Raw genomic sequence first — 57671 nt, 5'->3', positions numbered from 1 at the left:
GACACAGATCGCAGCCGAACAGGCCGAGAACGGGGAACTGGCAGCCGCACGGGCGACCGCCCGGCAGATGCCGCTGAACGCCTCCCGAGCCACCGCAACCGCTGCTCAGGCTCGTCAGCAGACCCTGCAAGGGGGAGGAGCCGACTTCGAATCGTTGATCGAACTGATCGAAACCGTCGTCGCTCCGGAAACGTGGGAAGCTCTGGGCGGTCTCGGAACGATCACCGACTTCGATTCCGGCGGGGGGATTCATGTCGACGCCAATGGCGTTGTCGCTCGCCTCACGACCACCGAACAGAACAACCGCCTGAAAGAGCTTGCTCTCGAAGCTCGTCAGGCCGATCTGAACACTGATATGTCGCAGGCCGCTCCGCTGCGGATGGTTTCTCTGAACCGTCTCGAAGCCGCCATCAACGATCGCCTGGCTCAAGGCCTGCCGGTTGTCGAATCGATGGCCAATCTGGCTGGTCTGTATACTGTGACGAACGTCTTCGTTTATCCGGAAACCGGCGAGATCGTGATCGCTGGACCGGCTGCTGGCTGGAACTACACCGCGACCGGCCTGCCCGTCAGTGCTGAATCGGGCGTGCCGACGCTGCAGCTCGATGACCTCGTCACCGTTCTGCGAACCTTCGGACCGGGCGGCGAAGGCATCTTCGGCTGCTCGATCGATCCCCGTCAGGAAGGTCTGCGGGAACTGAAGGACTATGTCACCGAATCGCAGGCTTCTGGCCCGCTGTCGTCTCGTGCTGTCCGTTCCTGGACCAACCAGCTGCAGCGGAAGCTCGGCGAGCAGGACGTCACCATTTACGGCATCCCGGCCGACAGCCGCGTTGCTCGCGTGATCGTCGAAGCCGATTACCGGATGAAGCTGATCGGCATCGGCAAGCTCGAAGCCGGGGCTCACATTCCCGACTACTTCGACCTGATGACTCCGTCGCAGGCCGCCGATATGTCGACCATCGATGCTCTCCGCTGGTGGCTCTCGTTGAAGTGCGATGCCATTCTCAAGAGTGGCGACGGCGATGCTTACGAACTGCAGGGCTCTTCGGTTCTCTGCCAGTCGGAAAACCAGTTCATCAATCAGGCTGGCGAGCGGGTTGAAACCGGCACTGCCGAAGCCAACAACCAGCAGTTCGCCTCGAACTTCACGCAGCACTACGAAGATCTGTCTCGCGATGACCTGATCTTCGCCGATCTGCAGAACATCTTCGATCTGGCTCTGGTCGCTGCACTGATTCAGCGGGAAAACCTGACCGCACAGACTGGTTGGGATCTGGGAGACTTCGCAGCCAACGGCAGCTATCAGCCGGCCCGCTACGATGCTCCGCGAGTTGTCGACTCGGTCGTCAACCACAAGGTCTACAACGGCCGTAACATCGTAGTTCAGGTCGCTGGCGGCGTGCAGGTGAATGTCTCTGCTCCGCTGTCGAACGTGACCGCTTCGCCGCGACTCGAAGACGCCGCCGAACAGGCCGAAGCCGGTGAACTGGCTCCGGGCCGCTGGTGGTGGGACGTCCAGGCGTCCAAGTAAGCTGCGATCCAATCGCTGAGTAAACACAAAGCCATGCCTGCTTTCAGGCATGGCTTTTTTCGTTGGAACGGCGACCGCCGATCACGCCGGAGCCATTCCTTCCTGTCCAATGGAACGCAGTGGAATCATCATTCAGCTTTCAATCGCGAACAGAACGCGCACAGGAACGAAACAGCAGGCCCGCCAGCGGAGACTCGTCGAACTCCGCAAGCCGCGTTTGTTACCCGGAAAGAGCCGATGATGTCAACGGGAGCCGGTGCGTTGTAAGAATGACAATCGTTTAACTAGATGGTATAGCGTCGGTGCTATTTCGTGTGCAATTCTTTGGTCGGTTCAATGGGCGGGAATCGTGTTCCTGCTTTTGAGTTCAAGTATTCTATCCCATTGTTGTTCATCCGATATTCTGAGCGAGATCCGGATTTCTTAACAAGGTCGAGAAGGACGCCCTTCCCTTTCCGCCACTGTACCATCTGGCCTAGCTGTGTTCGCAGTCTCAACGACGCAACTGTTGTCGACGAGTCGTGTATTTCCCAGTCTGCGTCACCAAGTTCGTCTCCCATAATTTCGTAAACGCGATCACGAAACTCTGTAGATGAATAAGATCTTAGGTAGCCCGTAGCAGACCCGAGTTCGCAAAGTGCTTGGAGAATCGGAAGTTCGTAGCGAGGACCTGGAGTCTTGTGTGATCGTCCCACTCATGCTCTCCTGGATTAACTGATGGTTGTTGACTCTTGGTTGATGATGTCGGGATAGCAAGTTACTTGCTGCGGTTCCTGTTCTTCCTGCCGGCTCCAAAGTCTGCCGGGGCTTCGGCGTCGACGGACTTGAGGAAGGTGAGCAGCGTTTTCTGCATCTCGTCCGCTTTCTGCGGGTTGCTCTCGGCGATGTTGTGCCCGTCTTCGACAGGAGTGGAGCTGAGGTCGTAGAGTTCGCGACCGGTGATCTTGCCGTTGCGATTCCAGAAGACCATCAGTTTATCGTCCCCCTGGCGAATCGAAGAGAAGCCTTTGTTCGGACGGTGAAAGTAGACGGCATTGTCTTTCCGATTCAACGACATCTCCGGCTGGTTGAAGAGCGGACGAAGACTGATGCCATCGACGTCGCCGGTCAGTTTGTTCTTCGGGTTCGTCCCGCCGGCGAGATCGTAGAAGGTCGGCAGAAGGTCGTAGCCGACAACAGGCGTGTGGCAGACACTGCCCGGTTCGATACCCGGTCCGCTGGCGAAGAAGGGAACGCGTACGCCGCCTTCGTAGAGAGAATGCTTCGCTCCGGTGAGCGGATAATTGGTCGCGAGCCGAGAGTCATCGCCGCCGGGAACCGTGCCGCGGCCACCGTTGTCGGCCGTGAAGAAGACGTAGGTGTTGTCATCGATCCCGAGTTCATTCAGCGTGTCGAGCAACCGTCCGACGCCCTCATCGAGATCGTCCATCATGGCCGCCCAGGCAGCTGTGTAACCGCGATCGGGCTCGCCCTTCTGTTCATACTTGTCGAGCATCTCCTGTGTGCAGACAACCGACAAATGTTGGGCGTAGTAGCTGACCTGCACGTAAAAGGGATGCTCGCTTTCGTGCTGCTTCTGCATGAAGTCGATGGCTCGATCCGTGACCGAACGGGTTCGCTTGGGATCTTTGTTGTCGATGAAGTGCGGCGGGCCATCGTTGTGGCCGCCTTCGATGCCGAGCGTGCGGGGCATCCCGCCGGTGTTGTTGCCGGTCATGCCGTCGCTCGAGTCATAGCCGCACTCTTCCGGCGTCGAGATCATCTGTTCGCCCCACTTGCCGAAGTGAGCACAGCGGTACTCGGCGTTGGCCATTTTGAGAGCCTGCGGGATCGTCATGTGATCAGCCGGCACCCAGTCACTTTTGAATTCACTGCCACAACGGGCGGTCGCGGAGCCGCAGAGTATGCTCCGACGCGTAGGCGTGCAGAGAGGAGCCGGCGAGTAGCCGCTGGTGAATCGCATCCCGGACTGGGCGAGTCGATTCATATTCGGCGTTTCCAGATAACGGGAAACCGCATCGGACACGCGCGGATCGGCCGGCTGCGATAACTGGCTCCAGCCGTGGTCGTCGGTGAGGATGAGAATGATGTTCGGGGCCTCCGCCGCCGCAGACGGATCGGTTCGAGAACACAGGACCACAAGCAGACATAACCAGATCGTGTTCTTCATGAGCGCGAACCTCGTGGGGTTGGAATACGGAGTGTCAGACAGCCTCGCAGGTCAGCCGGCCAGCTCGTTTTCGAGCTGGTACCCTCGCAACCGGTACCAGGCGCCGATGACCTGTTTGCCGGGGAAGGTGGCGCGCCATGCCATCGGGAAGCCGCCCCAGAGGGTGCTGCGGAAGACGTCGGCTTCGGCATCGTAGCGGAGATAGCCGCGAGGGATCTCTTTCTCGAACTCTCCTTTGAGAACACCTTCGCCGATGAAGCGGGCGATGTCGGACTGGAACTCGTCTTGGAGCCGAAGGAGTTTGTGGCGGTGCGCGAACCGGGTTTCGATCAGTTCCTGATGACAGCGGTAGAGACGAGCCGCGGTATCGATATGCGGAAAGCGAAAGTTGGGAGACTCCGGTTTGTCAGGGAATGCACCGGGAACGCCGTTGTCGTTGGTACAAAATGAAGCCGGCGAGTCTCCGTTGAACTGGGTGTGAAACTCCAGATACTTCTGCTGTTCGATCGGCTGCTCGCCTGCGTAACCCCATAACGCGGTGACCATCGCCTGATCGCGATTGCCCGGATGGGTGTAGAGCGAGAGGACGGCTCGGACGTTGTCGATCAGATCAGGCACGATGACAGATCCATCGCGTGCGAAGCCGAGCTCGATCAACTCGGCATCGAGTCGTTCGAAGTAATCGGAAGCCGACGCAGGGGGCGGATTCACTTCGGGATCGAAGGGCAACACCTGGGGATGAGCTTTGGCCTTGAACGTCGTGATGACGAGCAGCGGCACCAGAAGCATGTAGCCGCCGGCGATGCAGAGCATCGTGACCAGAAAACCGTTGTCGAGTCCCCAGGATGCGCTCATGGTCAGCTCCTTTTGTGCGGATTGGATCTTCTGCACAATACAGTGATCAGATGGGAGCTGCCAGTGAATTCTGGAGAACGGCGGCCGGGCGCAATACGAAAAAACGCCCCGGAACTTTGAGGAAGCTCCGAGGCGTTCAGAAGGAGAGATTCAGCAGGGCAGTCAGTTCGCGGTTAAGGTGAAGTCAGCCGTATCAGTTCCATCCGCCGGGACATCGAGGGTGAGTTCCGTCTTGAACGGATCGCTGTACTGCGGCGGAACGACTTCCTTGAAGCCCTTCGGCAACCCCGGTCCGGGAGGAAGTCCCTGAGACGCTTTGAGCTGTTCCAGGTCCATGCCTTCTTCGACCGGTGCTCCCGATTCGTTCACGACTTTCGTGATGTAGATCCGGTTCGGCCCGGGAGCCGCTCCCTGAAGAAGTTCAAACTTGCCCTCGGCGTCTGTGACGGCCTGGCCGGTTCGAAGTTCATTCATGAAGTAGACTGATGCTCCGGCGAGCGGCTGGTTGTCGAGCAGAACCGTTCCCGCGACGGGAACGGTGCCCAGTTCGGCTTCGCTGCTGCCGCACCCGGCGATCGCAATGGCCAGGAACAGGCCAGAGAACGCGTACAGACCGTTTCGACTCATCATCACACTTTGCATTTGAAGGAGAGTAGGTTTCGCGGATCTCAGAATTCAACGGAGGTGGACTTACAGTTCTCCGACCACCTGCGCATCACGGATGTAGTTGAGCAGAGCGTAAGTGCGATAATCCATGTTCTCGCTGAGGAAGTTCACGGCTCCATCGGCGAAGAGGAAGTGAGCCCCGCCCTGATGTCCGCTGCCGAGTCCCCACGCGTACTGGCGTCCGCTGCCGTCCCCGTTGTAGTCGGCGTTGATGTGATACCGCGAAGCATACGGAGTGAAGCTGGCGGGATCGCTGACCGTCGAACCACTCACAACGCGACCGTGGCAGCAGGTGTGAATCCCCTTCAGACCCCAGGGGCCGAAGTACTCATACGTCTTCATCTTTTCGCCACCCCACGACTCGCCAACGAGTGTCGAGTTGCTGAGGCCATCGCGGATGTCGCGGAACCGGGCGGCTCCGTTGTTGCCGAATGCTCCGCGAGTCAGCGAGGAGCTGGGCGAGTACGGCCCGCCGTAGTCATCGCTGTAGCCGACGCAGAACGTATAGCTGATGCGGCGAGCTTCGGTGTGATGGTACATGCTCGTCGGGCTGACATAGCTGCTGAGTTCGCCACCCAGCGGATCGGACGGACATTCGAGCATCTTGATCGAAGCGGTCGTGACATCGTTGTTGGTCGACTCGTCGCCTTCAATCGGCAGCGAATACGGGTTCGAACTGCTCGAGCAGAGGTCGTGATCGTAAGCATCGTACAGAGCCGACTGCTCGATGTAGGGGAGCAGCATGACCCATCCGGTCGTATTCTTGACCCGGTTGTTGCCGGAGTAGAAGCTGGTCGAGTTGTAACGTCCGGAGTTGATCAACGCCGGCGGCAGAATGTTGTTCACATCGTGATAGTTGTGCAATGCCAGTCCAACCTGCTTGAGGTTGTTCTTGCAGGAGGTCCGCCGGGCGGCTTCCCGCGCCTGCTGGACAGCCGGCAGAAGCAGAGCAACCAGAATGGCAATGATCGCAATCACGACCAGAAGTTCAATCAGCGTAAAGGCAGTTCGAAGCCGGTTTCTCTCATCGGTGTACGTAAACGACAGCACGTAGTCACTCCTTGTGGGGACACTTGACGTAGGAAGGAACACAGGAAGGAAAATGATTCCAGCCGCAAAGCCGCACGGCAGGATCTGCTGCCGAGCAGAAGAGGCAATTGCCGGACCATAATCAGTAGAAGTGCGGAAAAGCGCAGAAGGCCCTGTCTTACCGGGAGTTGCCCGCTTGCCTGCAGCGCTGTCGCTCCGGCGTCTCGGGTTTGGACTGCGTAAATCTCGAACGGAGATGCACGACCGATGCGCAAGAAATCTCGGATTTGTCAGCGAAGTCGCCGGGCTTCGGAATGCAGAGAAGCCCGTAGAATGCAGCGGGGAGGGGACATGAAATCGCGGGGCTCCGCAAAATTTCTTCCAAATAGTTCGGAAGATCCCGCACTGTTGTTCGTTTCGGATTTTGACAGGCGATCATCGTGTACGCCCGCGATGGCCTGTCGCGGAGCCAGCCGCTTGTTGAAGCTGGCTCTGAATCGCAAATCCATGCCTCTCCAGCGCGAGAGGCGAATGACAACGGGGGCCTTCCATGTTCGATTTTCTGCGCTCTGTTTCCCGCCTGCCGCAACTTCCTTCCCTCTTGCTGAACTCCGACCAACGTTCCCGCCGACGGCTCAGTCGTCCGCAAATCTGTTCCAGCGTTTCGCCGCTGGAAGAACGAATGCTGCTTTCCGGGACCCCGCTGGCGAACGGAGTGACTTACGAAACGACGATCGAAACGCTCGGCGATGTCGACGAGTTCAGCTTTCAGGCCTCGGCCGGGGACCACATGTTCTACCAGCTGACCGAATCGGTCGCCGGCTCTTCCTTTACGCCGCACGTGTCCATCATCGCCCCTGACAGCACCGTGCTCTACAGCACCTATTACAACGCCAGCCATCAGATTCAACTGCTCGATCTGCCGCAGTCGGGCACGTATACGATTCAGGTCAGCGAGCATAACCACGACGCCACCGGAAGTTTTTATCACACCCTGATGACCACTCACGCCGCGGCTTCCGTGCTGGTCGATGAGGGGGAACTGACGAGCGGCGAAACACGCACCAATACGATCTCCCGCGGCGACCTCGATGTCTTCACCTTCGATGCCACGATGGGAGAGAACGTCTTCTACCAGCTGACCGAGAACACGGGCGGCTCAAGCTTCTCGCCGCATGTGACGATTGTCGGCCCGAATAACGAGATTCTCTACAACACCTACTACAACGAAAGCCACCAAATCCAACTGCTCGATCTGCCTGCGACCGGCACCTATACGGTGATTGTCGCCGAACATGGAGGCGACGGGGTTGGCGAGTACGTTCACACTTTCGTCCAGCCGGAAGCATCACAGAACCTGCCGGGGGACGAAGGAACGCTTGTCAGCGGTGAGACGCGAACCAACCAGATCGATCCCGGCGATCTGGACGTCTTCACCTTCGAGGCCCAGGCGGGCGACAACGTGTTCTACAGCCTTGCCGAGGCGGTCCCCGGCGGTAGCTTCACGCCGTATGTCACGATTGTCGGCCCCGGCGACGAGGTTCTCTACAACACCTATTACAACGCGAGCCATCGGATTCAGCTGCTCGACCTGGCGGCGACGGGGACGTACACCGTCATCCTTGGTGATCATGGCGGCGATCTGACAGGCGAGGTTGTGCATACGTTCGTGCAGACGCAGGCGAATCATGATTTGCCAGGCGACGAAGGCGTGCTGACGAGCGGACAGACTCGCACGAACACCCTCGGTCTGGGCGATCTGGACGTCTTCACCTTCGAGGCCACGATGGGCGAGAATGCGTTCTATCAGCTGGCCGAAAACACCGGCGGCTCAAGCTTCTCGCCGTATGTCACGGTGGTCGGCCCCAATAACGAGATTCTCTACAACACCTACTACAACGAAAGCCACCAAATCCAGCTGCTCGATCTCCCGGCGACCGGGACGTACACAATCATTGTCGCCGAACATGGGGGCGACTCGGTTGGCGAGTACATTCACACATTCGTCCAGCCGAAAGCATCGCAGACTCTGCCGGGCGATGAAGGGGCCCTCACGAGTGGTGTCACACGCACGAACGATCTCGGCGTTGGTGATCTGGATGTCTTCACCTTCACCGGACAGTCAGGGGACAATGTCTTCTTCAGTCTGGCGGAAGCCGAGGACGCCGGTAGCTTCACGCCGTACGTCACCGTGGTCGGCCCCGACAACTCGATCCTCTACAACACCTATTACAACAGCAGCCACCAGATTCAGCTGCTCGATCTGGCGGTGTCGGGAGAATACACGATTGTCGTCGCCGAGAATGGCGGCAACACAACCGGCGGATACCAGCACACGTTCGTGCAGACTCCGGCCACTCATTCCCTGCCGGACGATGAGGGACGACTCCTCAGCGGAGAAACACGAACGAATACGATGATCCCCGGCGGTCTCGATGTCTTCACGTTCGAGGCGACGGCGGGCGATACGATTCGCTACCAGCTGAGCGAACTTGAAGCGACTAACTTCACTCCCTGGGTGACGATTGTCAGCCCCAGCAAGGCGGTGCTCTACAACACCTACTACAACACGAGCCACGATATCGAGCTGACGGAGCTGACCGAATCGGGCACGTACACGATCATCGTGGCCGAGAATGGCTCCAATGCCGGCGGGACGTACGAGCATACGCTCACCCGACACTCGAACATTTCGAAGTCCTCGATCATCGGCTTTGTGAACGGCAACTGGTGGATCTCGCGGCCCGATGAGAACGGCAATTACACCACCGAAGTCGCCGCCCGGGGCCCGGCCAGTGATTTCCAGAAAGTCGTCTCCGGCGATTTCAATGGCGATGGCATCCAGGATGTCGCCGCCTGGCTGCATAACGGAGAATGGCGTGTCGGTCTTGGCAGCGCCGATGGTCAGTTCACCTTCTCGACCTGGACCAGCTGGACGGCTCCGGGAATCAAAGAGGTCCACGTGGGTGACTTCAATAATGATGGTCGCGACGACATCATCGGGCTGTTCAACAACGGCGATCGCGGTCGCTGGTGGGTTGCCCGCTCGGAAGGGGATGGCTTCGTCAATCGGCACTGGGGCAACTACGGGAACTATCACGGGATCTCAGACGTTCTCGTCGGAAACTTTGACGGCGTTAAAGGGGATGACCTGGCCGTGATCGCCAACTCCGGCGTCGTCTGGATGGTCAAGACATCCAACTCCCGCTTTCAGTACCTCGACTCGCATCGCTGGAGTCTCAACTCGGGCGTCGAGTTCACGCAGGCCGGGGACTTCAACGGAGACGGTCGGGAGGATATTGTCGCCGTGTTCGGAACGGGACAGGACCGTAGTCTGTTCGTGGCCAAATCGATCGGCCCGGCCAATGGCTTCGCGAGCGTGAAGTTCGCCGATCTCACGGTCACGCAATCGTTCGATTCGCTGCTGGTCGGCGACTTCAACAACGACGGGCGGGATGATGTCGCCGCTCGCCTGAACGGTTCGAAGTGGTGGGTCGGGGAAGCCGGGATCAATACGTTCGACTTCGACTTCTGGGCCGACTGGTCGTTCGCTGCGGGGGAACTGGCCGATGTGCAGGTCGGGGATACGAATGGCGATGGCATCAGCGACATCCTCGGTCGGGATGCCAATGGCCGCTGGTTCACAGGAGAATCGACAGGGAGTTCGTTCAACAACCGATTGATCGAAACCTGGGCTCCGGTCGACTGGCAGTTCGTGCAAGTTGGCGACCTCTCGGCTGAGCGACCCGCACAGAATCCGGCATCGCCGCTGACTTCAGCCAGTGCCGCAAACAATTTCGAACCGTTCGGAGCCGAGGAACTGCTGGAACTGCTGCACCGTTCCTGAGTCCCGGAATTACGTAGCCTCAATGAAAAGAGCCCTCGGAACGCAAATGCAGTCCGAGGGCTCTTTCGTTTCCATTACAACCATTCATCGCGATCAAGCAATGCTGCCCGACATGCTGCGGCATTCGTCGGCACAGCGTCGGCACGACTGGGCACATGTCTGACAGTGATCGTGCTCATGCTTTTCGCATTCGCTGGCGCAGGCATCACAGACATCTGCGCAGACTTTGCAAAGTTCTTCGGCGAACTGCGAACCTCTGCTCATCAGAGCGGCTGCCGTCCAGCAGATCTGGGCACAGTCGCGATCGGTCCGAATGCACTCGGCCATTTTCGCGACATTCTCTTCCCCCAGACATGCGTCGGCGCACGTCTCGCATTCCTGGGCACATCGCACGCAGGCTTCGATACAGGCTGCAAATTTTTCCTGGCTCATCGATGATCTCCTTCTAAAAGAGTGCTCGTTCGTCCTGTGACTTAGAACGAGTAGTAGAAACCAAACCGAGGGCTGTTGTTGTAGCCCCGGTAATACCCGCGGTTCCCATAGGGATATCCCCGGTTGTAATTACGGTTGCCATAGTAGCGATAACCACGGTACTGGCGTCGGTTCCAGTCATTCCAGTCGCGATTGCGGTAGTTGCGATGTCCGCGGTCCCAACCCCGATCGTAGTGCCGATGACCGTAATGGTTGCGGCTCCAGTTCCGATTCCCGGCATCTGCTTCACTGAGCTGCGGCCCGACGGCCATCAGTGTTCCGGTCAGGATTGTGCTGAGGATAGTCTTGTACATCAGTTTCCTTCCTTTCCTTCGCGGCGGCACGCAGCCGCCGATTCACTTCATGCATTGCAGAGGGAAAGGACTCGCACAGAGCGTGCCAGTGCGGGAAGAAGCTCGTCACCAGACGGGTTTGGCGGGAAACCAGATGCCATTTTCGCCATCCCCAACTGTCGACCAGACCTAGATCGGATGAAACAGAAGACAGCGCGATGGCTCATCGGCCAGCCGAAAGACGACCGAACGAGAGGGAGCAGTCAGGAAGCAGGCGTTCTGAATCAACGACTCTTGAGGAAGGCAATGAGATCGGCCATGGCCTGCGGCGAGAGCGCCTTTTCGAGACTGACGGGCATCAGCGACTGGCCCGTGTTCTGCAGTTCTTCGATCCGGTCTCTCGGGAGAATGATCTCCTTTTTATCCGCCCCCCGCAGTGTCAGACTCGTCGCCGACTCGGAAACGATCACCCCCGTGTGCAGCAGGCCGTCATCGGTGACGACGACGTAGCTCAGATAATTGGGCGAGATCTCGCGATTGGGGTCGAGGATGCTCACAACGAGCTCGGAACCGCTGCGGTTTCGCACGGTCGAAAGATGCGGCCCGACTTCGTAACCCTCCTTCTCACTGCGATGACAGTTCGAGCAGTGCTTCCGGTAGACCTCACGGCCTCGTTCGATGTCGACCTGATCGGGGAGCGACGACAGATAGTGCTCAACAATCTTGCCTCGTTCCGTATCCGACTGCGGCTGAAAGAGTCGCGCTGCCTGCTCTCGAATCTCCTGGTTGCTGCTTCTGCGGTAGATATCCTGACGGACGGCTGGCACATAACTGGCCGCGACTTTGTTTGCCTCGATCGCATCGAACAGTTTCTTCAGCCAGCTCGTGCGCGTCAGAAGCCGCTCCACAACAAGTTGCTGCTGCAACGGAGACAGCGAGGGATAGCGGGCCAGCAGAAGATCGGCCACGCGATCCTCGGGAAACGTCGACAATGTGGTGATGGCCGACGCCTGCAGGATCGCAGGCTCCCGGGAACTGATGAGCGGCTCCAGAGCCGAGTACACCGTGGTGGAGTCGAACGATTCGAGCCGGGGGATGAGCGATGCCCGGACTTCCGGCTCATCGGTCTCATCCGCGATCGCGGCCAGCGTCGTCTCGATGTACTCCGTGACCACCGAACTCCCCGGATGCTCCGTCAGTTCCGCCAGCTCGTTCAGCGTGAGCCTCTGTCGCTTCAAGCCCCGACCGCTGCTGATCAACAGCGCATCGCGGAGCTTCGTCCCGTCGTCTCCTGCAAAGTCCGGCGAGTCGAGTCGATTGATGATCGCCAGCAGATCCTTCGGCTCGGTATTCTGGGAAACGGTATACGCCAGATCGGGGACAAGTTGCTGTCCGATCGGGGACAACGCGAACGGAGCGTCCGCCAGAAGGTCGGTCAACAACCGTTGTTCCTCGCCGCCCAGAGATGACAGAATCGCGGCTCGCATCCACGGATCGTCGCCATCTTTTCTGAGCATTCCAATCAACGTCTGCGTCACGTCCTCGCCCGGGGACTCACCGAGAGACAGAGCGACCTGAAAGCGAAGCGGCTTCTCGGCCGCAGAAGCCAGCTGCAACACCGTTTCCCGAATCTTCGGATCGGATTTCAAATACGGCTCCGCCTGGAGAACCGCCTGCGTCGTCAGTCGATGATCCTCATCGCCGAGCAGGATCAGAACGTCATCCGATTCGAGCGCATTCAACCCAGAGAGTGACCAGAACGCGTGCAGCCTGGCCAGCGAATTCGGGCTCGTCTTCAACACGGTTCGGAGCAGCGGAATGGCCACCGGATCCTGCCGTTCGTAAATCAGCCGATGAGCAGTGTCCCGCCACCAGCCATTCGGATTCGACAGCTCGTTGACAAGCTCTTCGATCGTTGCCTCGCTGAGCCGAGGTTGCGGCGGCGCGGTGAAGCCCTCCGCATACTTCGGCGGGATCAGACGATAGATCCGCCCCCGATCGCGACCTTCCGTCAGATCGAGTCGTTCCTGCAGATCATCAGGCAGCGACCAGGGATGCTCGATTGTCTGCCGGTACATATCGAGGACGTGCAGGGTGCCGTCCGGGGCATTGGCAAAGTTCACCGGCCGAAACCAGTTGTCCGTCGACGCCAGAAAATCAGCATGTTCATAAGGACGATGCCCCTCATAGGTCACGCCGGACGGCTGCAGCACATACCGAATCGCCAGATTCCCCGCCACCTCCCCGACAAAGGCATTCCTCGAATATTCCGGCGGATAGGCGGCTCCTCGATAAACGGTCACGCCGCTCGAAGACGTCACGTAGCCAGTCGCTTGAGTGGAGTCGTACTTCGTCTTCTCGAAGGAGTTCGCCTGCCGTTCCGCACTGATGACCCGCCACGGTTCCGGAGGACTGACGCGGTACACGGCGATCGCATCGCCGGAAGCGGCTACATCGTGAAGTGAAGAAGAAAGCAGCAGCGACCGGTTTCGACGCTGATATCGCAACGGAAACAGCACATGCTGGACGGGATTGCGAATATTGCAGAGAAAGCGATGCCCCCAGTTATCCCGCGTGTTCCCGAAGCGGGCTCCACCGGCGATGACCTCGAACGTCTCGTCCACTGGAGTGAACCGGAAATCGTTGCGGCCCAGGGAGACTGCATCCGTTTCCTTGCCCGAGATCAGCCCGCCGTTGCTCGAGCCGGCCGCATAAATGCGATGATCGAGCCCCCACTCCAGATTGTTCATCACCGCCTGAACGTTGTACTTGCGAAACCCTTCGAACACGACGCGGCGGACATCGGCCTTCCGATCACCATCGGTATCTTTCAGATACAACAGATCGGGCGTCGCGGCGACGTAGACGCCCCCCTTCCAGCAGGCGATCCCGGCTGGCCACGAAAGACCATCGGCCAGAATGTCCGATCGATCGTACCGCCCATCGCCATCGGTATCTTCAAGTACCCGCACCCGGCCAATCGGTTCGGACTGCTGCTCTTCCCAGGGACGGTCATCATCCGGGCTGACATACGGGTAGTCGGTCATCTCGCAGACGTACGCCAGGCCATTCTCATCGTAAGCGATATCGACGGGATCGCACACGAGCGGCTCGGCCGCAATCAGCTCGGCCCGGAACCCGTCCTGCAATTGCAGTGTGTTCGCGGCCTCGTCGGGCGACGTGGCAGGAACCATCGGCAGGGGAGGGGTGTCTTCGGCTGCGAGAGGACAATTGGCAAGGAGCGACAGAAACAGAGAGAAGATCAAAACGCGTTTCGTCATTTTGCAGTCTCTTCAAGAACGGGCGAGCAGCCGATCCGCGTTCTCGTACGTGATCATTTTTAGAACTTGTTCGCCGGGGTTGCTTTCATACAGCCGCAGGCTGGCCGCCTCAAAATAGAAGAACGGCAAATGCGAGCCGAACAGCATCTGCTCAGCCGGCACATACTGCAGATACTTGATCAACCCTTCCGCGCCTTCGATCATTCCGATGTCGAAGAAGACTCGACCAGCTTTCGCCAGTTCCCCCGCGGCAGCCGGACGGAGATCCCGTCCTGGATTGATCAGAACGACGTTCAACCCCGGATAACGGTCCACTATCGCAGACAGCGGTGCAGTCTCCACCACAGTGGAGGTGAACCGCTCGTGTTCCGTCCGGGCATCTTCGAGCCGAAGGACGATTTGCAAAAGCAGGCCCCGTTCCGCACACAGACGACAAAGGGAGTCGAACCGCGGATCATCCAGCGGCACAGTGTGATAGCCCGGCCAGATCCGCACGCCGCGAACAGCCGATGTTCGCGCACACCAGTCGAGATCGGCTTCCCAGTTCGGCAACGACAGATTCAGGGCTCCAATGGGCGTCAGAATCCCCTGACCAAACTCCGCACACTCCGCGACCAGGCGTCGATTCACCGCTCCGATGTCGAGATGCAACAGGCCATCGAAGCTCGAGGCCAGGGCCCGTTTCACACCATGTTGTTTCAATCGCGCGACCAGCCGCTCCGGCTCATCATCGGGAAGCCGACGAAACGGCCAGCGGGACAGATTGACGTGCACGTCAATCAATGGCCCGGGAGAGGGAAATCCGTAGTCAACGCTCACGACAGCATTCCTTTGGCCTTCATGATCGGCGTGAGCAACCGGCGAATGTTGCCGCCAAGAATCTGAGCTTTGGCCTCGTCGTCGATCTCCGCTCCCAGGATCTTGGCCATTTGCGTCGCAAAGCTGCGACCGCCGGCATCGCTGCCAAAGATAACCCGCTCCGCACCGAACTCAGCCACCGCCCGCTCCGTAATCCCGGCTGTCGGGTCCGCACCAGCGATCTCGAACATCACCGACGGCGCCTGCTGCATAATCCGCAGGCCAAGTTCCCACGTCCCGCCGGAGTGCCCACAAATGAGCCTCGCTTCGGGATGACGTTTCGCCAGCGTAACCAGATCCTGCGGCGTCGATTCGCCCGGCAGATTCCCGGTCGTCTTGATCCAGGTGTGCTGATAAATGGCGGCCTGATGTTCCGTCGCCAGTTCGAGAATCGGATCGAGATGCTCGTGAGTGCAGCGGGCAGCCACCCAAAGCTTGATCCCGACCATCGGCCCATCGACAACGCAGCGGCGAATCTCGTTCAGGCTCCCCTCCAGATCGAGCGGGTTCACATAGACATAACCGAGCAGCCGGCGAGGATCGACCTGCAATGCCGCGAGCACCTGATCATTCTGCTCCCGAATTTGCTCCGGCGACGGCGCGAGCGCGAACGGCCACCCCATAAACGTAATCAGCCGAGCAATCCCCATCCGCGTCGCCACCCGCAACGCCTCCTCCGCCCGTGCCTCTGGAGTGGACCCCGCAAAACTCGAAAGATGCACATGACTGTCCCAGATCTCAGGCGGCGACGCCAGGTAGCCCCGACCAGAATCATCCGCCCGAACCGCCAGCCATCCAGGAGCAATCGCGGCCATCGCCCCAACCTGCATGAGAGCCCGCCGTGTTAGATCGTGCGTGCCCCTGATTGTCTCTCGGGATTTCGCCAACCGAGTTACTCCCCGCAAGCATCATGATTGGGTCGAGCGCAATTCGAACCTTCTGCACAGTAACATCGAACCGTGCGTTTTTCATCCGCAGGCAACACTTTCGCGTTTACGCTGTCTCAGTGTGCCAAACAGCACGGGGCATAGAAGTCGCTACAGAATGGGGAGCCCTGTGTCTGCCAGATACTCGTACGTCCGGTCATAGTACTCGGCTCGTCGAGTCGGATCGCTCGGGTCCCCGGGAGGAACGACAATAACCATTCCTTGTCGGGCTCGCGTCAGCAGGACACGGTAGGCATTCTTCAAATACCGTTGGTTCTCTGTCTTTCGGACTCGAGTCCAACGCCGCCCGCGAAATGAAAAATGAGTCCAAGAATCGTCCCCTTTACGCAGGTCAGCATCCCATGTCACGCAAGCCCAGTCGAGTTCCAGCCCTTGAACCTGAAACTCCGTCGCGACGTCCTCCATGTAGAACGAGGATCGAACATCGTCTTTGGGGTTGAGGAACCAATGGACCGGATCAACTTTCACTCTCACGTCGATTGCGTATGGCTTTAATCGCTGGGCAGAGGACGAGGCGAGAACACCGTAACGTTCCCCGCCGCGAGCATGTTCGCGGATCCACTCTTTTGCGAGTTGGATGTCGCGAGTCAGTGCCATGGGGTAACGGTCCTGAAATGAAGCGTATAGCTGTCGCGCTTCCCGGAGTTCGAGATCGAGCAGATTCTTGACGAACGCAGAAAGCTGCTCGGCACGAAACGATCTCATCGCAACCGTCAGGTGAAGTTCTTCTGTAAGGATACACTTCCCCCGCTCTCGAAGCTGCTTAACGGCCATTCCAGACGAGTACTCGGAATCCGTAAGCCGGGGGGAAACATACGCATGCCAATCGGGATAGGATCGAATGATTGCGTCGACCCATTCCTGAATACCTGCTTCACCCAAGTTGATCTCTTGGCCACCGCCCACAAGGCAAATGATAACGGCCCAGTCTTCGTGTCGATCGAGGCATGAGATCAGGAACTCAGGCTCCGATTGGTCGAATCCCGGTACATTCTTCCGTTGCCGCATGAAGTTGGCGGTCCGGTCGAGATTCCATGCCCGCTGAGCCTCATCGAAGATGGCGACGTGCTCGATCGGGGGCCGAGACCGATCGACGAGACAATCGTCTCGAAAGTGATGAACATTCTGAATGAACATCTTCACCCGCGATCGGATCTGCTCCTTGATCGTCTTCTTTCCCGCTTCACGATCACGTCTCAGTTGGTCACGAGTCAGAGCTTCTCTCAAGACCGAAACGAGCGGCCCGTTCCCGGAGAGAAAGACGCTGTGCAACTTTTCCTCGTGGTTGATGTGTTTGGTCGCGATATTTAAGCCGACAAGAGTTTTTCCTGCTCCCGGGACACCGGTAACGAAGCAGATGCATTTCCTGTTGTTGAGGCGAGCATCTTCAATCACGGCTTCGAGAATATCGGTGGTCCGTTCCAGTTCGCCATCACTCCGGGAAATCTCAGCGACATTGTGCCCGCTGTAGAGCGCCTGAGCCGCTTCAATGATGGTCGGTGTTGGCGAATAACGGCCGGTCTTCCAGTCATTTATAAGATCACCCCGGGCGAAACTTTGAAGTACACCCCGGATCGCCGGTGCCAGCGTATCGCAGTTACATCGCAGAGGGATCAAAACGCCGTCATCACGAGGCGAAGTCGCGGGACACGGCGTTTCTAAGGGAGCCTGTGTCGCAACAAGAATCGGGGCAATAGTGAGATCGTGACTTGCCTCATGAAAGTTCTTGAGATCCAGCGCGTAATCCCAAACTTGGTCGATCGCATGAGCGGGGAACGAGGCTTCACCAACCTTGAATTCAATGACGAAAACGACGTCATCGATCAGCAAGACAACGTCAATACGTCTTCCGAGACGCGGGATCGAATACTCAAAGAAGATCTCGCCTGGAAGAGAAAGCTCGGACAGCAGATCCTTCAGTAACTCGATCTGGGCAATCCAGGCATCACGCTGCGTCAAATCCAAGGAAAACGCGTTCAAACGTGCAAGCTGCCCCACGATCCCATCGAGATCGGTCGCCAGGAAGGAGGCAATCGAGTCCGCATAGAAATACCGCTGCACAGGTTCTCTACCCAATTGGCAACACGAAAGCAGAAAAGACACCCAGCCCCAAACAAAAAACCGCCTTCCGCAAAGCGTTGGTTTTCAACAACTTGCGGAAGGCGGTTTTTCGGGAAGCGGAGAGAACGGGATTCCCTGAATCCTTGCTTGCTGCTGTTCACCGACTGCAGCAACATATTACTGCTTAATGACTTCCGTCGATTGCGTGATGCTATCTAATGTCCGCAGAAAACGCAAGTTTACTTCGACAGACGCTACAAAACTGCTACAAACTTCGCAGTGATGATCGATCCGAAAACCATCACTCCCACGTGATAATCAATCAGTCTATTTCAGTGGAACAAATCTATGTTATCGCGCGATATGTGGCAGTACAGATAGGAGTGAAGCTTGGAGGAACCGAATAGGTCAAACGGCGATGCGAGAAAAACCGGAAGACCAGCAATGTGCGGCCTTCCGGTTGGATTCTCGTTCTTCAGGTGATCGTTCTGCGACGACTGCAGCGGAGTTGTCAGTTCAACCGTTTCGTCATCCACAATCCCGTGGCGGTCAGCCCACGTTTTTCGTAAGCCCGCTGAACTCTCAGATTGTCGCTGACGACGTGCAAATTCAACTGCGGAACGTTTTGCTGACGGCAGCGTTCGATTGCATGCTGATGCAGGGCATCATAGACCTTGCGATTCTCGGAATCAGCATTGCCGCGATACATTGGATGTACGAAGACGTGCTCGATCGTCGCCACGTTCGCATCGAACAGGTCGTGCCAGTGCAAGATCAACGTCAGTTGATCTCGGTGACAGCCGTCGGCTTCCGCCACCAGATATTCGCCATGAGCCGGATCGCTCAGCACCGTTTCGACGCCGCGTAGCGCGCGGCCGAATTCATACACCTGACACCGTCCCGTTTCCTACAGAATTTGCCAGGTAATGAGGGCCAACCGGTGAGCATCGGCGGCGGTGGCCAGTCGGACTTTCCAGGACTGCGACGTTGGATTTTGGCCCAATGTTTTCAGGGTCACGTTTCCTTATTGTTGTGGACTGGTGGTCCGGCTTTCTCGGTGCTGAACAGGGCCTGCTTCGCACGCGGGGCAGGCCCTTACGAAACAGGGCCGGTACAATCCCCCGTTTGCTGCTGCTCCGGCGCCATCCCGAATTTCTCGGCATGCCTCCGATGCCATTGGGAATGCGTGATCGCTCCGTCCTGAAATTCACCGCAGGCCGAACCGTGGAAGTGCTCTCGAGAACGTCACGCACCACAACATGATCCTGCCCGACCTGCGATGTAAAAATGCTAGCGTGTACCACATGGAAGGATGATCGCTCCACTTCTGCAGTGTACACTTCTGTCTCGAAAGTTCATCATGGTTGCTAACTCTCAAGAGTTGTCATTTCCAGGTGAATCCACGGATTTGAGGTCGAAGTTCAGGGTCCCACATTACCTAGTGAATCGTCTTCCATGTCTCGTGCCATCGTTTCTCAACCTCCGCATCGTAGGGCTCCATTCATTGCTGATCAGAAACTGCTACATCTGCAGATTCATGAGCAGTCGACCACGAAGTCGGGTTTTTATTGGGATATCTACGACCATCTGGAAGATGAGGAAACCACAGAAGACGCCCAGGGGCGTTGGTCATGGAACAACCAGTTTGCCGACCGCCAGTTGCTGTTGGAAGCACTCATCGCGGAACCCGCTTTCCGCCGCACGCTGCTGATCACCTACACTGGCTTCGGTCAATCAACCTTCTTGAAATGGCTGCAGTATGCGTTGCTGAAAACCTATCCCGGTTTGCTGCCCGTCTTCATGGAAACGACAACCCTGATCGATCATGAACACGCGAACGATGATCGCGACCAGTAGTTTCTGTTTGAGCAGGTCAAGAAATCCTTGAGAGAGGGATGGCAAATACAGAATGCGACTGTTCGGATTCCGGGTGACTCACTGGATCGGTGGATCCAGCACAAACAGCGGCAGATCGTGCCACATAGAAACCATCAACGGTTAACATGACTCGAGATTTAGCAACCGCCGCAGATCGGCAGATGTGGCGTGCAGACCGCGTTGATTCAACTTATTCCTCAAGAGCACAATGGAAGAACTGTCGAGTTCTCCTGACCGGCCGGCCGCCAGCGCTGGCCCGCAACGCCGGTTAACAGGATCGCCTTCTTTACGCCGTGCTCGCCAAGTGGTCCAAGTTTGTGGCCAGAATTCCAATTAACTGCAATAACATTCAATTCCAAAACATTGCAGTTATCTGCTTGACGGTTCGTCCCGTTGAAATGTACTTTCCTGGAGGGGAGGAGTGTCGGATCACCGACTTCGGACATTCTCGTACTTGCAGGAGGGACTGGTGATGCAACGGGCGATAGTGCTATTGAGCGGAGGACTTGATTCTGCGACATCCCTGGCAGTAGCCGTCTCGCAGGGATTCGAGCCTTATGCGATTTCGTTTCGGTATGGGCAGCGACACGAGAGTGAAATCGAAGCCGCCCAGAAGATTGCATCTTCGAATGGTGTCAAGAAGCATCGCATTTTCGAGCTTGGCCAAGACATGTTCGGCGACTCGGCTTTGACGAGTAATACGCCAGTTCCAGTTCGTCGAACTGTTGAGGAAATGGGTGCAGGCATTCCAGCGACATACGTTCCTGCACGGAACACCGTATTTCTCTCCTTGGCGTTGGCGTTCGCCGAATCGGTTGGGGCATTCGACATCTTCGTGGGCGTGAACGCCTTGGATTACGCGGGATATCCTGATTGCCGTCCGGAGTACATTGAGGCATTTGAGAGAATGGCCAATCTCGCGACAAAAGCGACGAGCGAAGGGCAAGGGCGAATCAAAATTCACGCTCCGTTGATCAGCCTGACTAAGTCCGAGATTATTCGGTTGGGTCTCACGCTAGGTGTAGATTATTCACTGACATCAAGTTGCTATAGCCCGACGGACAGTGGTGCAGCCTGTGGCGTCTGTGACGCATGCACATTGCGTCTTGTCGGCTTCGCGGAGAACGGAGTGCAGGACCCCGTTCAGTATTCTGACCAAGGGCAACTTACGACATGAGTTACCATGTCAAAGAAATTTACCACACTCTCCAAGGGGAAGGGGCACATGCGGGTCGACCTGCAGTGTTTCTTCGCTTTACGGGGTGTAACCTTTGGACCGGACGCGAGAGAGATCGTCCCAATGCGATATGCCGTTTCTGCGATACCGACTTTCTTGGGACTGATGGCTCCAACGGCGGGGCATACGAGTCTGCCAAAGAATTAGCGGGTGCCGTGGAAAAGGCTTGGCCCCCGAATGCAGGCGGTGGGCGGTTTGTTGTTTGTACCGGAGGAGAGCCTCTGCTCCAACTCGACTCACCACTGATTGAGGCATTGCATCGAGCTTCTTTCGAAGTTGCAGTGGAAACAAATGGAACTCGCGCGGTTCCGAACGGGGTTGACTGGATCTGCGTAAGCCCGAAAGCAAATGCAGATTGTATCGTGCGAGAAGGCGACGAACTCAAGCTCGTCTTTCCTCAAAACGGGATCACGCCGGAGCAGTGCGCGCATTGGGGTTTTGACAGATTCTTTCTGCAACCAATGGACGGTCCAGATTTGGATCACCATCGACAACTGGCTGTTCAGTACTGCCTGTCCCATCCTCAGTGGGAGTTGAGCATACAGACCCATAAACTCCTGGGACTGCGGTAGCACAAAGATGAACATCGTTGTCACCTGCACGAAGAGAAAGGCAGTCCCTGTTTCCGGGCGACTGCATCTCCGTTGTATTCGTCGAGCTTCCATTTCTTCCAAAGCTCGAACTTGGTGCGAGCATCTTGTCGCAACGCCGGTCGCGACTCTACCGGCACGGCAATTGTATTCTGGAGATCATTGGAGCGTCGCTCGATCGATAGAGAACAAAATGGTGGACGATACGCCAGGATCGCGGCTTTGGGTCGCTTCGGCTGGTTACGGCTTGATATCCATGGGCACCCCACTCAAGCCCTACTCAGCAACTTTTTCGGCTAACCATCCCGACTCGGTTGTCAGGAATGCCACAAGTGAAGGCGAGACGCCGATCGCTCGCCAGTGGTGGGAAGCCATCTCCGGACTAAGTGATCTGCAGTATGGAGGTCCGAGGACGATTGCAGAGCTTGCGGGCCTGAGTCCGAATCAACCGCTGCTGATCGTCGCCTCTGAGACGTATTTGCTTGCCCTTCGTAACGACGTGGAGTCTGCACTTTCGCAGCTCAACGATCCCGAATTGCTTTCGATCTTCTCCGCCGGGTGCAAGTCATTTGGAGATCTTTCAAATCACCTCATTCCGTACGATGCTCGCATGCAAAACGTAGTGGGAGGAGCATTGCGGTCCCTGAATATTCGTGTCGCTCAGAAAGCGATCTTGGAACGCCGAAAATCCCAGGCAACGTGTTCCGCATTCCGACAATCAATCACTCGATTGACTCGCCAACTGCCGGAGTTGAAAAGGTTTCATCGCCTGGCGATGACTGATGTGCAATTGAAGGCGTACATTGAGAAGGAAATCGCCAAGACCCCCTCGTGCAGTCATACTCGACTCCTGCGCCAATTAAGGGATCAAGGCCACGCTTGCGAGCAAAAGCGGTTTGCGGCTCTATTCCGGGATGTTCAGGAGCACGAAAATGGCTCGTAAGGCTTCAAAAGGAAAGCAGATTGAGCGTCGAGCCCTGCGCATCGTCCAGAACGAAGCCCACCCGCTCTACGTATTCACATTGACCGGCGATGAGTTGCTGAAGGTCGCTGATATTTCGAAGATTTCCCGCGATGCTACAGGTGCCCTGATCGGATACCAACGGTCGGGAGTGAAACGTCACGTCCAAGACATTGTGGACTACCTGAATCAAGATGGAATCATTTTCCCGAATTCGATCATTCTGGCACTCTCGTCGCGAGTTAAGTTTCGCCAAAGTCGAGGACCGTCGACCAGTGATGGGCTAGCTCAAGCAGGAGTATTGGAAATTCCGCTTCCAACGAACGGCGGCCCAAAACCTGCATGGATCGTAGATGGACAGCAGCGAGCGCTCGCATTGTCGAAGTGCAATAGGCCACAACTCCCTATCCCAGTCAATGCGTTTGTGGCAGATAATATAGAGATACAGCGCGACCAATTCTTGCGGGTGAACAGTTCCAAGCCTTTGCCGCGAGGACTGATCACGGAACTGCTTCCAGAAGTAACGACGACGCTTCCCGCCAATCTTTCCGCGAAAAAGATGCCATCGGCGATTTGCGATTGGCTCAACTTGGAGAAAAGTTCGCCATTCCGTGGCCTGATCCGGCGCGCCTCCACTTCCGACGACGCAAAGCAGGTGGCTGTCATCACAGACAATTCCGTCGTGAAGATGATCGAAGAGAGCTTGTCTCAGCCGTCGGGATGCCTTTTCCCATATCGGAATATCGCCACGGGAGAAACCGACTTTGACGGCATTACTTCCCTGCTCGTGTGCTATTGGACCGCCGTCTCGGAAGTGTTTCCTGACGCTTGGGGCAGGCCTCCTGCCAAGAGCCGTCTGATGCATGGCGCGGGTATTCGGGCGATGGGACGACTTATGGATAGGATTATGCCATTCGTTGTTTCAGGTGAGACAGGTTCCGTCGCCCAGGTGAAACGCGAATTGAAGTTGATCGCTCCAGTTTGCCGTTGGACAAAAGGACGGTGGGAGGAAATGGACGGTCTCCGATGGAATGAAGTCCAAAACGTGCCGCGACATATTCACATGTTGTCGAACGTGCTCATTAGAGCGTATCTGCAAGCAAGAGGAAATCGGCACGTATGAAGTTCTTTTTTCCAGACAGCCAAGACCTCGTAGATCCAAGTTTTGATTTCGATACAGAGAAGCGAAAGGAAACTCGAATCCGCCAGCGGGACGACTTGTACGCGCACGAGGTTTTTGAGAAGCCCCCGTACGATGGGATGCTCGTTTCGATGGCCATCGTCCATGGCACCGGCGGAAGCACTGGTCGTTATACTCTCGGCCAGCAGCGACGTTTTTCTGTTGAGGGGGCACGAGAATTCTTGCGGCTTCCGAAAGGCCTGGAACTCATCGGTGATTGTGGCGCTTTTACCTACGTGAAGGAACCGGTCCCACCAGTCAGCGTGGAGCAGGTTGCGAGATTCTATGAAGACAGCGGATTCGACTATGGAGCATCGGTCGACCATATCATTCTGGAATATGATCCGCAGTGGGATCGTCCGCTGCCTGGAACTAAACCTGTCCCTGAGGATTGTGTTCGGCGACAGGAATTGACGATTCAACTGGCCAGAGACTTCCAGAAACTGTGCCGACAGCAGAAAGTCCGATTCGAGCCCATCGGAATCGCACAAGGGTGGAGCCCGAAGTCGTACTCAAAGGCAGTCAGCGCTCTTCAAAAAATGGGTTACAAATACATCGCACTCGGAGGTCTGGTCCCTCTCAAGTCAACTGAGATCCTCCAGGTGCTCGAGGAAGTCTCACCGAAGCTGAGGCCTTCCACCGGACTCCACCTCTTCGGAGTGACGCGACTGGACTACGTAAAGGAGTTCGCGAGACACAGCGTGATCAGCTTTGACAGCACGTCTCCGTTGACTCAGGCTTTCAAAGAAGATCGGGAAAACTACTACGGACCGGAAAGAAAATATCCGGCCATTCGTGTCCCACAGGTCGACATCAATCAAAAGTTGAAGAACCGAATTCTTTCCGGTGAAGTCAGCCAAGCCGAGGCGTTTCGATTGGAAAGAGAATGCCTGGAGGCTCTCAGGGATTTCGACCGACGGAGCTTTCGGCGCCTGGAGTTGATTGAGGTATTGAATGAGTACCAACAGCTCTACGGAAGCACGAGGAATTACTCCGCAGACTACGAGATCCTCCTGAAAGATCGCCCTTGGAAAGAGTGCCCATGTGCCGTATGCCGCAAATTGGGGATCAACGTGGTCATCTTCCGGGGAGCAGAGCGAAATCGGCGACGTGGATTTCATAACGTATATGTCACTTACAAGCGACTGAAGCATATTCGAGGTAAAGCTCGTACCCTTTAATTACCCGCTCAGAAGGAGCAAACGTGGCGAAGGCTTCGACGAAGGCAGGTGTTCGGCGATCTAGGAAGAAAACAGCGAACGAATTACTGCTGAGAGTACCAGCTCTGGAATTCAACCAAGGCAAGGATCGGCGGCTTTACAGCTTTGCGGTCGATGGCAAAGAGCTGCATAAGTTCTGCACGATATCGCGTGTGAGCAGGAACGATTCCGAGGGGCTGAGCGGCTACCAACGTCCTGAAGTCGTCTCGCACATCGTTCAAATCCGTGAGTATTTGGAATCCGAAAACCCGTTACTTCCAAACGCGATTGTTGTGGCATTCGATGAAAGCGTACGGTTCAAACCATCTTCACCGAATAGCGAGAATGACAAGGCCATTAGTCGCACGGGAGTGCTTGAAATTCCTGTTAAAGAAGGGGTCCTCGATGCTCTGAAGCCAGGTTGGATCGTCGACGGACAACAGCGGGCGGCGGCACTACGCGACGCCCGCGTCGAGGGCTTCCCAATCTGCGTCGTTGGATTCATTGCATCGGGATTGGAGGAGCAACGACAACAGTTCATTCTCGTGAACGCGACAAAACCCCTTCCCAAGGGATTGATTTACGAACTTCTTCCATCCACCGAAGGAAAACTGCCGATTGCCCTGCAAAGGCGGCGTTACCCGGCCCTACTCTCCGAGCGACTGAACTTCGACGACGACTCCCCGATGCAGGGTATGATTCGAACGCCGACCAATGGCACGGGCGTAATCGCCGACAATTCCATCCTCAAGATGCTCGAAAACAGCCTTACAGACGGAGTGCTGTACCTGTACGATGATATCGAGGAGCAATTGGATGTACTCAAGACGTTCTGGTCTGCCGTGAAGACAGTTTTTCCCGATGCATGGGGAGAACTGCCTCGTAAGTCACGCTTGATGCACGGTGCCGGAATTGTGGCGATGGGCTTTCTTATGGACACCATCGCTGATCGACATCGGCGCACAAAGGCTCTGACATCGAAGGTGTTTGTGAACGATCTTGAGCCGCTCCGAGACATCTGCCATTGGACTGAAGGATACTGGGAATTCGGTGCCGACAACCGATTGAAGTGGAATGAACTTCAGAACGTTCCGAGGCACATTCAGTTGCTCTCGAACTATCTGTTGATCCAGTATCGAGAATTAGTCTGGAAGGCCTGACTTACCATTCAGTAGGACATCGTGAAGGGAAGAAGTCGCGAAGTGCGCAAAGATTTCTTTATCAGCTACAACTCGACCGACAAAGCTTGGGCGGTCTGGGTTGCTTGGGTCTTGGAGGCACAAGGCTTCACAACAATCATCCAAGAATGGGACTTCCGCCCTGGAGGTGACTTTGTTCTGGAGATGCAGAAAGCGGCGACTGGCACCAAACAAACCATCGCAGTGCTCTCGGAGAATTATCTGAGTGCGGAGTATACTCAACCGGAATGGAGCGCCGCATTTGCCGTCGACCCCAAAGGATGCGATCGAAAGCTGATTCCAATCAGGATCGCAAATTGTGACCCCGACGGACTTCTTAAAGCCCGAATTTACGTCGATCTTGTAGGCCTAAAGGAAGATGAGGCGCGGGCCACGTTACTCGCGTCGCTTCAGGATCGCGGCAAACCGCTTGACCAACCATCATTTCCAGGTAATGGAGGAGAACTTTCCCACAAGAGCGTACCTGTATTCCCAGGTCAGCAAGCAGAATTCAATTTATTCCAAGAAACGAAGTACTCCCGCTACAGACACCTGTCAGAGGAACTCAGCCAATCCCTCATTCGGAAGTCCCGAATTGAGCAGATCGGTGAGGACACGACAACAATTGATGACGACATTCTGAGTCTCAAACGTGAATTGCGGCGCGGTGGTCAGTTGAGGCAAGGGGACCAATTGGGAGATCGTTACCTCCTTTTGAATCAGATAGGTCGCGGTGGCTATGCAACAGTCTGGAATGCATTCGATCAGCAAACGGCAAGCAATGTTGCGATAAAGGCCCTCAATTGCTCAGAAGCATCAAATAATGAAAGTGTCGAGCGATTCTTTCGAGGCGCAAGAGTCATGTCAGACCTTTCTGGCAACGACGGTATCGTATCTGTACTAAATCCGAAGTGCGAAGACGACGGCTTTTTATATTTTGTGATGGAGTTAATTTCAGGTGGCAATCTAAGAGAAGCTGTACATCATGGACGCAAGTCACGAGCTGACGCAGTTGCAATCATGCAGCGTATTCTTTCCATTCTAAATCACACGCACAGTCACCCTTCCGCGTACATTCACCGTGACATCAAACCTACAAACGTCCTTCTGACATCAGAAGATCAACTGAAACTCACAGATTTCGATCTCGTCACGATGAACAACACAACTGGAGGGACTCGAACTGGAATGTTGGGTACGTTCGTCTTCGCGGCTCCCGAGCAACTCCACAGACCCCAAGAAGCAGACCATCGTGCTGATATCTTCGCCGTCGGCATGACTGGAATGTTCGTGCTGTATGGGCAGGACTTGCCGCCCTCAGCATGGCGTCGCCCTGAAGCTTTCATCGACGCTCTCAACACGACAACGGACCTGAAGACCATACTTGAAAAGGCTACTGCCGAAGACCCGAATGATCGATTTGCATCTGCATCTGAATTCCTTGATGCGTTGCAACATCGTCAGTCCACTTCTACCCCGAAGAAGCAGAGGACGCGAAGGCGCAGGAAGGCTTCCGACAACGGAAGCCGACGGCAACCCAAGCGTCATGGCACTCCCCGACCGCGCTCAAGAACTAAGCTCTTAAAAGCTCTGGCGGAGTTCGACGCCGTCTACCGCACGTCCGGAAGGTACCGAAACTTCCCAAACGGGAAACATGGGTATGCGATTCAATTCGAGGACCGCTTGTACCCCGTCAAGAAAATTGTCTCATTGGCAACAGGCCGGCCAGTTGAAACATTTACTGGAGGCGCCAACTCGGTTAATCGCGTGGTCGAATCATTGGGGTTTAAGATCGTTGAATTAAATCGCGAAGCGCCGACATAGTGGAAGGCGGCACGCGTCGGACGTTCAGAAACTAGAACTGAAGTGCCTAAGCGGTTCCTGCGCATTCGACGCAACTGCGGTCCTTGTGATGTGAAGATTAGAACCAGTTTCATAACCGCTTGAGGATAGTGAACAGATAAGCGAGCTGCCAGAAGCCTTCAAAGAGGTGTGGGCGGTATTCCCAGCGAACGTCAAGCGTGCGGTAATGGCTCTGCAGCAATCACTCGCTTTCGCAGAACGTATGGATAACCCTTCGCAATCCTCCTTGAATCACGGCGACTCAGGAAGATTACGCACAGGTTTGGGAAGATCCAACTACAGCGGAAGTATGAAAATTCTCGAGGGTTAGGTTCTGCATATAGTATTAGCGTGATGAATCAAACAGCTTAACAATTGTGTGGAGGACTTTCCTTCGGCGTGAAGGCATGTTTTGGATTTAGGTCGACTATCCTTTATGCCATTTGTTGCCGCGTGTTTGGCGTCCCAAGTATTGATGATGAAGATGTCGGCAGATTGAGCGAGGCTTTTCATGCGATCGGTAAGGGACTTGTCGTGGATATAATGGATCTTAATGCCTTCGAATGTTTGTTGGGCGAGTTGACCGAAGCGTCTTGCGATTCGCTCGGTGAGAGAATAAACGGCGATGCTTTTGCCTGCCAGGAGACTGCGAATGTCTGGAGAGTCGTCTTGGGTTGCCTCCTCGACCTCCGGACGGGGAACCGAGACCATTTCGGTGAGATCGAGATCGGCGGCGAGTAGTTCCAGCAGTGACCATTGGTCGTCGCTGATGCGTCTAGCCCAAAGCCGGCTTGATTCGGCGAGCGTGGCAAGGATGGGTGTCAGGCTGGTGTGTTGTTGAGCGCCTGTGTCGATCAGCAAGTCCAACATCGACAAAACCCAATCGAAGTGGCGTGGAGCGGCGATCAAGGCCCAAAGGTAGGTGGTCAACTCGGCGACGTGTTGGAAGTCGTTGTTGCTGACGTCGTGGCTTGGGGCGGTTGTAAGTATCGCTTCACTGAGTTGTTCGATGGCAGTGAGATCATCTGGGCCGACTGATTCATCGTAAATCAGCAAATCGGTGAGCGCGTTGTAGATCGGTTTGCATTCACGGGTTGCTGAGCGATCGACCAAGAACGCGCGAATAAATGTAGGGACCGCGTTGCGGATAATATCTCGTTGCTTTCCTGTGCGGGAAATCTGCAATGTTTCAGCGATCTTCGACGTCTCAAACGATGAATTTGATATCCACTTCTGAATTCCGTATTCGAGGACTTCGCCGGAGGTCTTAACTGCTTCTCCCGTATCGACGAACTCAAACCAATCAATGAGCGATTCGATCGGTTTGACTTTGCCACCGGAGTCTTGTCCAAGGATTTGCGAAAGAATCTCGACGTGGCCACTGCAGACTCGCCGACTTAGTACCCTCCCCTGGACATCGTCGGACGCGGATGACAAATACGCGATGGCATCCTCGGCAGAGCGTCGAGTGTCAATCTCAACGGCCAACTCCAGCACGCGGTGGACTGAACGGTTGGTGGGCGGTTGCAATAGATAAAGTGCGAACGCTTCGTCGAAGTTGTTTTCGTTGTAACGAGCATCGGCCACGTCGTAGCCTATGACGGCCTCGGAAACTCCTTCCGCAGGTGCCGGGGCGGGCAGCGTTGCAAGCAATGCGTTCGCCCACTCGGCGTCCGCCGCGATCGCCGAATGCCCGGCTAGTTGCTCAGCCAGTTCACGCTTGGTTGGATCGGAAGCAACGGAAGACACTAGCGCAAACTTGATTGCGTCGGGTGATTGGAGTCCTGCGGTCGATCGAACAAGGTTGTGGAAGCGCTTCGCGGTGCCGCGATAGGTCTCGACAGCTGCGGACACATCCCCGGTGAGTTCGTGCTGCGAAAGGTGTTGCCGGTAGACCGCCTGAGCGATTTGATCAGAAATCCGCTTTGGCCGGCGAACTTGTAGGATCTCGTCCAGGACCGGAAGCAGCAGCAATTCTGCCCATTTTTCAAAGGCTGCGAAAATTCGCACTTGGAGGAATGCGAGGTTGGTAGCGCTAAGTCGTCCGCGACTTCGGATTTCACCATAGATGGCCCATGCTGATTGCTCATTCCTGGCGAGGATCGCCATCTCGAGATCGCGCAACAATCGGCCAATCGGCTTAACCGCGGCAAGCGATCGTCCGGATTCGCGATCCCGATAGTCAATAATTGCGGTGAGCAATCTGCCCACCTTCGTTCGATCGTCGTCGTGGATAACTGGCAAACGGAATACGAGCGAACCGAAGGTTGATTTGCAACAGCTTTCAATGGGGTCCTCAGGATCGAGTTTGGCAAGTTGGCCATGGAAGTTCGAATAGGTGGGACCGATAAAGGCGAGCAAAGATTCCCGCATTGACCTTGCTTCACGCGAATTGCCACAGAGCACATACCAAGTCGTCTGCTTCGATGACGGATCGACTCGGGGCAATAGGAACGGACTCTCCTGTTTAAGAAATCGTCGCACCCACGGTTCGAGATAGGAACGAATTGCGTCAGTCGGTGCGGCGGACTTGTAGGCATCCCATTGAATGGAGTTGCCTGAGCCAAAGAAAGATCTCAGGAATGCCTGCGAATCATCGCTCGATTGCGTCATTGATCCGCCTCGTAATTTGCTTGGAAGTGAATTCGAGCCTCCGCAATGGCTTCAGGTGATCGATTCAACGAGACACCTTCGTGGTTGATCTCAACGCCGTTGTAGGTCAGGTTCATCGAACCGCTTAGGTAATAGTCTTGACCAAGGAGCCCCTTCAGGTGCAACGTGTCACGAATTGCGACTTGAAGATTGCTTGTTCCATCGCTCGACCGACTTAGGTCATCCATCTTTCGTAAGAACACGTCGTTGTGCGAGTCAGGACGCGCAACGATATGAACTCTTGATTGATGTATTAATTGCCCAAAGACCTCGCTGAGACGGATCCGGCGATGTCCCCATGTTGGGACCAGCGACGAGAATTGACCGCACCGGTTATCGAGAATGTCGATATCGGAAATCCAAGGCGAGACAAGCCAAATCGACTCACTAGGGACCAGTAACTCGGCGACGAAGATTCCTTCGAGCAATTCTCGAATCTCGGCGCGACTCGTTGCCTGGCTCGAGAACGTGTTACGCTTGTCTGAAGTTGGATCGTTCATTGCACGCCTTCCGGCAGCGATAAGCTAATCTCAATCGATTCCACGCGTCGATCGACTCGGCCAACCTTTGGATGCAAAAGCATGTAGCCCGAATCAATCGGGACCGTCATCAGGTCCATCAGTGCCCTGCGAAGTACAGGAAGCTCATCAGGCTTGCCCACCAAGATGATCTCGCTATCTTTGATCAAGCAATCTCGCGCTTTTTGAGACCAGTCTTCATCATCAATGTTGACACGAGTTGCCTCGCCAATGAGAAACAGATGGACCAGGTCGTGTTCAGTTTCTGGAAGCGAATCGTACGGGTTATAGACGACGAGGCGTGCGCTGCGAGATACACCGCCACGCGGCCAAAGCAAGCTAAGCAGCGTATTGAAGCGCCACTGGCGACGATTCGCCTCAATCGCATTGTCGCTTGGGTCTCGCATAACGTTATCGATCAAATCATTCGCCGATTCGAGGTACGCCATAATTCGTGGATCAATCTCGACGTCCAAATTGTCCTCAAGAGTGCCCCAGCGTGAGATCATCTTGTGAAGCAACGCATCGGTGTCTTCGTTGCTGCCAGGTCGCAGGATTCGATTGGCGATCGCAGCAATCACACCATGGCATGTGAACAGTCCCTTCTTGTCTAGAGTTTTGCGAAGATCATCGAAGGCATCAGCGTGGGCTCTATGATTTTCGGTCGACGCGACTCGATAGGCCGAAACCTTGTCTTTTACTTCGACCTGGTCGGGCGAGTTCATCCAATCGAGCAGGATCGTCAATTGTTGGTCGGCAATTTCGTAGTCGGATGGACGCAACGCGTTTTCGACAAGATCGAAGAATCGTCGCGGATCTTCGCCATAGCGAATCAAGAACGATTCAATGATTCCGCCACCGCCGACAGTCTTCTCCGTGATCCAGACTTCTTCGCTCTCGCCTGTTCTCGGAACCGCGATGGTTGGGCGCGGACCAGGTTCGACGTCGAGCAGAAGATCGTTGGAATCCAGATCACTGCAGACTTGTTGGATACCGTCAAGAATTGCCGCTCCCAAAGTTGTCTTGAACTTCCGAGTCAGCCACGGTGTCCAAGCTGAGTTCGGCGTTTCCCAAAGTACGGGAGCATGGCCGTGAAGTGAGTCGATGATGATCGGATCTTCTAGAAGTTGCTCCAAGTCTTTTTGCAGTTGCTGCTGGACGTCATCAAGTGATTCACTTTGCTCACCATCCTGGTCACTCTGTGAAGACACGGCAAGACTTTGGAAGATCACACCAAGAACCTCGTTGAAGTTCAGGATAGTTGAATCTGAGGACGACGCTTGCCACGATTCCTGTAGCGTGACGTCTCGTTCAATCGCGGATGTCACCAAAGCGGAGAGATAAACCTGAGACAACCAGCGTAGTTCAAAGAAGCTTGCGAAGCGTTCAAGTGTCGGATCTTCCGCGACCGCATCTCGGAATTTCGATACTCGTAAACAGCGAAGCATGGCCGGGTTGTGAAGCAGTCGGCCCGCTAAATCCTCCGGTACAGCAAATCGAACGACCAGTCCGTCAACGTCAATAGCAAAGCCAATCCCCACCGGGACTTGATTGGAATCTGTGTCATCGCCGCGGTCTGCAATGAAGCTGAGGGTGGTCTCATTTGTCTGACCATTGTCGAAGTTGATTGTCGCCTTCGACTGAGTCGCAAAGCGACGCACCTCGAGGGGATTGTTAAGGTTGTGGACGAAGAGCTCCATTCCCGTTACAACCGAAGACCAACGTGATGGCGACGGCAAATCAACGGATGTTCCGGGGACCAGCGGGCACACTTGAGTGTTCCAAGAAAGCATCGCGTTAGTGCTGTCCGCCACGCGTCGTTCAGGAACGACCAGTCGCATCTCCCGAGGACGAACGCATCGTATCGATTGCGAGTTGCCGTTCGCATCAAACCGATCAAATGATCCGATTTCGTCGTATCGACTGACGATGTTGCCTAGTTCAAGCGGTTGGTCGCCGTCGATCGAAAGGTCGCCCGGTTGCACCCAGTGGCGCGCGTGTGAGTTCAAAACGCCAAAGCGACGCGATACTCGACCCGGTGCAAATTCACGCATCGCTTGCAAGATCGGAAGCACGTCGACGCGTTCCAGCGATCTCAGATCCTGCGGCGGCGATCGCAGCGTCACTTCTGGCAAGTTCAAGTCCCCGAACAACTGGGCCGGGACAAACTCGGGCAGCGGATTGTTTCCGACGAAGTTGTCGAATACTGGCGGATCCTTATCGACGACTTTCCAGTTGGAATTCAATCGTCGCAGTAGAGTTGGCAAAGCGGCGTTCATCAATGCGCGCGGCGGATCCCATACGAGGACTTCGATCGTCTCTTCCGTCTGTTTCAAGGCATTGGATAGATATCTCACGAGTTCGTGGTAGCCCTCTTCTCTGAACAACAACCCTTCAATGATGGCGACCGCCGCTCTTTGGCGTTGTTTCATGTCAGCGATCTTCTTGGAGTTTTGCAGGATCTTCTCTGCCGGTCCTGAAAAATCGCGATAGACGCTGCCTTTTGGCATCCCTGCTTGCGTTCGCAAACGTGTTGCGATCCAATCGAAAAAGGCGAATACCATCTGCATACGCAGAACGTAGCGATTGCTGACGGGCAATTCTCGAGGCGACAGTGCAGGGTCAAAAAGCAAGTCAAAGCTTTCCCAAGCCAACCGATCTCGGCCGTAATCGGAGAGCGTTACGATAGTCCAGGGTCGCATTTCAATGCGCCGACCAGCACGCCCTTTTCGTTGCAGAAATTGGGCGGGATCTCTTGGTGCCTTGTGTTGCAAAACAACGTTTACTTCGGGATCGTTGAAACCAACCTCCAGTGACGCGGTCGCCACGATGATGTCGGCATCGGTCGCAACGCCAGAGTCCTGTGAACTCGTACGCTCAATTCGCAGATCGGAAGTCCCATCCTGAAGCCGATGGCCTAGTTTCGTGCAAAGGTCCCAAGATTGCCCGAACTGCGCTCTTAGCCGCTCATCGGGAGCTTGCGGGTTCCGTAAGTTCGCAAGCGAGCCGTTAGGATGCGTCTGAACATCGGGGCGGCCCCAACTGTCTTGTCCTTCTGCGTCCCGCAGGTTGTAAAACATCCGGTTCGTTACGTCGAGGTCGTCCGTGAACACGAACTCTTTCGACCCGTAGACTTCGGACTGTGGTGCCGTGTTGTTGTTCCGTGCGTCAAGCGTTCGTCGCAGTAGCATCGCTGTTTGGATTGACGTCGACAGTAATGAACTTTGGCTCGCCGGATCTCCACGTAGAGCGACTAGGTACTCCATTCCCATACGATCCAATTCCGTCGGATGAGGGGAAATTTCCTCGACACGTGAATCGGATTCCCCAATCAGAGTTGCAAAGAACTTTCGCGCGTCGGCCAACGTCGCTGACAGGCCCACGAAGTGTGGGCGCACGTCGGCGGCATGCTTCCAACGACGAAGCAGCATCGCGGTTTGCGCCCCGGAAACCCCAGAGTAAGTATGCACCTCGTCCAGCAGTACCATCTTCGGTGTTCTGTTTCTCGCTGCACCGACACCGAACACGTGTGCCATGGTCGAATCACCAATACGTTGATTCAACATCTCCGTGGTCGTGAATAGAATGTCGGCGGGAGTATGCTGCAAACGCTGACGAGTCAAGATTAGCTCGTCGTGCGCCGTGCTTGCTGAGCAACGAGAGCAGCACAGTCGATGCACATTGCTGTTCCGATCTTCAGCCCGCCAAATCATCTGGCCTTGGCAAGATCTGGTTGGACAAGTAAGAAAAGGACATATGTCGCCACCATTCGTGCGAGTCCAGCCTGCTGGTGGTTCTGCATAGTCAAAGTAGCCTTCATGTTCAGGCGTCGCACCGAACAAAGTTGCAATTGTCAGTTTGCGTTTTCCGTTGGCCTGCAAGAGCGAATCAATTTTTCTAGCTTGGCCATACGCCTCGGCGAGTTGATCTTTGAGCAGTTCGTTACGCGGATAGATTGCCAGACATCGCGTCCAATAATTGCTGTCGATGGACTCGGCGATCGAAAGGAACGCTGGCAAGTAGAACGACAGCGTTTTTCCGCTACCTGTGCCGGCACAAACGATCGTTCCTGAGCACCTGTTCATATTCAATTGGCCCAGAACGTTCTCGGCCGCACGAACTTGAAAAGATGCAAGCTGCATCTGATCATCGTTTGGCGATGACAGCAAGGCCGACAAAACATTTTTCTGAAGCGCTGAAAGCTTCCTTGATTGCTCGATCCGGGCTAATGTTTCGTCTATAGAGACGTTCCGCTGCGGCACGGTTCGAGGACGCAGCATAAACCTGAAATCACCCACAAGTGGCTTTGCCGTTTGCCATTTCCGGTTGCCCGTATTCATGTGCTTTGGGAATAGTTGACGAAGTCTTGACAGCAATCGGAGCGTCTCAGCCATCCGAGTGCGATAGCGATGCCGCATTCCGTCTTGGAACTCGTAAAGGAAACCAATCTCCTCTAAAACATCTTGAAACTCATCCTCGTCCTCGTACAACGTCCAAAGATCGTTGTCTTCGAGGTAGATTTCACAAAGATCGCCAATCTCGTCTGCACTAAACGAACCATCGACAAGCCCCCACGACAGAAGCCTTGCTTCGGCGCGTTCAAGCGAGTTCAGAAATTCGAGTCGATGGTCGTCTACCTTCACGTGCGTCGTTCCCTCGTTACATTGTGGTTATGCGATACTTGTCCGCGATTTTGTTCTCTTGCAACCAAGCCCGCACCTCGTCAGTGAGCAAGTCGATGGACGCTCCGCCAGATGAGTTTGCCGCTTTCAGGAATTCTTGCACGACCGGATCGTCGGCAACGTCGGGCAACGCCGCCATCATCTCGCGGATGTCGTCCCACGCCGATTCGATTTCGGCGACGTCTTCTTCGTTGGCGGGAGGCTTCTTGGCAAGTTGTTCTGCATACTTTGCCCGGTTCTTCAACTTCACGGCAATTGCCTTAAAGTCTTTCTGCTGTTCTGCCTGAGCAAGTTGATTCGTGTCTACTGACGGACGTGCTCGCGGCATGAACTGTGCCCAAGTCGCCTCCGCACATGCGCTTCCATCGGTCGCAAACTTCTCGAAAGCCTTCCGCATATCGGTAAACTGACGGCCTTTCGTTATACTGAGCGGATCAGCCAACAGCGATTCTCGAATCTTGCGAACCCGATCAAGACACTTTGCCGGATCCAGATCATCAACCAACTTGGTTCTTGCCGAGATTGCTTTGAGTGAGTTGGTGACTGCCAGCAACATGTCACGCACCTCAACCAACTCGCATCTCCGCTGTTCGAGTTGGTCATGAACAGTTTCTCGTTCTTCCGCCAGCGCTAGTTCTTCGAGCTGCTGACGAAGTTTTTTGCATTCTTCCGCGATCATTCATCCACCTTTTGGTACGGAACAACAGCCTCTTCTAGCGTTTGGAGAATTTCATCGACGTCCAACTTTTTCTTTTCGACAACGTCGGCAGACCACGCAAGAATCTTGTTCTGAGCCTTTCCGGCACGTTCACGAAGGAATTGTGCGCAGGTCTGAGAAAATTCGACGAGCAACGTGTGGGTCTCGATGTCGAGTTTGGCGATGGCAGTCATCTGTGCCGCAAGGTCATCACCGGAAACGATCGCGTCGATCTGCTTTCCGACCTCTTTCACCGGTGCTTCGCGAAATTTCTCGGCTAGTTTGCGAACTTGATTTACCGAGATGTCACCTGCCAGTCCATACTGTTGCGCTAGCGTACAAACGCTTTCCAGGTCCTTCAGCAACTCGGCTTTGTCATAGTCTTTTCCAAGCTCATCTACGATACGTTTCGATTGCTCTGCAATTCGCTTTCGACGAGCGTCAATTCTTGAATTACCAAGTCGGTAAAGCAAACCAACATGTTTTTCAATTGCCTTGAGTTCATCGGACGCACCGCTCGGAAGTGACGGAAACTTCTCGGAGAATTTCCATGTCTTTCGAAATTCCTGAATGGTGGAGAGCAACTGGAACGCGTCAACCGCATGCGGCGTCTTGCCAGTTCCTTGAAATGCACCAACACGCTCAAGCAATTCCTCCTGCAGCAATTGCTGATGCGAGAATAGATCGCGGAGAAAGTCACGCCATTCGTCGTTTTCGTTCGTACTTCTACCGACGATCGGTGAAGCAAAAACAGCATCAAATTGGCTTACATCATCCGTTCTGTGAGCGGATTCGACGTTTAGTTGCCGGGCCTGCCAAAGAAGGGACTGCACGAGTGAGGGAACCGGAGATCCATCAACATTCTTATATTTCCCATGCACCCAAGCGGACGCATTCTCTAAATGACTGTCGATAAAGTTTGCAACATAGACGTAGTCCTCGTCTGATTGGTCGTAATCCCAACCGCCGTAGTGGTCGTATCGGAGCATCGCACGAATGACTGAAAAGACATCGTTAGCTGTGGCGGCTTCTTTGAACTTCTCGTCATCGGCGACGACAACAAATGCTTTTGCAATATTGGGCGGATTCCCCTTTGCCCTTGGCAGATAGATACTAGTCGCATACGTGTTCGTGGTCGGTTTGACGGATCGGAGCAACTCGGCTTCCCAATTGATGGAGTGCATCAAGTGCGTGTTGATCCATCCGCGAATCCTGTTAGCCTCACCCTGGCCGAGAACACCATTGTTCTTCCAGTCGTCCAACTTCTTTATGAACTGTTGAATAGCTGGTGGATCACGTTCGACCTCGGGTTCGCCTGTTTCGCGTTCAGGTATTGTCGGCGGCGTGCCACTCACCTCGCTGTCCTCATTCGGCGAAAGAGGCTTGAGAGTACGTGGAGCAGTCGCGGTCTTGCTTCCATCAAGCGGCTTGAGGCCGAACGCCGTAAAGACGCCTGTCGGAAGACTTGCTTGGACCAATCTCTCAGGCTTGTTCGCCCAAAAATGCAGGAGGTATAGATACTGTTCCTGACGTTCGGGGTCACTTTCTTTTCGCTGCACCTCCCTTCGCAGGTCAGCCCAAATCCTTCTCTCCGACCCAAGAAAATTTCGTGGCGGAAACGAACCACGTTCATAACTCCCGCGCGTATCCTTCACGACGGGAAGAATGATCTCATTGATTACGCTACGAGGATGAAATCTCAACTTGCCACTGCTGTCGCGGAGTCGCCAGTCGGCAATAGTTAAAATCGCCGAGGGATTGAACGGAAAGAGGCTGTAGTTATCTGCGGATTGTCCAAAGTTAGCCAACAGCCCGAGTTCTTCCGGTTCGGGAGCCAGGAAGTCCATAGCGTTGGGAGCCTTCTTGCCAAAATTGTTCGGATCCGCGAAATGTTGCTCAAGTCGCTTCGCGCCGATTCGAGCGGCGTTGACATAGGCCGCTACGAAATTGCCGATTTGATTAATGATTTGCTCTTCATCGGAATTTGCTCCGGTTTCGATCCACCAACCGTGGATCGCTCGAGTTTTCACCGTGTCTAAGTTCCCAAAGTAACCGTCCGTGACCGCCAGAGCGGTACGGATCGTACACGCCTCCCTTTTCCCACCAGTTTCACCTTCACGGATGATCGCATCCAGCAGAGCTTTTTGGACGCCAGCAAGGACGGCAAAGTCTTCCACCAATAAAACCAATTCGCGATCGTCGGCCAAAAGCTGACGTCGCACCTCGTAAAAGAGTTCTGCGAGTGAGGTGTCAGTCGGCGTTGCCAATGGAGCAATTGCGTCGTCGACAATACTGTTGAGCAATTTGATCGCATCATCGAGACTCTTGGTATCCGTTGTCCGCTGTAGCTTGTCCAAATATCGCCCAGCAATCTGACCTGCTTCCTTTATGTCGCTCGCCAACTCGTCAGGCACGAGGAAGTCGTCGCGTTCAAACTGACGCCGAGGTGACTCAGTTGCGGATGTGTCCTTGGCAATATGCCGGGCTAACTCAGAGATAATTCCGGGTCGATACGACGTGCCGATCGTAAATAACTTCTGCGTAGCGGGATCGTCCAATAGCGATCGTAGGCACCTGGGGTCGCCATGTCCCAGCCACAACTTGTCCTTTTCGCTGAGCTTGCCCCCAGTTTGTTGGGCGAGTTCCTTACGTTTTGATGCCTCGGTGTGGTTACGCTCGATCGAGGTCAACAACTCGGCACGGATCCGCTGCTTCGCGCCAATCTCATCCATCTGCTCACGTGCAGACTTCAGCTGGCTGCGAATTTCCTGGTACCGTGGCCCATCGAGCCCGTCTAAGATTCGTCCCAATACCGACTTCAAACTGGAGCTTTTCGGGATCAGAATCACATGCCTCTTGTCATGATCCTTACGTTGCTGCAACTGTACTTTCAGCCAACGAACGAGGTGTGACTTACCGATACCCGACTCGCCGAGTATGGGTAGAATCACACGTCCGCTTGGCTCGTCTCGAAGGAACTCATTAAGTAATTGGTTTTGTGACTTGCTTTCTGTCTGATCGGTCTGGAAGCTCTTCCGCACAAACCGCATTTCTTGATGAACGGCCAAGAAAACTGCGTCGGACGGATTCTCGGCTTCTGGCTTTATACATTCCAAACAATCGGCTTCGGTCGGCCAGAATCTTAGAAGGCTCATGTCGCATCTCCTAGCAGAATGTGGGTCACAGACTGCACGGTTTGACCGGCGCGACCGATAAGATTGACTCGCGACTCCGAGTCAGAACGGTCATCAAAACGGAGGATGCCGCTCGCTTGAAGTCGTAGCAATGCCCGCGAAAGGGATGTCGAAATCGCATCGCTGGCTGGTGACTTCCATTTTTCAGGACGAAGTTTGCTTTCCACCTCCGCTCGAAATCGCCCGCCATCTAAAATGGGAACGGCTTCAGCAAGTCCGTCTAAGAATTCTCTTACCGGCATATCATTCTTTGGTGGAAGGAGCGTCGTTACCGGGCCGCAAATCCATGTTGTCGGATCGGCAATGAAGCCACCTGATGCCTTTCCCGAGTCAGACCGACCGAGTCCGAGAAACGTTGCCCAAGACACGAATCCAGACCAGCGAGTGTCGTTCTGAAATAAGATCACCTCGGGTGAGCCAGCTTGTTCGAGGGCCTTTGGTTCGACCTGTGTGTATGACGTAGGAACAAAAGCGTGGACATCCTGTGCGAGAATCCAGCATGCCGCGCGAGAAAAATCCGCTGATCTGTTTTCTTCATCGCTCCAAAAGTTCTTGTTGTTTTCCGGCGAAAGAACGATCTGTCGAGCAACATCTGAAATCGAAGATGCCGATGCGTTCAGCTTTCGTATGCTTGCCCGATATTCATCCCTGACCTTCACTTCTTCTTTTTCCGTCACGACAAATAACCCTAGTTCGATCCATCGGTTGAGCGTTTTGATCGCCATGTCTTGCTTTCCATCACCGAGGGTCTTTGGACTGCAAATATCCAGCAATTTGCTTTTCGGCATCGTGCCAACCATCACGCTGGACCGGACAAGGGCGACCAAAACACTTACGAGGCCATCGCTCGGGCGATTTAAAATACTCATTACTGCCCCAACCTTTGGACCAACTCATAGTCGCGAATGTTTGGACGAGTGCTGAAGAACTTTCGTCCGGTTCCAGGTTCGATGGCATCTTCAGGTGCAAAAATGATGTGAAAAGGTCGCTCCATGTTGATCAAATCGCGGGGGACAACTGGGGAAGGCTTCTCAAATAGAAACGTTGCTCGAGGCAAACGGAGGTCGTTTTTTCGAAGATCGTATGATGAAACAGGACTTCCCACCACGAGACGTCGAGGAGACGACTCATGGATCGCTTTCCAACCACGCTTGTTCATCCATTCGCTGGGAATCGCAACTTCGTCAACGCCTCGGCCAACTAACTGCCGAATGATGTCCAGACAAAGGCTGACGCATTCGCGGTCACTTTGTGAATTGTTGACGCAGACAAAAACGACCGGCGACTGAACTCGAAAGAGTGATTGAAGTGAAGCGACATCGCCGTGCTCGATACACTGGACCAAATCCGGTTCTGGGTGGCTGAATCGGTGACTCGTTTCGATGCCATTTGCACGGCACGAGGCGCATCCTGAGCAGCAGTGCTCTGGTCGCGGGCCACCGTTGGATGTGCGTACCGTATACGTGTCGCGAAGCAACTCGCCAATCTCTCGGTTCCCATCCAAGAGATCGTTCATTCGGTCAAACGACTCGCGACTCGCCGCATACATTCGGTGGCGTTCAGGTTGGACAACCGTCTCCCAGACTTCTTCATCAAGATGCCGATCATTCAAAATCGTCAAATAGGCTGTCGCAAAATATTCATCAGTCGCCTTTTGCCGACGTGCCTCGAACGCTTGATCGTTCTCCCCATCAAGACGCTGCGTATCCGGAGGTTCTTCAGACTCTAAGCGGATAATACCAGCCCGATTGAGCAAAACCAACGTCCGCAAATTCCAAGCGACGTTGGCATCACTGTCTTGATGGATGTGTGTCGGCCGAGTATTCAAGTTTACCCGCCAGATCTGCTTGTCAGGCAGGAAGTCAGCAGCCTTCATTAAATCGTCCCATCGGTCCCGTCCTTTCTCTAGGGAGATAATGCGATCTTGACTTATTAATTTCGCCGTTGCCTTGTCGGCATCCTCACATGGCAGCAAAATGGAAACAGAAGCACATCCATCGCGTCCCGCACGCCCTACTTCCTGGTAATAGCGATCAATTGACTCGGGAATGCACGCATGAATGACGGTGCGAACATCCGACTTGTCCATGCCCAATCCGAATGCCGAGGTCGCGACGACGCAGTCGATCTCGCCCGCTCGCCAAAGATCAATTACTCGTTCACGTTCCTCATTCGACGTGCTGCCATGAACGCAACCACAACGTTTGATGCCAAGTTCGCGAATTTTGCGATGCCAGGAGTCGGCGTCTCGCTTGGTTGTCACGTATAGCAAAAAGGGTCTTGGCGCGACACGAATGAGTTCGACAACCTTCTTGTCTCGTTGGTGCTTCGTAGCGGATGCGGACTGCCAGTATTCGGGTTCCGGTCGTAAAGCAACCGCGTTTACAGAATCAAACTTCCCGTCCGAGAATAACGTTTCTAAGACGTCATAGCTTTCTTGCGTTAGCGTTGCCGACAGAAGAAGGGTGCGAAACGCTCGCGCTTTCGGGCATCTCTTGATCAACTCCCGGCGGAGTCCGCTCATCGCTTGAAACTCAGGCCGAAAGTCATTCCCCCACTGGGCGACCAGATGGGCTTCATCGACGACGAAGTATTTCAGCAATCCACTCTCGGCTGTTTTGTAAAGCACGCTACTGAGTGATCCAACAAAACTCTCGGGCGAGGTAATCAGCACTCGTTGAGTGTTGTCGCGAAGTCGCTGGTGAATAGCCTTTCTCGCGGCGTCGCTAAGTCCGCTATGCCAAGCCATCTCCGATGGTAGTCCGCCTGGAACATGCGGATAATTTTCCCGCAGTTGCCTTTCCTGATCGATCGCCAACGCGATAGTTGGCGTGATCATGACCGTCAATTCACGCGGAGCGGCGAGCAATGCGGCTGCCCATGCAACCAGACTCTTGCCGGTACCAGTGGGGAGGTTGACGACCAACGTTCCGCCTGGCCTCAGAAAGAATGCAGAACGAATCGCCAATCGCTGGCCTGGGCCTTGGTAGCCTTTGAACGGCAATTTCAAACCGTATTCCAACGCGGTGTCTAGCGGCAAGTGTGGCGACGTGGGCCAACCTTTGCGCCGATAATCTTCCCGAAGACTCGCCTCAAACGGGCTAAACTTGTCGCTGCCTTCCAACCAGTCAGCAATCCACGACTCCGGAGCACGCAACCGGAGGGATTGGTGATCACTTCCAACAACCCTGACGTGCGATTCAGCCCACAAGTCTTCATTCGGCCAAGGCGGTTCGGACGGCACTGTCAGCAGGTACTCGGGGTCATCTCGCAGAGTTCCTCGCCGCAAAACATGCCGTACCAAACCAGCAAGATCACCCGAGCCAACTGATTGCGGGTTGGTAGACAGGGACAGCACTGCTCGTCGCAGTTGTTCGCAACTACGGTCATGCATTGAAAACTGAAGACGATCGGTCTTAGGGAGTTCACGCAGAGCGGTTTGGATGGCCTGAAAGTCGCTCAATCGTCATCCTCTCCTTCGTCGACTTCATTGAAAGGCATGCGATTCGAAAGAAAGATCGCTCCGACTGAATCAACTCGCAGATCAGGATCCATAAATGCTTCGACTTGAGCTTGCTGGAGCTCTTGCTCAAAGTGCAAATCTATTTCAAGCGACGACTTGGATTCACCGTTTGTCATCGCCAGACGCGATCGAAACTGCTGCTGGATCTGGTTTCCTTGTCTAGCGGCCTTTTCGATGCATTCAGACGACCATCTTGGCAAACCGGATTGTTCCCGTAACAGACGCTCAGATATCTCTCGCGCGGCAGCGCACCGGTCTCGCCACAGCGACATATCGTAGAATTCACTCGCGGCATCCCAGCGATTTCGATTGAGGTTAAAATCTTCTTTGAGCCCAGAGCGGCCTTTGCTGAACGCTGGGACGAGCAGTTTGGCGCGATCGTCTTTGCCCGAGACTCTTTCGAGGTCCGAGTCGAGCCACATCGTCGCGAAACGAGGTGGCATGATAGTTTGCGTGCGACGTAGTACAGCGTTCCAACTTGCGCCAGGGTGTCGCTCGCATAGAGCTTTCAGTGGTGCGATTGCCGGTGAAACGAGGAAATCAAACCTGAAGAATACGGCAGGATCGTCTTCGCCACGGTACGATGGCACGTAACGCCAGAACGCATAGCTGCATCCTCGATCGTCCCATCGCGTGAAGGCTTCCATAGCGTCGACGAACGGATCACCGACTCGCAATAATCGGCATGAACGCCGCTGCGATGTGACGCGATCAAACGTAAGCGGGACGGTTGTAAGGACGACCGGCTTCTCCGACTCGATATCATCGATCGACGTAGCGAAAAAACGCTTGAATTCGTCGATGGGCATGAGCGTGTCTTTCCCGTACGGTCCGCGCCTCCCGTAATCGACACGACGAGTGAACTCGTATTGAAAGACGTCGTCGTACCGTTGCTCTTCACCCGAAATGCGAAAATGCAAACCACGCTTGAGCCACTTCGTAAATATCTCGACCGACTGTTGAGCGAGTTTGCGATCGCTGTTCTCGAGTTCGTCCGCGAACTCCTGGGTCACGACATCGGTATCGAAAGAATCAATGGTATCTTGGGCGCGAATGCGATTGAGTTCGTCGGCGACCATGCCCTCATCGCCGCCAAGTTTCTCACCTGCTTCGACAAAAGCATCTGCCCCAGAATCCAAAAAATGAGCGAAAACGCTTCTCATCGAGCCTTCGATGACATATTGCAAACTGGCGATCGAACGAGTGAAGACGCCGAGGGCACCGTCAACCAGATCGAACCATCGTTTCTGGATGGCCGAACCATCACAAACCAATACGGCGGCCTGAACGGGCATGCCGCTACCAAAGCGATCGAGACGCCCCATTCGCTGCTCGATGCGGTTTGGTGAGAACGGCAAGTCGTAGTGAATCGCACTGGCACCACGTTTCTGAAAGTTCAAGCCTTCTTCGGCCGCCCGATCGCAAACGAGAACGTAACCACGGTACTCGCTCTTGAATTGTGTCCAGAGGGAAGACTCGCATGCATGACGAAGGACGCGACCGCGGGGGAGTCGCAAGTCAAGGAACTCGAAGATCAAGTCGGCCGTTTCAGGTTCGCTGGCGAACACAACCCAGGAGACTTGTTCGTCGCCACTGCCAATTAGCTGATACAACTTCTGCAATCTTGCAGAGTGATCGCAATCGGTGGCTGCTCGGATGATCTGTTGCAGCATTTCGGGTTCGCCGTCGCACAGCGGAAGACTGCCGGTTGCGTTGGGCGCACCACCGCGAAGTCGAGCGGTCGCGAACTCAAGTGCGCGTCGGGGTTCACAAGAGGCGAATTCGTCCATGACACGTACTAAACCTCCGGCGACGTCTTTCTCCGCATCAGTCGCCGAAAACAGTGATGCCGAAAGGGTTAGTCGCCAATCTTCGATCGCATCGGCCAAGCCAGACTCGTTGTCACAAGTGTACGTGATTCGTTTTGCGCCGCCGCGACCAGGCAGATACGCCGATGTCGCGTCGGTTCGCCGACTTCGCAGAATCCGTCGATGAAGTCGCCACATGTCGCTGACGTGAGTCCGGATCGAATGAATCAGTTCGATGCGACGACTATCCTGTTCATCAATGTCTTGTTCGACGAGTTGCCCAAGTTCTTTTCGTAGAGTTTGAAACTCGCTGTCTTCCGCGAGCAACTCACCAAGCACGTCCAGCGTGTCGCCGAGAAAGAAGTTTGATTCGTCTTCTCGCAGATCCATCATGCGTTCGGCGATTTCTTGTCGCAACTGCACACGCTGTTTGAACGAATCGAGACTGTCAAGCGGATAGACTTGTGGATCAAGCAAATGAAGCATCGCCAGAAACGATTTTTCGTTGTGCAGCACCGGAGTTGCAGAAAGCAGCAATACTCGACGGTGCAAATCGGCTGTGGTGTCAGCAACTAGATCAAACACAAACTTTTCTTGTTTGTCCGCCGACCACGCCCACGAACTCAAATGATGGGCCTCATCGATAACAATCATCCGAGCACGCGGAAGGTTTGAACCAAGTTGTTTTGCGTCCCGATTAGCAACGATGTGGATGGCCTTGCCGAGGAGTTCTCCTAAATGAAATCGATGCGTCAACTCTTGCTGCCACTGCATCCTCAGGGCTTCCGGAACGATGACAATGGTCTGGTGATCGCTTGGTTCATCAAGCGTAAATTGCTTGATCAAGACGCCTGCTTCGATGGTTTTCCCCAGTCCTACCTCGTCGGCAAGCAAGTAACGCTGGAACGGGTCTGTCAGTACTCGGCGAACAACGGACGCTTGATGGGCGACAATTTCAATCGACGAGGAGAGCAACGCAGAAAGTCCGCCGCTCATTTGCTGCTGGTCCATAAGATGCCGCACGAATTCCGAACGCAGCGAGTGCCAAAATGCGGTCTCGTTAACTTCGCCGGCAAGATGATCGGTCGGGTCTTCTATCGGTAACCGGCACCGGACTTCAACTTCCTCGCTCGAAAGCAAGCGGCAAACCTCATTGGGAAAACGTACAAAGTACTTGTCGTCATCTTTGTGAAACGCCAAGATGCGTCCGACTTCGACTTCGCCGGTCTCGGGGTTGCGGTAGTACGCTCGCGTTTCAGGAAACAACACTTTTCGTGCGAGGCTCTTGGTGGGAACTTCGCAATGCAGACACCCGTCGCCTACAGGCGAACGAAAGTACTCGATCGTCGCGGATTCGCCATTGATTGCGATGACTTTGCCGATGCCCAGGTTATTCTCGGATGACTCCACAAAGTTGTGTTTCGTTCGTCCCTGCGACAAGACATGCCCTCCCGACCATTCAAGAACCAGTTCACCTCACCGAAGTTCCGACGAAACAAGGAACGAAGGCTTCCAAATTGTGCCTATTCTATCCGACGCGGGCGTCGATGTGCTAGCAACAAAGGCACTGACGAGGTTACGAGGGAATCGTGGCTAGTCGCGACAATCCGGGCGAATTTATCGTCCACGCAAGCCTCCCTGTTTCGAGCACCGATCATCACCAGAACGGCAATCTTAGGCGAACCAGGACCAACTTAGCATTCTGCGCAGCAGAGGACTACGCCTACGGAAAATATGTCCACAGATTCCTTCGTGCTTTCCGCCATTTATGTAAACCCATCAGAGCAACCTAGGAGAGAAACCCTGATAAACAATCAACAACTTGCCCACTTTGATTCCCCGTCCTTATCGTGAAGAAATCCGTTTCAAGCTCGCCTCATATTTATTGTTTGATAAACAAATCAGGGATCTTAACTCTGCTTCGGTGTCTTTAACGAATCCAGGAACAGCATTTCGATTGGGTAAGTCGAAACCTGTCTGCGGTGTTCCAGCCGATGTCGCCGCCTCGGAGGGTGGCGATGCCGGTTTTGCGGTCGCAGGTGAAGATCCATTGCTCGCCGTGCTCGTTCGCGCAGTAACCGATGCAGAGATTCGATTCATCGCCGTTGACGATCGGTGGGTCATCGAATATCTCATCCGCATTGGAGAATGGGATGCCGCCTGCAGCACGCCGGAATGGGGCGAGGTCTACTGGCATGCGGAAATAACCGCAGGTGAAGACCTGAAGCTATCAGGTCGCGGCTACTACGACCCGCTGTGGATGAAGGCGCATCGCTCCATTGTGCGGGAAAACGTCGTCCAGGCGATCGGTCGGGGCCGTGGGATCCTCAAGGACAGTTGCGATGTCATCGTACTCAGTTCTGAAGAGTGTGGATTGCGCGTCATCAATGAACCCGTGCCCTACGTCAATGACCGGAGCGTTCGTGTTCTTGATCAGCTGCGCGAGCTATCAACAGTTCTTTGGATGCGGTATCGGGATACAGATCAGAGTTCCTCCTCTTCCAGGGCCGCCATCGCTTCGGGCCAGAATTGATGCCTCCATCATTGAAGGCGTCGGATTCGACCGTATAGCCGTCTCCGCACTCCGTGCATTCGACATCCATCGTGACGTCGTCCACGCCCACGATCCGGTTGTCCGTTACCGTCGACCTCGTCATGAAACCCACGCTTGGCAACTCCTCGCTCGCGATCAGACATACTACAAGCTTTGCTACCAGGTTGAAACTGCTCCTCCTGGATGCCTCACTTCCGCCGCGTCAATGTCCGCTGGGAGTACTACTGTCACCTCTTTGAAGGCATATGGCAACTCGTCTGCATATTCACTATCTTCAACAGATTCGAGCGAAGCCCGCGTCATTGAATGCTAAGAAAAGTGCGATCCGGGCCGCCCGCAGGCGGCCCGGTGCCTCTTAGGTCGTGTCAGTTTAGCGACGACGATGTCGTGAGCGGCGGCCTGCGAAGAAGCCCTGGAGGCTACCGTCTCGTTTTCCCTAGCGATAACAGTACCAGACAAACACCATCACGGTGATCGTGGTGAGAAGTTCTTCCATTCGTCCTTTCTTTCATGATGTTCGGTCGCAGAGTGTCCATTCCCCCGCGAGCAGATTGAGGGTGGTATCCCGGTCAGTAGGAATACCGCGCAGCCAGCGGGTAAACTGATGCGTCATCATGCCAGCAGCAATGCTGGCCGCGTAGATCGTGCTTTCCGACGTGCACGTTCCTCGTTGGGCATCCCTCTGTGAAAAGAGCGTTTTCCCGTAATGCCGGTTGCTGTCAGGATCGGTGGCCGTCAGCACACGGATGACTTCGCCCAGCATGCGTCCGTCTGCCCAGAAGGAGCAGATTTCGCCTACCGAGCGCCAGATCGCCGCTCGGGCCGAGATCGAATCCACGCAGCAGAACACCACTTCCCCGACTGCTTGCGTGGGCCGAAAGCGGTCTTGGATGAGCTCCAGCTCGATCAAGGGATCGATCCTGGAGATAGTTTCTCCTGTCGCGATGATCTTGGACTTGCCGAGATCGCCTCGCAGATATCCTTGAGTCGTGATGTTCGTCAGATCGACGGTATCGAAATCGATCAATTGCATTCGGCGGACGCCAATTGATGCCAGCTGTTGCGCTACTTGCCGGCCGATTGCGCCGACGCCGATCACGGTCACCGTGACCTCGGCCAGACGCTCCATCGGCACCAAGTCCCGTTGGCGATCGAATCGGTCCGCAACTTGTTCAGAAGTTGTCATCGCATTCCTCCTCGCTTCGATTGGCAAAACTGAACTCGGACAGCCATTCGTCTTCCCAGTCGACTGAGCAGGCCAGTTCGTGGGATTGATCACGGTCGTCCGCGTTCCTTCGCCGGACTGGTTTGTCGGTCGCGGCACGCCTGCTGACGACTGCCGCTGGCTCTTCGACTTCCACGCTCTGCAGGTATTCAATCTCCCAGGCATCAAAGTCACTGCCGTTGAACTCTCGACCATAGTTGAGTTCGATTCGCAGTTCAGTTTCACCACCGGGACCACTATTGAATCGCAGGCGGGCGTAGCAGTCCCCTCCGCGAGCGAGGATGAACATCACGGCCCAATCTGCGTTCCCGAAGACTCGCTCAAACGTTTCTTCGTCGACTCCGCTTGGCTGAGGGCAATCTCCCGGATGGGTGTGAATCCACACCCGGGCAAACTGCTCCGGTCTTCGCCCCTCATCGACCTGCTCGTCGAAGAACTCGGCGACGGCGTCATCCTCTAAGGCGACATGAGCCCAGGAGCAGGTCTGCCGCACCAGCTGGATATCCTCGATCAGCAGCAGGCCATCAGCGGCGGAGATCCCGAAGCCGCCGACTTCGGTCTCGCCATAATCACGCAGAAACAGCAGCTTCGCCCAGGCCGTCGGACTGAATCGCAGCGATGGGAGTTGTGGACTCCGTCTCTTCTTTGTTCTGTTGTTCATGGCAGTATTCGCACCTTTCATTGGTCAGGCAGGAGGAGCAGAAATCGGCGTCGCAGTCGGCGCACGTTGTCAGACAGCTATGGCAGAAGCGCTCGGAGCAGCCTTCGCATTCGCTGGTGCAGCCACAGCAGAAGTTGCGATGGCAGTCGGGACAGGTCACGGAACAGGTCTTCACAGACGGGCGTATCGCACTTCTCGCAATCCGAGCCTTCGTCGGCGTCCATCGCGTGGCCGCAGTCCATACAGTTGACGGCCTGCCATCCGGAAAGGGCGACGTAGGGACTGCTGTCGTTGTAGGTCCGCAGCAGGTTGGCCACGATCGTGAAGAAGTCGTACAGTCGCCCCTGCCGCAGCGCGATGTCGATCGCCGCGTGACCTTCGCCTTCGCACAGGTCTTCATCCTGGACGTGAGGATGTGTGACACTGTCGTTGGAACAGGCCGGGTTGGGTTCCAGCGCGATCACGCGGTAATGCCCGGCGTCGTCGCTGTAATTGGCGTAATTCAGTCGGATCTCGAAGCGTCCGAGGTCGATGTTCTGCAGACAGATCGCCTCCGTCGTGACGGAGATCTCTTTCAGCTTGCGATCGATCATGACTTCCTCGAACTCATCTCGAAGAGCCCGCAGGTCGGTCAGGATCTCGCGGGCTAACGCGGTGACCACTCGCGGTGTCACTTCCATCGCTGCATTCAACGGAAGTAGATCCTGCTGCAGAGACTTCAACACGGACTGGAGCTGGTTGAAGGTTAGAATAGCGGCGTGATGCCACTTTCTTTGCCGGGCCAGCTCATACCGCCGCCGGAGCCGTACAAGCTGCAACCAGCGCTGCTCCGGTAGCCAGATCGCTCCGCGATCGGTCTCCGTGTTCAACTGACTGCTGATCTCGATCGCCACCCACAGGAGTGATTGGTCCATCGGAGTCATGGTCTTTCCTTTTAAGGCAAATGGCCGCCCAGCGTGCTGGCTGGACGGCCATGGAATTAACGAGCGGAACTGGGATCACGACTGTGGCACGGCCGCTCCCTCGATCTTCGTCGGTGTGAACGACACCCGGTCACCATCCTGCAACACCTGGTCGGCCGAGCAAGGTTGGCGGTTGACCCGGATCAGATAGTTGTGAGCCTTGCTGGTCCCGGTGTGCCGCTCGAAGAGCTGCATCACCGTCATGCCTTCGGGGACTTCGACGTAGTCTGCGAAGCCGCCGCCATCGTTGTTGATAAAGAGGACCTTCATGAGAGTTTCCTTCGTGCGAGTCAGTGAGAAACCGGAGAGGACCGCCGCTGCGGACGGGGCTTCCGGCGAGGTTGTCGCCGCCCCTTGTGCCGTTTGCTGCGGTGACAGATTCGGGACGCCGCGATCCAGAGTCGCTGCTGCTGGTGAGCTGTTGCGCTGGTCATGACCTCACGCCACCAGAGATTCTGGAGCGATGTCGGCCAGGACGTCGTCATCGGCGATGAGGCAGTCATCCCAGTCCAACATCGCAGGTCCGCAGTCCCTCTCAGGTCTTGATGCCGTATCAGGATCAGAGAGCAGAAAGCCGAGCCGCTTGATCGTGGCAATCGATTCACCAGTCACGGAGGCCACGGCACAATGAGTTCAGATTGACGCATGAGTTGTTCCTTCAAATAGGGCCACAAAAAAAGCCCCGGCTGAGCAGCGAGAAGGCTGGTAACCGGGGCAAGTGAGAATCGGATTTGTAGTGTTCGGTCAGCGATCCGAACGCGAGGTGCGGATGATCCGGCGTCGGGGACGATCGACGAGCAGGCCGTCGAGAATCGACTGCACGCCAGAAAGTTGACTGCTCACCTGCTGACGCAGGCTGCTGTCGTTTCGCAGAGCTAGAGGCTGGACGCCGTCGACGATCTGACGACACTGGTTGACCAGGGCATCCAGCTGTTCATTGGAGCGGACATTGAGCAGCTGAAACCGTTGGAAGAATTGGTGCAGGTTCTCGACAGCCGTGTCGCGGAAGACTTTGGAGCGGCCGTCGTCATGTCCGCTGAGCCGCTCGGTCAGATGCGAGACCAACTGCGAGAGCTCGTCGACAAAGGCCTTCTCGGCCAGTTGCAGAGCTTCATCGAAGCGGGCCTGCACCCGCTTCACTTCCTGCTCGTAGACCTCGGGATTGAGCTGCCGCAGATAGTCGGGCGGCTCGACCGACGGGTAGTCGTGCTCGATCTGAAACGCGTCAAGCAGTGAGGGCGGGTAATCGCTCGGATCGAACAGATCACCAAGCCGCTCCCGAGCCGCCGATCTGAGTTCGTCGTAATGATTATCGAGCTCGATCACCGCTTCAGCCAGCTCGGCCTTTAACAGCTCGATCTGCTGATCGAACGCGGTGATGTGGAACTCGTATTCATCAAACCAACGCTCATCCAGTCCAGCGAAGCGATGCGGATCGGTGGACCATTCGGCCAACGCCTTGATCTTCTCCGTCGGCTGGTCTACGCCCGCAATTCGACGACGAGCACGCCGTCGCGGTTGAGCCTGCTTTGTTGAACCCGCGTCCGATGAATTGTGTGGAACGCAGGGTTCGTCGACGGAGAACACGTCCATTGCCTCTCCGAGAACGCCGAGGCGGCACGTACGGAGAACGGCACGCCCGTCGGCGTGGCAGTCGATGCGATCAATGTGCTGAGACAGTTCAATATTGATCATCGAGGGATTATGATCCGCCAGAACCCGGGCGAGGTTATTCAAGCGTTCAGCAATCGCCTTCGGATCAACCAAGGAGTCGCGTCGGTCTGCTTGCGCCTCTTTTTCGGCCATCGTCATCTTGAGAGTATTAATCCGGTCGGAGGTGGCTTGCATCTGCGACTCGATCAGGCGACGAGTTGTCTGATCCAGATCGGGGTTCGACAAGGATTGCAACCACCCATTCATCTGACTTTCCGCTAAAGCCACTTCTTCTTTCGTGGCGGCGGCGCATGTCTTCTGGTCGGTACACTGGTCGAGGAAGTGATGGACGTCGTTTATCATTTCCGCAAACCAGAGCTGTGAGATCATTTCATCCTTGGTCATATCAAATCTCCTTAAAAGGAAAGAGTCTGCGACCCCGATGGGGCCGCAGACTGAAAACATGTCAGTTGCTATACATCTGCCGGAAACAGTCGCGAAGCGAGGTGGTCCACGACCGTTTCGAAGAGCCATCGCTCGGGAAAATACGTCTTATTGGAACAACCACCGCCCGTGATCGCGCGAGGACAGGCGTAATAGGCATAAGTCCGGCCGCCGTTACTCGAACGTCCCGACGTGATTGGGCGCATTGCCGACTTGCACTCAGCACACTGGACAAGGCCGCTGAGTGGATACGTCAGCGAGACGCCTGGCGCCAGAGGCCGGATCTGCTTGCCGTTCCCCGTGGACTTATTGTCGTTGGCACGCTTGCGACGAAGACGTACCAAAGCAACCTCTTCCCAGACGTCCCGCTCGATGATCGGCGGGCAGAAGTTCGGAACGCGCAACCACTCCGATTCCGGATTCGGCTCCTTCACGCGGGTGTCGCTGACAACGTCCGTGGCCTCCTTCCCCCAGACCAGATCACCGCAATAGATTTCCTGCTTGAGCCACATACGGACCGTTGCGTCGTGGAACGGTTTGAACTTCTCCGGGATTTCAGGATCCGCATTCAGATGTTGTGCCAGGCGAGCCGATCCATGGCCTGTCGCTTTGGCCCGTTCGAACAGTTTCTGAATGACGAGCGATTCTTCGGGGAGTGGCTCCAGTACAGAGCCCTCCATGTACTGACGACCGTCTGATTCGGCGATCTTTGACACAAGACGATAGCCAAATGGGGGCGCACCGCCGGGCCAAAAACCGCGTCGAGCCAGATCCCGCTTCCCGCGCAAGACCTGGTGAGCTTTAATGCGGTTCTCCTCCGTGGCTCGGAACTCTTCGAAAGCTCCGAAGGCCTTACCCTGAGGAGTCGTGGGATCAGCGAAATGGGAATCTGCCGTGAGCACGAGGACGCCGTATTGTTCACGTAAGTCCTTACGCGTCGGGCCCAAGTCCTCATTGCGTCCCAGGCGCTGCAGGGTATCGACCAGAATCATATCAGCGGGGACTTTGCCCGAGCGGATATCCCGGAGCATTTTTTGATAGCCGGCTCGCTTGCGGGTGTAACGCCCACTTTGAGCGTCATCGCGATAAACTCCCACAATCTTCCACGGGTAGCCGAGAGCAGTAATTCGTTGACGAATTTCGGCCTCCTGCTGATCCGGACTCCGAGGATTCTGCTTGCCAGAACTCATCCGCAGATACAGCACCACAAGAAGTGGCTTGAATGGATCAAAAATGCGGTTCAACATTGAGGGTTAACCTCCTTGCAAGTTATCACAATGGCGATTGCCCGACATGATGTCTTGAGCAATCGCCTGAGCGATGAGACGTACCAACCGCCTGCGTCGAAACTGCCGCACTTTCAGCAACAGGTCTGTTGCCTGCTCGTGGGACAGATCATCGGGGAAGGGGACGAGGCCGTAAGAAATCAGCTCTGCCAGCTCGATGTTGCTGGCGGCTGGCTTGATTTCTTCGACGGCCTCTCGTCGTTCTCCGTGCATACGGTTGGCAGAATGAGATGCAGGCTTAGGCATCTTTGGCTCCTCTTATTGGGTCGCCCGCAGTGCCTATTCCCGGAATCAGCAACATGCTGATCCGCCCCTAGGCATTTGCGCGCACCCGAGTGTCCCAAAAAAAAGCCCTGCTGCTCGCGACAGAGCAACAGGGCGACTGATTGACGTGTTTTACTTGAATACTCTCGCTACTCCTCTCGTTTTTTATCGATCCCCTCTCCCTCTTCTCTCTTCACTCTTTCCTGCTCGGCCAATGCGTCGATATGACCACTCATTTCAGACTGAGTGGTCACTACGCTTTGGTTCTTTCGCAACGATTTTGTGACCTCGTATTTGTTGGAATAGTAATAAATGGCGATCGACAGAGCGTGCAGCAGGCGATTGCGGGATGACTCGGTGCGATCCCCAAGATAATCAGCAACGATCTCTTGGCCTCGGGGAGTGAGAAGGAACGGTCCGCATGCCGGATGAAGGGCAAAAATGTGACCGTGAAAGAGGTGAAAGTTGGCCTCGTCTGTTTCGTTCGAGGGTTGGCAGTGATCGAAATGCCAAAAGTGGTGAAACAAGAGGCTTACTTGCGTCATGGGATAGTTCTGAGCCAGTCCACGGAGAAGAATGTCCCAAACCGCTGAGTAACACCGATGGAGTGCAGTTCTGCACTCGTAGGACAAGATGTCGAGGACCTGCTTCACGAGCGCGTTACCTCGCCGACGCCCAATCCGATTGATCAGGTTTTCCCAGTCGTGGAGAACCGATTGGACCGCCGAATCCCCCTCTCGCTGGATCCGATCTCGGGCGTCCGAGAAGAGACGCTCGCACATTTCCTGATACTTCTCTTCCACAGAAGGATCATACTCCGGGGGACCGAGAAAATTGGCCGTAGCATCACGGAACTGCACGTCGTCGTACTCCGCACTACGAGAACTGCTCAACAGCCGTTCCAGCTCGTTGGTCCAGGCTTCGATCTGCCGACGACGACCCCGAGCCGGGATCTCGACAGAATCGACAAAAACGCTCCGGGATCCATTGCTCCGCGCGTGGGGCAGGATCTTCGCCAGAAGGTAAGTCTCTTGGATGTCTCTCTCTGACTGAGATCCCTGCAATCCGCAAACCGTCCACCAGAAATCCACGATCGGTTGTTGATTGGCGGCATTCGTTTTCCGCTGACCATACAGACTCGGGGTCGGCATCCAGAACTGATCGAACTCAATTTCGGCAAGAGAAATGGGCTTGCGGCACAAATGAAATTGGAAATCCGCTTCGTCATTGGGTTCCGATGCGAACTTAAACCCAAATTCACTACTACTGACTGTGATCAAAACATAGATGTATTCAACGTCCCTGGACATTTCGAGGCCCCTGAGGTTGGTCGTGAGATCTGAAAATCGGCGTCAGCAGCAGTTAACAGGTACGACTTCGCAACTTCGTGGTCAATGCAAATTTCGAATTCTCCCATGCCCCGGCGCGCAAATGCCTAGCCCCTGGAATCGATCGATGTGACAAATCCGAGGACGGGTTTGCAAGATCGATCACGGCCAGGGAAATTGGCAGTGAAAACATCATCAACAAAGAAGAAGCAAGATGCCGATTCTTGGGCATTGCGATACGGTGAAAAGCATCGGCTGCACCGGATTCGAGAGTTTCCTGCAGGTATCGCATCTCCCAAACGGGTTCGGATCTACTCTCGCTCCAATCACTACGTGCTGCAGTGGTGGGATCGGGGTACGAAACGGACCCTCAGCGAACGAGTCGAAGGGGACTTCGTTCAAGCCATCATCCGAGCGCGAGAAGTTGATGAGCAGCTGGAGAATTTTCGCAGCGCTGGGTGCGGCCGCCGGAACCTGCGGCATCAGGAACTCGTACAACAATTCTATGAAAATCTGCGTCGTCGTGCGGATGCCGGCGAGATCGATCCGAAAACGGTAGCTCGTTACAAAAGCGCTCTAAACCACTATGTCAGCTTCGTCCAGCAGCCACATGTCTCACGGAGCTATCAAAACGTCCGCCACGTCGACCGAAACTTCGTTCTCGATTTCACGACCTACCTGAATAACCTGCAGATCTCGCCAAACGGGCATCCCCACACGCCGACTAAGCGGATAGTCAAACCGCAGTACGTGCTCGACGTAGCCCGAGCGATGTATCGCTGGGCTTCTGATCCTCAGCGAGAACCACTCCTGCCGCACGGATTTCAAAACCCGTTTTCGGAACGTCGGCGTGTCAGTACGAAGGCAGTCCCGGACATGTTCGGCGAGCCCGACATCACCGTTTCAATGGCCGTTGACTTTCTGAACGCATGCGACACGTGGCAGTTGCCCATGTTCGCGCTGTATGTGTTTTACGGTCTGCAGGCCTCCGAGCCATGCTGGTTATTCCGGGAATCGATTCAGGACGACTGGTTGAAAGTCACCTGTGACCACGAATTGGGCTATTTCACCAAAGGACGACGAGACAAACGGCTGCCACTCATTGAACCGCTCCATGAATTGCTGACCACTCACCGATCTGGAGAGGGAATATTGTTCCAGCGTCGGACCGTGTGGGAGGCGAAAGTGACACCCCCGCTGGCCCAGGCGTCGCGAGAAGATCTCCGCAAAGAATACGCTTGGCGGCTCGACAAAGAGCGAAACCTCACTGCGCGGATTCGTGCCTCCATTCGCGACCAGATGGTGCTGGACGCTGGAGGCCTGAATTACGATCACATCGAGCACGAGTTTGCCCGGCTCAAAGCAAAATTAGGCTGGCCAGTCGAAGCGACGCTTAAAGACTTCCGCCATCTCTTCAGTACCTGCATGGAAAACGCAGGCATGCCCGAGTTCTACCGGAAGTTCCTCATGGGGCAGTCGCCGGGACGTGCTGCGATTGTGGGGTACACACACCTCAACCAGATTCGTGAGCGGTACGTGGAGGCTGTGACAAAGCAGATGGAACCTCTCGTCGAAGCATTGCACAAACAAATGGAACGCTTCCGGGGTGGCGTTTAGTCACCGACACCCCGGACTGATGGGTAAGGAACACAGATCAATGAGGGGCACAGCCCCCGTCACGAGATGCCACCCACTGTGACGCAAGTAAAATGCCCGGCCGGCCGGCGAGTGCCTCTTCCAACTGCCTTCGCTTTGTTTCCGGCCGTGTATGGGTGTAGGTCGACGTCATACCCAAGCCGCCTCCAAAACCATGTTCCATGGTCGGGCGAGTGGCCCATCAATTCGTTCCGCACGAGCGGGTCCACGTTGGCGTCTTGGAGGCAGGTTGCAAACGTGTGACGCAGGCATTTGGGGGCGGTAACTCCGATCAAGCCAATAGACTTTGTCAGTCGCATGAAGTCCTGGCGGATCTGTTCGTTCTTCACCGATCCGACATCGCGCCAGACCGTCTTGGCGACAGCCTCTTTCTTCAGTCGAATGTCGTCCACATCCGCAAGTTTCGTTTCGATCGCGAGACGTCGCTGAAACTCCTGTTCCAATTGCCGGGCAGTCAGTTTCAGCAGTGGAGGATGATCACGACCTT

40 protein-coding genes (2 of these 40 cut by a window edge) are annotated in these 57671 nt (G+C 55.3%); 12 read left to right on the top strand and 28 right to left on the bottom strand.

What is annotated here, in order from left to right; genetic code table 11:
• Positions 1 to 1534, top strand: the 3' portion of a protein-coding gene (locus tag L1A08_RS18220) for a DUF1598 domain-containing protein (protein ID WP_238757955.1). It extends 140 nt beyond the left edge of the window; only the last 1534 of its 1674 coding nucleotides appear in the window; the start codon falls outside the window, past its left edge; it ends in the stop codon at positions 1532 to 1534.
• A gap of 757 nt (positions 1535 to 2291) precedes the next feature.
• On the opposite strand, the gene L1A08_RS18215 is transcribed toward L1A08_RS18220, so the two are convergent.
• The 4 genes from L1A08_RS18215 to L1A08_RS18200 all read right to left on the bottom strand — a co-directional run bounded on the left by L1A08_RS18215 (position 2292) and on the right by L1A08_RS18200 (position 6275).
• Positions 2292 to 3704, bottom strand: a complete 1413-nt coding sequence (locus L1A08_RS18215) for a sulfatase (RefSeq protein WP_238757954.1) — start codon at positions 3702 to 3704, stop codon at positions 2292 to 2294.
• Positions 3705 to 3755: 51 nt separating this feature from the next.
• Entirely contained in the window at positions 3756 to 4559 is an 804-nt protein-coding gene (locus tag L1A08_RS18210; protein WP_238757953.1) for a hypothetical protein, read from the bottom strand.
• Positions 4560 to 4721: 162 nt separating this feature from the next.
• Positions 4722 to 5189, bottom strand: a complete 468-nt coding sequence (locus L1A08_RS18205) for a carboxypeptidase-like regulatory domain-containing protein (protein ID WP_238757952.1) — start codon at positions 5187 to 5189, stop codon at positions 4722 to 4724.
• 60 nt (positions 5190 to 5249) lie between these two features.
• Positions 5250 to 6275, bottom strand: a complete 1026-nt coding sequence (locus tag L1A08_RS18200; protein ID WP_238757951.1) for a DUF1559 family PulG-like putative transporter — start codon at positions 6273 to 6275, stop codon at positions 5250 to 5252.
• A 661-nt stretch (positions 6276 to 6936) separates the two neighbouring features.
• Here L1A08_RS18200 and L1A08_RS18195 point away from each other — a divergent pair.
• Positions 6937 to 10101 (top strand): FG-GAP repeat domain-containing protein, encoded by a 3165-nt coding sequence (locus tag L1A08_RS18195; RefSeq protein ID WP_238757950.1) that lies wholly within the window; start codon positions 6937 to 6939, stop codon positions 10099 to 10101.
• Positions 10102 to 10194: 93 nt separating this feature from the next.
• Here L1A08_RS18195 and L1A08_RS18190 read toward each other — a convergent pair whose 3' ends face one another.
• The 7 genes from L1A08_RS18190 to L1A08_RS18160 form a co-directional block, all read right to left on the bottom strand.
• Positions 10195 to 10533: a four-helix bundle copper-binding protein gene (locus L1A08_RS18190; protein WP_238757949.1), complete on the bottom strand. Its 339-nt coding sequence runs from the start codon at positions 10531 to 10533 to the stop codon at positions 10195 to 10197.
• Positions 10534 to 10574: 41 nt separating this feature from the next.
• Positions 10575 to 10886 (bottom strand): hypothetical protein, encoded by a 312-nt coding sequence (locus L1A08_RS18185; protein ID WP_238757948.1) that lies wholly within the window; start codon positions 10884 to 10886, stop codon positions 10575 to 10577.
• A gap of 263 nt (positions 10887 to 11149) precedes the next feature.
• Positions 11150 to 14146 carry a PVC-type heme-binding CxxCH protein gene (locus L1A08_RS18180; protein WP_238757947.1) on the bottom strand — a complete coding sequence of 999 codons (2997 nt, stop codon included), beginning with the start codon at positions 14144 to 14146 and terminating at the stop codon, positions 11150 to 11152.
• A 12-nt stretch (positions 14147 to 14158) separates the two neighbouring features.
• The gene (locus tag L1A08_RS18175; RefSeq protein WP_238757946.1) at positions 14159 to 14965 is read right to left on the bottom strand and encodes an amidohydrolase family protein; all 807 of its coding nucleotides are present in this window, start codon (positions 14963 to 14965) and stop codon (positions 14159 to 14161) included.
• Positions 14962 to 15819, bottom strand: a complete 858-nt coding sequence (locus L1A08_RS18170; protein WP_238757945.1) for an amidohydrolase family protein — start codon at positions 15817 to 15819, stop codon at positions 14962 to 14964. The genes L1A08_RS18175 and L1A08_RS18170 overlap by 4 nt, the downstream gene beginning before the upstream one ends.
• Positions 15820 to 16041: 222 nt before the next feature.
• Positions 16042 to 18012: a DUF2075 domain-containing protein gene (locus tag L1A08_RS18165; protein WP_238757944.1), complete on the bottom strand. Its 1971-nt coding sequence runs from the start codon at positions 18010 to 18012 to the stop codon at positions 16042 to 16044.
• Between the two features lie 511 nt (positions 18013 to 18523).
• Positions 18524 to 18901: a GNAT family N-acetyltransferase gene (locus tag L1A08_RS18160; protein WP_238757943.1), complete on the bottom strand. Its 378-nt coding sequence runs from the start codon at positions 18899 to 18901 to the stop codon at positions 18524 to 18526.
• Between the two features lie 566 nt (positions 18902 to 19467).
• Between L1A08_RS18160 and L1A08_RS18155 the strand changes: the two genes are divergently transcribed.
• From L1A08_RS18155 to L1A08_RS22865, 8 genes are all read left to right on the top strand, one after another.
• Positions 19468 to 19869, top strand: coding sequence for a hypothetical protein (locus tag L1A08_RS18155; RefSeq protein WP_238757942.1), 402 nt, complete (start codon positions 19468 to 19470; stop codon positions 19867 to 19869).
• Positions 19870 to 20362: 493 nt separating this feature from the next.
• Complete coding sequence (queC, locus tag L1A08_RS18150) at positions 20363 to 21067, top strand: 7-cyano-7-deazaguanine synthase QueC (protein ID WP_238757941.1); 705 nt, start codon at positions 20363 to 20365, stop codon at positions 21065 to 21067.
• On the top strand, positions 21064 to 21699 hold the full coding sequence (gene queE, locus L1A08_RS23060) for a 7-carboxy-7-deazaguanine synthase (RefSeq protein ID WP_390896920.1): 636 nt from the start codon (positions 21064 to 21066) through the stop codon (positions 21697 to 21699). Before queC ends, queE begins: the two co-directional genes overlap by 4 nt.
• Positions 21700 to 21910: 211 nt before the next feature.
• On the top strand, positions 21911 to 22660 hold the full coding sequence (locus L1A08_RS18145; RefSeq protein ID WP_238757940.1) for a hypothetical protein: 750 nt from the start codon (positions 21911 to 21913) through the stop codon (positions 22658 to 22660).
• A complete protein-coding gene (gene dbpB, locus L1A08_RS18140; protein ID WP_238757939.1) occupies positions 22650 to 23801 on the top strand; it encodes a DGQHR domain-containing protein DpdB in 1152 nt (383 codons plus the stop codon). The genes L1A08_RS18145 and dbpB (L1A08_RS18140) overlap by 11 nt, the downstream gene beginning before the upstream one ends.
• Complete coding sequence (gene dpdA / locus L1A08_RS18135; protein WP_238757938.1) at positions 23798 to 25039, top strand: tRNA-guanine transglycosylase DpdA; 1242 nt, start codon at positions 23798 to 23800, stop codon at positions 25037 to 25039. The genes dbpB (L1A08_RS18140) and dpdA overlap by 4 nt, the downstream gene beginning before the upstream one ends.
• Positions 25040 to 25062: 23 nt before the next feature.
• Complete coding sequence (dbpB, locus tag L1A08_RS18130) at positions 25063 to 26217, top strand: DGQHR domain-containing protein DpdB (RefSeq protein WP_238757937.1); 1155 nt, start codon at positions 25063 to 25065, stop codon at positions 26215 to 26217.
• A gap of 42 nt (positions 26218 to 26259) precedes the next feature.
• The gene (locus L1A08_RS22865) at positions 26260 to 28059 is read left to right on the top strand and encodes a protein kinase domain-containing protein (RefSeq protein ID WP_238757936.1); all 1800 of its coding nucleotides are present in this window, start codon (positions 26260 to 26262) and stop codon (positions 28057 to 28059) included.
• A gap of 345 nt (positions 28060 to 28404) precedes the next feature.
• On the opposite strand, the gene dpdD is transcribed toward L1A08_RS22865, so the two are convergent.
• The 8 genes from dpdD to dpdE are packed head-to-tail and all read right to left on the bottom strand — an operon-like array spanning position 28405 to position 46591.
• The gene (dpdD, locus tag L1A08_RS18120) at positions 28405 to 30690 is read right to left on the bottom strand and encodes a protein DpdD (RefSeq protein WP_238757935.1); all 2286 of its coding nucleotides are present in this window, start codon (positions 30688 to 30690) and stop codon (positions 28405 to 28407) included.
• Positions 30687 to 31229 (bottom strand): phospholipase D-like domain-containing protein DpdK, encoded by a 543-nt coding sequence (dpdK, locus tag L1A08_RS18115; RefSeq protein WP_238757934.1) that lies wholly within the window; start codon positions 31227 to 31229, stop codon positions 30687 to 30689. Before dpdK ends, dpdD begins: the two co-directional genes overlap by 4 nt.
• The gene (dpdJ, locus tag L1A08_RS18110) at positions 31226 to 35890 is read right to left on the bottom strand and encodes a protein DpdJ (RefSeq protein ID WP_238757933.1); all 4665 of its coding nucleotides are present in this window, start codon (positions 35888 to 35890) and stop codon (positions 31226 to 31228) included. The genes dpdK and dpdJ overlap by 4 nt, the downstream gene beginning before the upstream one ends.
• A gap of 16 nt (positions 35891 to 35906) precedes the next feature.
• On the bottom strand, positions 35907 to 36608 hold the full coding sequence (locus L1A08_RS18105) for a hypothetical protein (RefSeq protein WP_238757932.1): 702 nt from the start codon (positions 36606 to 36608) through the stop codon (positions 35907 to 35909).
• On the bottom strand, positions 36605 to 39781 hold the full coding sequence (dpdH, locus tag L1A08_RS18100) for a protein DpdH (RefSeq protein WP_238757931.1): 3177 nt from the start codon (positions 39779 to 39781) through the stop codon (positions 36605 to 36607). Before dpdH ends, L1A08_RS18105 begins: the two co-directional genes overlap by 4 nt.
• A complete protein-coding gene (dpdG, locus tag L1A08_RS18095) occupies positions 39778 to 40689 on the bottom strand; it encodes a protein DpdG (RefSeq protein ID WP_238757930.1) in 912 nt (303 codons plus the stop codon). The genes dpdH and dpdG overlap by 4 nt, the downstream gene beginning before the upstream one ends.
• Positions 40689 to 43283, bottom strand: coding sequence for a protein DpdF (gene dpdF, locus L1A08_RS18090; RefSeq protein WP_238757929.1), 2595 nt, complete (start codon positions 43281 to 43283; stop codon positions 40689 to 40691). Before dpdF ends, dpdG begins: the two co-directional genes overlap by 1 nt.
• Positions 43280 to 46591, bottom strand: a complete 3312-nt coding sequence (gene dpdE, locus L1A08_RS18085; protein WP_238757928.1) for a protein DpdE — start codon at positions 46589 to 46591, stop codon at positions 43280 to 43282. Before dpdE ends, dpdF begins: the two co-directional genes overlap by 4 nt.
• Positions 46592 to 46973: 382 nt before the next feature.
• On the opposite strand from dpdE, the gene L1A08_RS18080 reads away from it, so the two are divergent.
• On the top strand, positions 46974 to 47684 hold the full coding sequence (locus L1A08_RS18080) for a hypothetical protein (RefSeq protein WP_238757927.1): 711 nt from the start codon (positions 46974 to 46976) through the stop codon (positions 47682 to 47684).
• Between the two features lie 529 nt (positions 47685 to 48213).
• Here the strand turns inward: L1A08_RS18080 and L1A08_RS18075 are convergent.
• From L1A08_RS18075 to L1A08_RS18040, 8 genes are all read right to left on the bottom strand, one after another.
• Positions 48214 to 48834, bottom strand: a complete 621-nt coding sequence (locus tag L1A08_RS18075) for a ThiF family adenylyltransferase (RefSeq protein ID WP_238757926.1) — start codon at positions 48832 to 48834, stop codon at positions 48214 to 48216.
• 43 nt (positions 48835 to 48877) lie between these two features.
• Positions 48878 to 49591 carry a hypothetical protein gene (locus tag L1A08_RS18070; RefSeq protein WP_238757925.1) on the bottom strand — a complete coding sequence of 238 codons (714 nt, stop codon included), beginning with the start codon at positions 49589 to 49591 and terminating at the stop codon, positions 48878 to 48880.
• A 77-nt stretch (positions 49592 to 49668) separates the two neighbouring features.
• Positions 49669 to 50514: a hypothetical protein gene (locus L1A08_RS18065; RefSeq protein ID WP_238757924.1), complete on the bottom strand. Its 846-nt coding sequence runs from the start codon at positions 50512 to 50514 to the stop codon at positions 49669 to 49671.
• Positions 50515 to 50589: 75 nt separating this feature from the next.
• Positions 50590 to 50823, bottom strand: a complete 234-nt coding sequence (locus L1A08_RS18060; protein WP_238757923.1) for a MoaD/ThiS family protein — start codon at positions 50821 to 50823, stop codon at positions 50590 to 50592.
• Between the two features lie 474 nt (positions 50824 to 51297).
• A complete protein-coding gene (locus L1A08_RS18055) occupies positions 51298 to 52611 on the bottom strand; it encodes a hypothetical protein (protein WP_238757922.1) in 1314 nt (437 codons plus the stop codon).
• 68 nt (positions 52612 to 52679) lie between these two features.
• Complete coding sequence (locus L1A08_RS18050; RefSeq protein WP_238757921.1) at positions 52680 to 53897, bottom strand: recombinase family protein; 1218 nt, start codon at positions 53895 to 53897, stop codon at positions 52680 to 52682.
• Between the two features lie 6 nt (positions 53898 to 53903).
• Complete coding sequence (locus L1A08_RS18045) at positions 53904 to 54182, bottom strand: hypothetical protein (protein WP_238757920.1); 279 nt, start codon at positions 54180 to 54182, stop codon at positions 53904 to 53906.
• 167 nt (positions 54183 to 54349) lie between these two features.
• Positions 54350 to 54745, bottom strand: a complete 396-nt coding sequence (locus tag L1A08_RS18040; protein WP_238757919.1) for a hypothetical protein — start codon at positions 54743 to 54745, stop codon at positions 54350 to 54352.
• 966 nt (positions 54746 to 55711) lie between these two features.
• Between L1A08_RS18040 and L1A08_RS18035 the strand changes: the two genes are divergently transcribed.
• Complete coding sequence (locus L1A08_RS18035; protein ID WP_238757918.1) at positions 55712 to 57145, top strand: hypothetical protein; 1434 nt, start codon at positions 55712 to 55714, stop codon at positions 57143 to 57145.
• A 516-nt stretch (positions 57146 to 57661) separates the two neighbouring features.
• On the opposite strand, the gene L1A08_RS18030 is transcribed toward L1A08_RS18035, so the two are convergent.
• Positions 57662 to 57671: the final stretch of a hypothetical protein gene (locus L1A08_RS18030; protein ID WP_238757917.1), read on the bottom strand. It continues 917 nt past the right edge of the window; the window shows 10 of its 927 coding nt (coding positions 918-927); its start codon lies beyond the right edge, outside the window — the gene reads right to left on this strand; its stop codon occupies positions 57662 to 57664.

The organism is Rubinisphaera margarita, assembly GCF_022267515.1.
Lineage (GTDB): Bacteria > Planctomycetota > Planctomycetia > Planctomycetales > Planctomycetaceae > Rubinisphaera > Rubinisphaera margarita.
Note: the sequence above shows the minus strand (reverse complement) of the source record. Positions and strands in the feature narration are given on the sequence as shown.

Coding starts and splice junctions, on each gene's coding strand:
- L1A08_RS18185 (WP_238757948.1), bottom strand. CDS start 10,886: ATGTACAAGACTATCCTCAGCACAATCCTGACCGGAACACTGATGGCC.
- L1A08_RS18070 (WP_238757925.1), bottom strand. CDS start 49,591: ATGAACAACAGAACAAAGAAGAGACGGAGTCCACAACTCCCATCGCTG.
- queC (WP_238757941.1), top strand. CDS start 20,363: ATGCAACGGGCGATAGTGCTATTGAGCGGAGGACTTGATTCTGCGACA.
- L1A08_RS18215 (WP_238757954.1), bottom strand. CDS start 3,704: ATGAAGAACACGATCTGGTTATGTCTGCTTGTGGTCCTGTGTTCTCGA.
- L1A08_RS18075 (WP_238757926.1), bottom strand. CDS start 48,834: ATGGAGCGTCTGGCCGAGGTCACGGTGACCGTGATCGGCGTCGGCGCA.
- L1A08_RS18170 (WP_238757945.1), bottom strand. CDS start 15,819: ATGGCCGCGATTGCTCCTGGATGGCTGGCGGTTCGGGCGGATGATTCT.
- L1A08_RS18190 (WP_238757949.1), bottom strand. CDS start 10,533: ATGAGCCAGGAAAAATTTGCAGCCTGTATCGAAGCCTGCGTGCGATGT.
- L1A08_RS18180 (WP_238757947.1), bottom strand. CDS start 14,146: ATGACGAAACGCGTTTTGATCTTCTCTCTGTTTCTGTCGCTCCTTGCC.
- L1A08_RS18045 (WP_238757920.1), bottom strand. CDS start 54,182: ATGCCTAAGCCTGCATCTCATTCTGCCAACCGTATGCACGGAGAACGA.
- L1A08_RS18040 (WP_238757919.1), bottom strand. CDS start 54,745: ATGACGCAAGTAAGCCTCTTGTTTCACCACTTTTGGCATTTCGATCAC.
- L1A08_RS18210 (WP_238757953.1), bottom strand. CDS start 4,559: ATGAGCGCATCCTGGGGACTCGACAACGGTTTTCTGGTCACGATGCTC.
- L1A08_RS18195 (WP_238757950.1), top strand. CDS start 6,937: ATGCTGCTTTCCGGGACCCCGCTGGCGAACGGAGTGACTTACGAAACG.
- dpdD (WP_238757935.1), bottom strand. CDS start 30,690: ATGACGCAATCGAGCGATGATTCGCAGGCATTCCTGAGATCTTTCTTT.
- L1A08_RS18205 (WP_238757952.1), bottom strand. CDS start 5,189: ATGATGAGTCGAAACGGTCTGTACGCGTTCTCTGGCCTGTTCCTGGCC.
- dpdK (WP_238757934.1), bottom strand. CDS start 31,229: ATGAACGATCCAACTTCAGACAAGCGTAACACGTTCTCGAGCCAGGCA.
- L1A08_RS18155 (WP_238757942.1), top strand. CDS start 19,468: ATGTCTCGTGCCATCGTTTCTCAACCTCCGCATCGTAGGGCTCCATTC.
- L1A08_RS18065 (WP_238757924.1), bottom strand. CDS start 50,514: ATGACTCCGATGGACCAATCACTCCTGTGGGTGGCGATCGAGATCAGC.
- L1A08_RS18145 (WP_238757940.1), top strand. CDS start 21,911: ATGGTGGACGATACGCCAGGATCGCGGCTTTGGGTCGCTTCGGCTGGT.
- L1A08_RS18050 (WP_238757921.1), bottom strand. CDS start 53,897: ATGTTGAACCGCATTTTTGATCCATTCAAGCCACTTCTTGTGGTGCTG.
- dbpB (WP_238757939.1), top strand. CDS start 22,650: ATGGCTCGTAAGGCTTCAAAAGGAAAGCAGATTGAGCGTCGAGCCCTG.
- L1A08_RS18055 (WP_238757922.1), bottom strand. CDS start 52,611: ATGACCAAGGATGAAATGATCTCACAGCTCTGGTTTGCGGAAATGATA.
- dpdH (WP_238757931.1), bottom strand. CDS start 39,781: ATGAGCCTTCTAAGATTCTGGCCGACCGAAGCCGATTGTTTGGAATGT.
- L1A08_RS18105 (WP_238757932.1), bottom strand. CDS start 36,608: ATGATCGCGGAAGAATGCAAAAAACTTCGTCAGCAGCTCGAAGAACTA.
- L1A08_RS18060 (WP_238757923.1), bottom strand. CDS start 50,823: ATGAAGGTCCTCTTTATCAACAACGATGGCGGCGGCTTCGCAGACTAC.
- dpdG (WP_238757930.1), bottom strand. CDS start 40,689: ATGAGTATTTTAAATCGCCCGAGCGATGGCCTCGTAAGTGTTTTGGTC.
- queE (WP_390896920.1), top strand. CDS start 21,064: ATGAGTTACCATGTCAAAGAAATTTACCACACTCTCCAAGGGGAAGGG.
- dpdA (WP_238757938.1), top strand. CDS start 23,798: ATGAAGTTCTTTTTTCCAGACAGCCAAGACCTCGTAGATCCAAGTTTT.